Raw genomic sequence first — 44,052 nt, 5'->3', positions numbered from 1 at the left:
GCCCGCGTCCGCGTCAGCTGCGGACCGTATGCTCCCGCGGGCACCGCTCCCGGCCGGCGGCTCGCAGCGCTCGCCGAAATCCCCGGCCGTCCACTGCCGGGTCCGCGGGACAAGCCCGAGGGTGTTTCGCGCCGTCGCAGAGCCCTACCTTCGTGGTCCAGACCGCCGCTCGCGCGGCCTGACCGGTCCCGCCGCCGGCCCGCGCTCACGCCGAGCTGTCGAGCTGCCCCGTCTGTGCGCTAGGTCGACAGCCAATGAGCGTGGCACCCGGTCGCCCCACGCAGGCGGTGAAACACCGCGATCAGATCGCAAACCCACAGGGGCCACCAGGTACCAAGATCTGGCGGTGAGCCGCCGATCGAGGTCGTGGCCGCGCTTGATCCCTTCGGCCGATGGGCAGCGCGACCAGGAGACGTGAAGAATCCTCGGGCATGGATTCGATCCTGACCCAGGTGTTCCTGCCCGTCGCCCTCGGGATCGTCATGCTCGGGCTGGGGCTCGGCCTCGTCGTGGCCGACTTCCGGCGCGTCGTGGCGTTCCCCAAGGCGGTGCTCGTGGCGTTGGTCTGCCAGGTGGTGCTGCTCCCGGCGGTGTGCTTCGGTCTGGTGTTGGCGTTGGATCTGCCACCCGCGCTCGCGGTGGGCATGATGTTGCTGGCCGCCTCGCCCGGCGGCACGACCGCCAACCTCTACAGCCACCTCTTCGGCGGCAACGTGGCACTCAACGTCACCCTCACCGCGGTCAACTCAGTGCTCGCGGTCTTTACGCTGCCCCTCGTGGTCAACCTTTCCCTGGACTACTTCCTGTCGGGAACGGGCCAGGTCGGCCTCCAGTTCGACAAGGTGCTCCAGGTCTTCGCGATCGTGCTGGTGCCGGTCGGGCTGGGCATGCTCGTCAGGTCGCGCTGGCGTCAGTTCGCCGAGCGGATGCATCGCCCCGTGCGGATCCTGTCGGTCGCCGTGCTGGTGCTGGTGATCGCCGGCGCGATCTTCCAGGAGCGGGACAACCTGGCCGACTCCTTCGAGGCGGCCGGGGTGGCCGCCCTGGCGTTCAACCTGATCAGCCTCACCGTCGGCTATCTCGCGCCGCGACTGGCGAAGGTCGGCCGCGCCGAGTCGGTGGCGGCGGCCATGGAGGTCGGCATCCACAATGGAACGCTGGCCATCGTCATCGCGACGACGCTGCTCGACAGCACCGAGATCGCGATACCGGCGGCTGTCTACAGTCTCGTCATGTTCTTCACCGCGGCCGGATTCGGCTACCTGGTGCGTCCTCGAAGCGCCGAGGGCGGCGCGTCCGCGCGTCCCGCCGTCCAGGCCTCCGACCCGTCCGTATGACGGCGGCGGGGCTGGCCCGGTGAAGGGCCAGCCCCGATCCGCGTGGTGACCCGGTGTCAGCGGGCCAGGGCCTGGCCCTGCTTGTCGGTGAACTTGCCGACGATGATCATGATGAGGTCGATCAGGACCCAGATGCCCAGCCCGCCGAACGTCACGATCTGGAGGATGGCGGTGCCGACCTTGCCGACGTAGAAGCGGTGTGCGCCGAGCATGCCGAGGAAGAAGCAGAGCAGCAGGGCGACCAGCCAGGTCTTCTGCCCGGTAGCGCTTGTGGTCGTGGTGCTCACGGGTATCCCTTCGAGGAGTTATCACTTCTGGTGATGTAGCGGACGGGATACTAGCCACAACCGCGGCGGCGCGCTGCCCCGGGGCACGGGATCAGTCCTGAAACAGCTCCGGGACGATGTCGCGAGCGGCGCGGCGGGCCACCTCGACGGCGCCGTCGGGGGCGCCGCGAAGTGGCCATCGTGGACGGGTACCGGCGTCCGTCCAGCCGCCGACCGCGGCCAGAAAGCGGTCGAGGGCCGGATTGGACAGTCCGTCCGCTTGCAGCGGGGCGACGTGCGCGGCGAAGAACGCGTTGACGCGCCGCTCGATCTCCAGGCCGGCGGCCGGGCCCGCAACGCGGTCTCGTACCAGCGGACGGCACCGGCCGGCGACATCGCGGCCACATTGGAGTAACTGCCGTGCGCGCCGAGGGCCAGCCCCGAAGCGAGGGTGTGGCCGGGCACGAAGATGGCGCGGTCGGGCGCGGCGTCGCGCATGGCCCGAAACCAGTCGCGGTCACCGCCGGCCGTCTTGGTGCCCACAAGGCTCGGCACCGCGGCCGCGAGGCGGCTCAGCAGCGCCGGCGGCACCGGAGTCTTGGCGTGCGGCGGGTTGTACAGCACCAGCGGCACCGGGTCCGCCTCCTCGGCCACCCGCGTCAGAAACGCCACGGCCTCGTCGTCGTGGAGCCGCACCCAATCCGGCAGGATCACCTGGAAGGCGCCGGGCGCCAGGTGCTTGGCCCGGCGCACCCGGTCCAGGGTCGCCTGCGCGCCGGGGTGGCTCGCCCCGATCTGGAACGGCACCCCGCTGGCCGCGACAAGCTCGTTGATCCGGTCGTACTCGTCGCCGTCGAGCGTGTTGAACTCGCCCGCCGTCCCGTGCGCGTAGATGCCGTTCAACCCGGCCGCGGCCAGCCGGTCGAGCTGCTCACCCAGCCGGCCGAAGTCGATGGTGTCGTCGTCGCGCAGCGGCAGCAGCACGGTGCCCCAGACCCCGCGAAGGCCTCCGCCGGTGAGCGGTCTCATGATCGACATACTAACGTCGGCCGGCTCGACGCTCGGTTACTGGCCGCGGCTGGCCGGGTCTACGCGGGCCCAGCGGAGCAGGTCGGTCATCTTGAAGGTGCCGGGGGTCTGCGCCGGCAGCGTGGGGCGCCAGTTGGGCGGGGCGGCCCGCAGGTAGGAGCGGGAGTCGAGCTGTAGCAGGCCGATGAAGACCTCGCCGACGAGGCGGCCGCCGGTGGGGCCGAGCACGATGCCGTCGCCGATCAGCTCGGCCTCGGCGAGGATGTAATACCACAGTGGAGTGTTGCGTTCCAGGCCGAGTCCGTAGTGGGCCAGCTCGTCGAGGGTCAGCGCGCCCCAGCCCATGGTGTTCGCGACGCGCTGGCCGGAGGGCAGGCTCCAGGTGAGGTGGCGCAACAGGTTGCGCTGGGGGAGCGAGGTCGGTGGGTCGCCGCTGGCGATGGCGCCCAGCGGGAGGTTGAACAGGGGCGTGGAGATGGTGCGGTCGATGCGCTTGTTGGGCCGCACCTGCCCGTCGCCGAAGTTGAAGAACGTCTGCCAGCCGATGAACCGCCGCCGGGCCCGCCGGCCGCCGCGCAGGTCGACCGGGTCGGCCTGGCCTTCGCCGGCGGGGTCGAAGATGAAGCCGAAGAACGGGGTGCCGTCCGGGTTGCCGGCCAGGTTGACCCGGTACGAGGGACGGACCATGCTGTGGCCGAAGCGGTACGCGGCGCCCTGAAACTCGACCGGGATGAACGCCGGCCCCGGCTCGGGGCGGTAGAAGCGGCGGCCGTGGGCGAGGATGTCCTGGGTGATGCCGTGGCCGGCCACCTGGGGCAGAAACTCGTTCACGATGATCCACTGGTAATGCCAGGTGATGAGCTGGCGGGCCTGGTCAAACAGCTGGTTGGTCGGCACGCCCTGGCCGCGCAGCTGGTCGACGGCCCGGTTGTGCGACAGGATCATCGCCGCCTGGAGGCCGGAGATGATGACGTTCTCGTCGTTGCGCGGGTCGGCGATGATGGCCGTCCCGCTGGCGGTGCGTGGCACGTCCTCGAAGAGGCCGCCCGACTCGATGCGCAGCTTGACGCGGTCCGGCTGGTAGAGCGACGGGCTGGCGACCGGGCCGCCGCCGTAGACCGAGTCGAGGTCGAGCGCGGGGGTGCGGACGTTGGGCGTCGTCTCCGGCGGTGTCGGCACCGCCAGGCGCGACGTCGTGTCGAACGTCATGTCGTGGTCGAGAAACTGGCCGAGGAAGGTCGTTCCCGCGGTGTGGAAGGGGTTGTCGCGGTTTCGGGGGCTCAGCTCCGGGTTGGTGATCAGCCGGATCGGGCCCTCGTGCAGCGGGTCGCGGGCGTCCAGGGGACCGCCGGCCCGGCCGATGTCGGTGAGTGCCGCGCGGCTGCGGCTGTCGGCGGCGACGAACGGCGGCAGGCCGGGAAACATGCGCCCGAACCGGTCGGAGGGCGTGGCGGCCTCGGCGGCGCCGTGTCCGGCGAACGCCGGAGCGGCCGCGCCGGCCACCGCACCCGCCGCCGTCGCGCTGACGCCCGAGATGAATCTACGGCGAGAAACCTGATGTGGGGTGCCCATGGCTGACCATTCTTAGGCGCTCGGGCGGCCGAGGTCCCCACCCCCAAGGGATACCATTAGGAAACTTTCCTTTTAAAACAAGTGCGGCCGGTGGCAGTATCCTGTACCGATCGATCAGCATGAGGTTTCCGCTCCGCGGCCGCGGCGTCCCGGCCGGCCGAGCATCGTCGACGTGGCGCGGCTGGCGGGCGTCTCGCGGCAGACGGTCTCCAATGTGCTCAATGGGCGCGCGGCCTTCAGCCGCGAGACCGAGTCTCGTGTCGTGGCGGCGATGGAGGCGTTGGCCTACAAGCCGAGCCGCGCCGCGCAGACCATGCGCTCCCGCCGCACGCGCCAGCTCGGATACCACATGTCCGGTGCGCAGCTCGAGGTGGTGAGCGGCTTCACGCTGGGCTTCGTGCAGGCGCTGGTCAAGGCGGCGGCGCGGGAGGAGCACCAGATCGTGGTGTTCACCCACCACGGCGACGACCCCGCCCCGGCCTTTCGCGACCTGATCGCCCGCCGCGGTGTCGACGCCTTCGTGCTGGACGAGTCCAGTGTGGACGACTCGCGCGTGCGCCTCCTCGCGGAGGAGGGGATCCCGTTCGCGTGCTTCGGGCGCACCGCGCCAGGCCTGCCGCAGCAATGGGTCGATGTGGACAACGTCGCCGGCATGCTTCAGCTCGTCGACCACCTCGTGGCGGCGGGACACCGCGACTACGCCTACGTGGGCGCCGGCGGCGACGAGTACTGGAAGGGCGAGCGCCTCGACGGCCTCCGCCTGGGGCTGGCGAGGCACGGGCTCGGCATCGGCGCGGACCGGGTGTTTCGGGGCAGCGACGACGAGATCCGCGGCTGGGTCCGCGCCCTGTTTCGCCGCCAGCGGCCGACCGCGATCGTGACCAGCAGCGACGCCGTCGCCGTCGTGGTGGTCAACTCCTGCCAGGCCGCCGGGCTGCGGGTCGGCCAGGACATCGCGGTCACCGGCTTCGACGGCGGTGCGGTCGGGCTGCTGACCGAGCCGGTGCTGACCAGCGTGCGGATCCCGGTCGAGCGGATCGCCCGCGAGCTCGTCGCCCGCTGCCTGGCGGAGATCGCCTCGGGCCCCACCGGCCGTCCCGGCCTGATCGTCCCCACCGAGCTCACGGTCGGCGGCAGCGCCTGAGGGGGATCGTGGCACCAGCACCACGACCCCCCAATGGCGTGACTACGCGCGGGACCAGCGTTGGTTGGCTCCGGTGTGGCAGCTCCACACGATCACGCCGGTGCCGTTGGCCGTGCTGGCGCCGTTGACGTCCAGGCACAGTCCATTTTGGGCATTGCTGATCGTGCCGTTGCTGTTGAAGGTCCATCGCTGGTTCGCGCCGCCGTTGCAGTCCCAGATCTGGGCCCGGGTGCCGGAGGTGGCGTTGCTGGGCGTCTCCAGGCACTTGCCGAGCACCTGCAACGCCTGCCCGTTCTGGGTGAACTGCTGGTTGGCTGCGGTGTGGCAGTCCCAGATCAGCATCTGCGTGCCGTTGGCGGACCCGCCCAGGTTGACGTCCAGGCAGCGGCCCGAGGCCTCGCCGCGCAGCCGGAAGGTCGTCGGCGGGTTCGTGGTGCCGCCGCCGCTGACCCGGTAGACGGCGGTGCCGTGCGCGGGCACGCTGGCCGAGATCGCGCCGGTGCTGCTCGACGTGGCGCCGGTCCACAGGTCGCGCAGGGTGAACGACGAGCCGCTCTTGCCGATCGCGGCCGCGGTGGTCGAGACCGTGGTGGTCGAGCCCCCCTGGTTGAACAGCGCCACCGCCACGTCCCCGTTGGCCAGCCGCTTGGCGAGCACGCGGCGGGTGCCGTCGTTGGACACCTGAGTCGCTTGCAGCCCGAGGGAGTCCTGGTTGACCGCGATGAGGTCGGCGTTGTTGAGGATGGCGAGCGTGGCCGCGCTGGAGCCGCGGACGTCGTTGCCGGCGATGAGCGGTGACGCCATGATGGCCCACAGCGCGAAGTGGGACCGCTGCTCGGTGTCGGTCAGGCCGCTGCGGCCGACCTCCATCATGTCCGGGTCGTTGAAGCCGCCGGGCGCGGCGTAGGAGGCCAGCGGCACGTTGACGTTGACGATGTTCTGGATGCCCATCGGGTAGCCGTTGGTCTGGCCGGTGTTCCACGCGTTGGTGATGTCCTCGGTGGTGCGCCACATGTTCGCGACGTCGCTCCAGTTGCGCAGCGGCCCGGTCTTCTCGTGGATGCTGTTGGGGTTGATGCTGTACACGATCGGCCGTCCGGTGGCGGCCAGCGCGTCACGCATCTTGGCGAACGTCGCGACCTGGTCGTTGATGGTGCCGTTGGGGGAGCACCAGTCGTACTTCAGGAAGTCGACGCCCCACGCGGCGAACTGGCGGGCGTCCTGCGCCTCGTGGCCCTGGCTGCCGGTGGCGCCCGGGTAGCTGCCGAAGTACTGCGCGCAGGTCTTGTCGACCGGCACCTGGTAGATGCCGAACTTGAGCCCCTTGCTGTGGATGTAGTCGCCGAGCGCCTTCATGCCGGAAGGGAAGCGCGAGGGGTCGCCCTGTAGGTTGCCCGCCGAGTCGCGGTTGGGGTTGAACCAGCAGTCGTCGACGACCACGTACTGGTAGCCGCGGTCACGCATCCCGGTGCTCACGATGGCGTCGGCCATCTGCCGGATCAGGCCTTCGCTGATGTTGCACCCGAAGGTGTTCCACGAGTTCCAGCCCATCGGTGGGGTGCGCGCCACCCCGTTGTCGAGCGCCTGCGCCGGAGCGCTCGGGCCCCCCACGACGGCGGCGCCGACCGCGACGACCAGGGCGGCCACCGCCGAGATGGCGGCATATCGAGACCTCATGTGTGCTCCTCGGGTTGAACGTTCAACACGCGAGCATCATTTTGACGTCCCTCGATCTGTTGGTCAAGGCGACGGCACCGAGCGGGTGGCCGGCGGCCACCCCGGTGACGGCGGTGAGGAACGGTCCTAGCGGACCGGCCTCAGCCACGGGTTCAGGCTGAGCCGGTCGAAGCCGATCGGGCGGAGCCTGTCGTAGGTGGCGGCGTCGAGCCGCACCATTCCGACGGCGACCCGGGCGTCGCCGGCGTCGTCGTCGCCGGTCATGACGGAGTGGATGGTCGACCGCCGGTCGCCCATCACGTCGGCCGCGGCCCACCTGACCCGGTCCAGCGTGGCGAGGGTGTTTCGCGCGGCCACGACGCAGACGTTTCCGTCGTAGAGCCGGGCCAACTCCGCCTGGACCGTCGCCGGATCCTCGCCCACGACGCCGACGACTATCACCATGGTCGATGCGGGAGCACCGGCGGGATGCGTGATGTCGAGTCCGGAGAAGCGATCGCGGTGGCGGCTGACGAACTGCCCGAGCCGGTCCGAGTTCGCGCGGTCTCCGGTGCGCCAGCCCCCGGACGGTGGCTGGCACGCCGCCGGTGTGGGGCGCCGCGGCGGCTTGTTCTCCGGGAGCTCCGCCCACTGCTCGGTCACCGCCAACGTGCCGGCGCGGTAGACACCCCGCAGGCGTGCCCATCCGCTGAGCCGGCCCTCGGCGCCGACCTTCCGGTTGGCCAGCCGGTCGAGGTCGACACCCGTCGCGGTGAGTGCGAACGGGCATGGCGCCGGCAGCGCCCGCACCGGCAGCGCCCGCACGGCGGGCGGGCAGAACCGGACTGGCTTCCCCTCGTCGACCTCGACCTCGCCCGCCGCCTCCACCACGTCGCCGTCCCGGACTACCAGCGTGGCCGGATCGGGCCTGCCGGTGGGCGCCGCGGTGGTCGACCCCGGGACCTGCTCGGGCCCGCCGGCCGCCTCGGGCCAGAGCGCCATGCTGCCGACGATGGTCGCCGCGACCGCCGCGGCCACCACCCCGACCGTGAGGAACCGCGCCGCGCGCGGCCGCCACAGCGACGTCCGCTCGGTGGCCCACCGGGCCTGGTCCGGCTCGGGCGGGGGCGGCTGCGCGGCCTGCCAGCGCTCCGCCGCGTCGGTGAGGATCTGGTCGACGTCCTCGTTCACCGGTGCCTCCTCATCCCGTCACCGCCAGCAGCACCCGCAGCCGGGCCCGGGCGTCGAAGAGCGTCGACTTCACCGTGCCCGGCGAGCAGCGCATCAACGCGGCGGTCTCGGCCACGGTCAGCCCGACGAAGTACACGCAGTCGATCGCGAGCCGCTGCCGGGCGGTCAGCTGCGCCAGCGCGCGTTCCAGGTCGACCTGCCCGGTGTTGGCCTCGACCTTCGTCCCGCGCAGCGAGGCGAGCGCGGCCGCGATCCGGCCGACCGAGTCCGCCCGCCGCCGCGCCTTCGCCGCCTGGTCCGCGGTGATCGCGAGGAGCCAGGTCGCCGGCGAACCCCGGTCTGGACGGTAGCTGCGCCGCTTCGTCCAGGCCCGCGCCAGCGCCTCCTGCACCACGTCGTCCCGATCGGCCCGCGGCGCGAGGCGCGCCGCCAACCGGGCCATCGCCGGCAGGTGCGGCCGCACCCACTCGGTGAACTCACCCGCGTCGGCCGGCTGGTCGGCTGCCAACCGGGCAATCGGGATCGGCGGTCTCATACCCCGGTATACCCCGGCACCCCACGCCCCGGTTGGGTCCGGCCCGCCGGCGGCTTCGGCGTGCGCGGCGTCAAGGGCCCGATTCGAGAGATGTGAGCTACCGCGATGTCCGTCGTGGTCCAGACCGCTGCTCCCGCCGGCCTCACCCGTCCGCTGTTGCTTGCGGCTCACCCTCGCGTTTGGTCGCGGTCACGCTTTGCCTGTGCGGATGCGCGGCCCGCGGTCCGGGATGTTTGTCCACGATGCCTGTCGCCGACCAGGCGGCGGGAGCCTTGAAGCAGGAGCTTCGTAGCCCTGAGTAACCGTCGCCGCCGTACACGCGGCCCAAGATTCGGGATCTAGGGGGATCTCGGAGAGTTAGGGCGCTATTTCAACCCTAACTCTCCTAGATCTTGACGTTTCTCAACCGAGCCCGCCGACGCTGCGTCACAGACGGTGGCCGGCGAGGCCGGCCCAGCCTGTGCGGGCGGGAAATCCATGGGGGGCCGTGGGCGCTTGCCGGTCCTGTCACCCGCGCGCCCCGGAATGTCCAGGTCAGCCCCTTGATCGACTTAGGGTGGGTGGCATTGGGTCCGGACCGCTGCTCCCGCGGCCTCACCCTCCGCGGGTTCGCAAATCCAATCCGGCCCATGGGCCCGGCGCGACCACCGATATGGCCCCGCGACGGGCCGGAGGCCGCAAAGGGTGACCGTGACCGGCAGCGGACGGGTGAGGCCGCGGGAGCAGCGGTCGGGACCACGGCGGACGTCGCGGTAGCCCAAATCTCGATGAATCGGGTTTCGGGCCGAGAAGGTGGAGCTGCCATCGACGGCCGCTAGTATGCAGGCGATGAGCGACGCGGTCAGCGACTGGGCGGTCGAGTCCGTCGAGCTGCCGGGCCAGCCCGGATCGATCGCCGCGGCCGGGCCGGGCGGGCCGGTCTACGCCGTCACCGGCGGTGCCGAGGGCACGCGCCTGTGTGCGGTCGACCTGGCGGGCCGGCTGCTCTGGGCGCGTCCGGTCGACGGCCACCGCGGCCCGCGGGTCGCCGATGACGGCGGGGTCTGGGTCGGCGGCGGCGCGGTGCTCGAGGAGACACTTCCGGGCGGCGAGTCGGGCCGCCGGTTCACTCTCGACGGTGGGCACAGCGACCGTGCCATCGACGCGTTCGTGCTGCTCGCCGGCGGCGCGCTCGTCGTGTGGGGGAGCAACGCCCCGGGGGCCGCGCCCGCCCGGCTGGAGCTGCTCGACGACCGCGGCCGCCGCCGCTGGGTCACCGACCTGCCGGCGCCCGACATGGCGTACCCGGGGATCACCGAGGTGGGCGTGGCCACCGGCTGGCAGCCCCGCCCGATATCCGCGTACAAGGCCGAGACGTTCCGCACGACCCGGTGGGAGCCGGTGCTGGTCAGCGGTGACCGGGTGCTGGCCACGTTCTTCGAGGTCGCCGGCGGGCTGGGCGTCAGCTTCTGCGTCGACCTGCACACCGGCCGTCTACTGTGGAGCACCGCGCCGGCGCCGTCCGGTGACCGCGCCATCGCCGGGAGCGGGCGCTTCCTGGTCGGGGAGCAGGGATACGGCGCGTTCGGCACGCGGCTGCTCGACGGCGACGGCGCGGTCGTGGCCGAGTGGCCGAGCCACGGGCGGGCGCTGGTCGGCACCGACGGCGTGATCCGCGTCGTAGAGCTGGAAAACAGCACGCCTTCGCGGTGCCGCCTCCGGCTGCTGCATCCCGACGGCACGATGACCGACGGCCCGGTCCTGCCCGGCTACTACACCGTCGGGCCGGTGCTGGCCGCCGACGGCCGCGTCGCTTTCCTCCGCGACGGGCGCCTCCAGTCGGCGGCGCCGGACCTGACCGTCACCACCCACCTCGCTCTGCCGGGGCGCGGCGGCGTCGACGGCATGCTCCTGCTCGACGGTGGCCTGCTCGCGTTCGTCACCCGCGACGACCGCCCGGCGGCGACCGGTTCGGCCGTCCTGTCGATCGCCCGCTCCGACCTGCCCGGCCCCGCCACCGGCCCCTGGACGGGCGCCGAGGGCGGCCTGCGCGCCAACCCTGTCACCTCGTGAGGAGACCACAATGGACCGACTCACGCGCCTGGTCCTCGGCACCATCGCCGGATCGCTCGTGCTCCTGATCGGATACGGCGGCGCGCAGGCGGGCCGCCCGCCGGTGCGGCAGGCGGTCGCCACGCCGGGCACCGTCGCGGAGTACCCGTCGATGACCGCGCTGCGCAAGGTGGAGCAGGAGGGGGTCGCGTTCGATCTAACGTGGACGGTCACCGACTCGCCGCTCGTCGTGGTCGCGCCGCACGGCGGGTCGATCGAGCCGCGCACCAGTGAGATCGCGAGTGCGATCGCGGGCAGCGAGCACACCCAGTGCCAGTTCAAGGGCAAGCTGCCCGCGGGGCAGAACTATCCGCGGCTGCATGTGACGAGCGAGCACTGGGACGTCGAGGAGTGCCTGATCCTGATCGGACAGCGGACCCACGCGCTGTCGGTACACGGCACGTCCAAGGCGGGCAGCGTCGTCTACATCGGAGGACGGGACACCGAGACCGGCGTCGCGCTCGCCACCGCGTTGCGGGCGGCCGGTTTCACGGTCGTGCGGCCCGCGCCGGCCGACATCGCCGGCACGTCGCCGGACAACTTCGTCAACAAGGACGCCGACGGGGCCGGCGTGCAGCTGGAGCTGACCTACGGCCTGCGCACCGAGCTGTTTCCGGCGAAGGACGGCCCGGCCTCGGCGCGCGGGCAGCAGTTCGTCGACGCCGTGCGCGCCGTGTACGCCTAGGCACCGAAAACTTTTCGGCGCAGAGGTCCAGTCGCTCGGGTGGCAATGCCCCTGCTCAGATTGGCGTCCCAAGGTCAACTGTTGACATGGACGTAACACACTGCCACCATTCCCGAAAAGGTTTTCGGAGACCGGGCATCCGTCGCGCGGAAGGACCTTCATTGGACGAGGTCAGATTCAACCGACGTCAACTTCTTCAGGCATCCGCTCTCGGCGCGGGAGCGGTGGCCGGCACTAGCATGTTGGGGGTGTCCGCCGCCGAGGCGGCGCCCGCCGCGGGCGCGGCGTTCGCGCTGGCCGCCGATCCCGGTCCGGGCGGCACCGCGCCGGTCCGCCCTTTCTCGCTGGCGCAGGTGCGGCTCGGCAGCGGTCTGCTCCAGGAAAAGCGTGACCGCGTCAAGAACTTCCTCCGGTCCTACGACGAGCGCCGCTTCCTGGTCCTGTTCAACAACCAGGCCGGCCGGCCCAACCCGGCGGGCGTGTCGGTGCCGGGCGGCTGGGAAGACGGCGGGCTACTGAGCGGTCACTGGGCCGGCCACTACATGACGGCGCTCGCGCAGGCGTACGCCGACCAGGGCGAGGCCGTCTTCAAGGGCAAGCTCGACTGGATGGTCACCGAGCTCGCCGCCTGCCAGGCCGCGATCACCGCCCGGATGGACGGCGGCGGGCCGGGCGGTGAGGAGCCGCCGGAGCCGGTGATCGAGCGGGTGCCGGGCCGCTACGGCAGCGCGCTGCGCCTCAACGGGCCGAGCAAGGCGCAGTACGTGACGCTGCCCCAGGAGGCGATCAACCAGCTCACCGACTTCACGATCGCGACCTGGGTCAACCTGGCGTCCACGCAGAGCTGGACCCGGTTGTTCGACTTCGGACAGAACACCACGGTCAACATGTTCCTCACCCCGCGGGCCGGCGTGACCGGCAACGTGCCCCGCTTCGCCATCACCGTCGGCGGATCGGGCCAGGAGCAGCGGATCAACGGCACCGCCGCGCTGCCGACCAACCAGTGGGTGCACCTGGCCGTCACGCTGTCGCAGACCACCGGCACGCTGTGGGTCGACGGTCAGCCGGTGGGCACCAACACGAGCATGACGCTCAACCCGTCGAGCCTGGGCAACCCGGGCAACCGGTGGATCGGGCGGTCGCAGTACGGCGACCCGTTCCTCGACGCGACCATCGACGAGTTTCACATCTTCGACCGGGCGCTCAGTCAGCAGGAGCTGCTGTCCATGCAGGACTCCCCGGCGGGCAGCACCACCGGCGGGAGCATCGCCTGGTACCGGTTCGACGAAGAGGGCGGCACCACCCTCAAGGACGCCTCGCCCAACGGCCGCGACGGCGGCGTCGTGGCGGCCCGCGAGGGCGGGGCGGCCGACTGGGTGCCGACCCACCCCGGATACGTCGGCGCGATCCCGGAAGACGCGGTGCTGCGGCTCGGCCCGCCGCGCTGGGCGGTCTACGGCGGCAACGCGGACACCAACACGTGGGCGCCCTGGTACACCCAGCACAAGATCATGCGCGGCCTGCTCGACGCCTACTACCACACCGGCAACACGCTGGCCCGCGACGTCGTCGTCAAGATGGCCGACTGGGCCCACCTCGCGCTGACTGTCGGCGACAAGAACCACCCCGACTACACCGGCCCCATCACCCGCGACAACCTCAACTACATGTGGGACCTCTACATCGCCGGCGAGTTCGGCGGTGCCAACGAGGTCTTCCCCGAGATCTACGCGCTCACCGGCGAGGCGAAGCACCTGGAGACCGCCAAGTGCTTCGACAACCGGGAGTCGCTCTTCGGCGCCTGCGTGGAAAACCGCGACATCCTCGTGGTCACCCCGCAAAACCGGCCCGGCCGGCGCCGCCCCGAGCGCCTGCACGCCAACACGCACGTGCCGCAGTTCATCGGCTACATGCGCATCTTCGAGCACACCGGCGACCAGGAGTACCTCGCGGCCGCCAAGAACTTCTACGGCATGGTCGTTCCACATCGGATGTTCGCCAGCGGCGGGACGGGCGGCAACTACCCGGGCTCCAACAACAACGTCGAGCTGTTCCAAAACCGCGACAACATCGCCAACGCGATCGCGCAGGGCGGCGCGGAGACGTGCACGACGTACAACCTGCTCAAGCTGGCGCGCGAGCTCTTCCTGCACGAGCACGACCCGGCGTACATGGACTACTACGAGCGTGGCCTGCTCAACATGATCACCGGGTCGCGGGCGGACACCACGAGCACCAGCGACCCGCAGCTCACCTACTTCCAGCCGCTGACGCCCGGCACCGCCCGCAGCTACGGCAACACCGGCACCTGCTGCGGCGGCACCGGCCTGGAAAACCACACCAAGTACCAGGAGACGATCTACCTCAAGTCGGCCGACGGCAGCACGCTGTGGGTCAACCTCTACGCGCCGTCGACGCTCACCTGGGCCGAAAAGGGCTTCACGGTGACCCAGCAGACGTCGTACCCCCGGGAGGACCGCACGAAGCTGACGATCGACGGCGACGGGCCGCTCGACATCAAGCTGCGCGTGCCGGGCTGGGTGGAGAAGGGCTTTTCGGTCACGGTCAACGGCGTCGCGCAGGCCGTCGACGCCGAGCCGGGCACCTACCTGACGCTGAGCCGCACCTGGGAGGCCGGCGACACTATCGAGGTCCGGATGCCGTTCAGCATCAGGATCGAGCGGGCGCTCGACCGCCCCGACACCCAGGCCGTCTTCTGGGGGCCGGTGCTGCTCCAGATCGTCGGAAACCCGGGCGGCGGCAACTTCCGCGAGCTGACCCTCTACCGCCACCTCAAGCGCGACGGCGACTACTCCCGGGCGGCGGTCACGCTCGCGAGCACCACGGCGGCGGGCGACCCGGTCTTCACGGCGCAGGGGTTCACCGTGCGGCCGTACTACATCAGCGACACGCAACCCGTCTCGTCGTACTTCCGGCGGGTCGAGCCGGCGATCGTGTTCGGCTCCATCGACACCGGCGTGCCCAACCGCAAGCGCGACGACGGCCTGCCACGCTACGACGTACCAGTGACGGGCATCCCGTCGCCCGGCACCGACGGTCCGACGTTCCTCGACCTGGTGTGGGACCACGCGCCGTTCGCCACCCACGGTGCCTTCGTCGCGGCGGTCACCCACACCGCCGAGGCGTTCGTGGCGGCGGGTGTCTTCACCGCGGCCGAGAAGGACCTCGTCGTCTCCCGCGCCGCCCAGGCGGACCGGGAGCTCCGGCCGCCGGCGACGTGGGCCGTCGAGGTACAGGTCCGCACGCAGGTCATCGGCGGCAACACCTACCTGTCGGTCAGCGTGCGCAACGCCGACGACGTGCCACTCACCATCGAGATCGCCACCCCCTACGGCTCGCGGACGGTGCCCGACGTCGCCCCGGGCAAATCCGCCTACCAGTCGTTCAACACCCGGCGCGCGACGGTGCCGGCCGGCACCGTGACCGTCAAGGCCACCGGCACGGTCGACGGCGCACCGTCGACAATGGAGGTCGACGCGCCGTACGGAGCCTGACACTCCCCTCTGGTGGCGCCCGGTGTACTGCCGGGCGCCACCGCTTCGCATAGCGGCGGCTCCACTCCGGCCTTGCGTGCTTGTGGCCGCTCCGCTGGCTCGCGGTGCGCGCTTCCGCGGCCCGCGGCGCTAGCATCGGGTCCCATGATCGTATGGATCAACGGCACCCATGGCGCGGGTAAGACGACAACCAGTGCCCTCGTGCAGCGACTGATCCCGGACTCACGGGTGTTCGACGCCGAGAAGGTCGGCGAGACACTCATGGACATCACGCCTGGACTACCCCGGACGGACAACTTCCAGCACTGGCCACCGTGGCGCCAACTCGTCGTCGATACCGCCCGCCGCGTACTCGACTACGCCGGCGGCACTCTGGTGATGCCCATGACGGTCCTGGTCGAGCAGTACTGGCGCGAGATCAGCGCGGGCCTCGACGAACATGCCATCCCGGTAAGGCACTTCGTCCTCCACGCCGACCAAGACACCCTTCGCAGGCGCATCGAGGGAGAACATCCCGTCCCCTCCGCGTTTCGCCTCAAATACCTTGAGCCCTACGCCGAGGCGGCCCGCACCTGGCTGCACCGCGAGGCCGAGGTCGTCGACACCACGCACCTCACGCCCGCCCAGGCCGCCCTGCGGATCGCGGAGGCCGTCGTCCGCTCGCCCAGATAGGCAAGCTCCGCCGTCGGGGCGGAGCAGCTCCACGACGGCCACGTCTGCCCTTCGTAGGGCGCCTGTCCGCTGGGAGCGCAAACGCGTCCGGCTCACGGAGGCCGGCCGGCGAGCGGTGGGTGAGGATCGGGGTATCCGTTCCGATCCAGGAGGTTCCTTTTGCTTATCGCGATCGTCGACTTCAAGACCGCGGCCACCGACCGCCCCACCGCCCTGGCCCAGCTCGACGGCGAGCGTGACGCCGTGCGCGCCATGCCGGGCAACGTCGCCTTCCGCGTCTACGCCTCACGCGACGACGAGACAGCGGTCACCATCGTGCACGAGTGGGACGACGAGGCGTCGTTCGCCGCTTACGTGGGCTCGGACGCGTTCAGGCGCTCGGGCGAGGCGATCCGACCGCTCATGGTCGGCGCACCGGTGAGCCGGCGTTTCCAGGCCGAGCTGCTGGAGACGGTGCGCTGACCGCCCCTACGATCGTTCGATGACTCGGGAGGCGTACAGCTTCGTGCGGACGTTTCCGCCGGAGCCCGCTCGCGAGCTACGCGTGGACCGCCACTATCTGCTCTGCGCCTCCGCCGGTGCCCTGCGGCTGGCGGCGGAGGGCCAGGCCTGGCTGCTGCCACCGGCCCGCGCCGCGCTGATCGAGGCGGGCCGCCCGATCCAGGTGAGCATCCCGCAACCGGTCACGACCGCGTCGGCGCTGTTCGACACCGGCTTCACGCCGGCGCCGCCGGCACCGCTCACCGTTTTCGATCTCAGCCCGCTGGCCCGCGCGCTGCTGACCGAGTGCGGCGCGTGGGGCCAGTCAGACGCCCCGCTGCCGGCCTATGGCAGGACGCTGTTCGCGGCGCTCGCCGCGGTCACTTGGCGGCTCGCCGAGCGGCCGAGCCCGGTCGTGGTGCCGTCGGGGCGGTCGCCGGAGCTGCGCCAGGCGTTGCGGATCACGGAGGAGCGCCTCGACGGCGAGGTCCGGTTCGAAGACGTGGCGGACGATGTCGGCCTCACGCCGCGGTCGCTGGCCCGGCGCTTCGAGGACGAGACCGGCATGACGTGGCGCGCGGTGCTGCGCCGTATGCGGGTGTTGCGCGCGATCGAGGAGCTGGCGGCGGGGGACACCCCGGTCACGAAGGTCGCGTTCTCGGTTGGTTACGGCTCGCTGTCGGCCTTCAACGCCGCGTTTCGCGAGCTGACGGGGCGCACACCCACGGAGTACCGGGCCAGCTTCCGCCCTTGACCGGGCCGCCGCCGTGCTGGAGTGTCGATCACTCGATTATCGATCCCGGCCAGTGGCGACCGATCGTCTTGACGACGGAGTCGATGTCCGCCTTGACTGACATCGTTATGGCCGTCAGTGATTCGACGTCTCGTTGTGACGTGAGTCGGACGTGGAGCAGGATCGTGCCTGTGACTCATGGCTCAGCGGGCGGAGGGCACGGGCGCGCGGAGTTTCGCGTACAGAGCCGCGGTTTCCGGGGCGGGCGCCGTGCCGAGGCCGGTGTCGAGCAGCTCGACGAGTTCCTGGTACTGCCGGATGGCGCGGGCCCGGTTGCCCAGGGCCACATGGCAGCGCATCAGGCCGCGGTGCGCGGCCTCCAGAAACGGGTCGTGCGCCACCAGCCGGGCGAAGGTCTCGGCCGCGTCCACGTACCGGCGGTCCTGGCCCTGAAGGCTGCCGAGGGTGAGCATCACCTGCTCGAAACGGCGGCGTAGCCGCTCGCGGCGGGCGTCGGCCCAGCCGCCCACGGCCAGGTCGACGAGGAAGTCGCCGGGGTAGCGGCCGGCCGCGGCGGTGAGTGCCGGGATGGTGCCGGCGGTCAGGGCCTGGTCCGCGGCCCGTTCGAACTCGTCGACGTCGTACCAGAGGCCGCCCGTGCGGTCGATGAGGTAGCCGCCGTCGACGAAGCGGACCCACCGGTGGTCACCGAGGGCGCGGCGCAGGTGCTTCATGCCGGTGTGGAAGCTGTTGCGCAGCTCCTTCGCGGAGGCGTCCGGCCACAGCGCGAGGCCGACCTCGGCCTTGGTGGCGCCGGGCCGGGTCAGCAGGTGGTAGAACAGCTCGCGCGGCTTGCCGTACGTCCAGTCTTCGCTCGACAGCGTGCGGCCGCCCACCTCGACGCGGGCCCGGCCGAGCGCGTGGACCCGCAGCCCGAAGGGCGCGGCCGGTGCCGTGCGGGCGGGGGCGCGCAGGAGCTCGTCGGCCGCCGCCACGGCCTCCGCGACCGCCTGGTCGAAGGGCATCGCCTGCCCGGCCACTGCGGCGGTCTCCACTATGGACGGTCCGCCGGCGGCCTCGATCGCGCGGCGCCGGCGTTCGTGGTCGTCGTGGTCGCACGGGGGTACCGGCGTGCCGATGGCGGCGCGCAGCTCCGTCGCCGCGGCGAACAGGCGTGCCGCCGTGCGAGCGTCCGGTCCGCGGGCCAGCTCGCCGGCCAGCTCCTCCAGCACGCTGGCGGTGCGGCACCGGTCGCCGAGCTCGTAGTGGGCGACGAGGCTGCCGCGCAGCAGGCGGACCGCCGTGGGATGGTCGGCTTCCGCGGCGGCGAGCAGACCCAGCTGCTCCATCGACCAGGCCGTGCCCTCGCGGGAGCCGAGCCGCTCGGAGAGGGCCAGGCTCTCCCGCAGCAGCAGCCGGGCCTTCGCGTGATCGCCTTGGCGGTAGGTGGTCGCGCCGAGGTCGACCAGCGCGCCGACGATGCCCTCGCCGTCGCCGAGGTCGCGAAAACCGCGCAGGGCCTCGCTGGTGAGCCGGTGGGCGCGCGCGTAGTCCGCCTCCAGCCAGGCCGTAAAGCCCAGCGACTTGAGCGAGCGGGCGACGCCGGCCGGGTCGTCCAGCCTCCGCCACGTCGCGAGGCACTCCTCGTGCCGGGCCCGCGCGGCCGCGTACTGTCCCTGCTCGCGGGCGATGCTGCCGAGCACCTGGAGCGCCGAGGCGACGACGCGTGGCTCCTCGGCCGGGTCGTAGAGGTCGAGTGCCCGCCGCAGGCGCGCCGCCGCGCGGTCGTACTCGCACAGCAGGAACTCGAGCATCCCCAGACCGAGCAGGGCCTTGGCCTGTACCGCCGGGGGTGTGCGGTCGTCGACCGCGGCGACGGCGGCCTGGAGCCACTCGTGCCCCTCGGCGTAGTTGCCGCGGACCCGGCAGTACCGGCCGAGGGCGGCGGCGAGGCGGACGCCGAGCGGCGGATCGTGCCGCCGGGCCCAGACCAGCGCCGCCCGCAGGTTGTCCTGATCGCGGTGCAGCCGGTCGAGCCAGAGAGCCTGGTCGTCGGTGGCGAGCAGCGCGTCGGCCCGCTCCGCGACCTGGAGGTACCAGGCCGCGTGCCGACCGGCGGCGCCGGGCCCGCCGGGGTCCAGCCGCTGCTCGGCGTACTGGCGGACGACGTCGAGCAGCCGGTAGCGCTCGTCGCCGCCCTCGCTGTGCACCTGTACCAGCGATTTCTCGACGAGCCGGGCGAGCAGCTCGAACGCCTGGCCGCGTTCGGCCGGGGCGGCGACCGCCTCGGCGGCCTGGGCGGTGAAGCCGCCGCGGAACACCGACAGCGTGGCGAACAGCGCCTGTTCCGGCGGGGGCAGCAGGTGGTAGCTCCAGTCGAGCGTCGCCCGCATGGTCTGGTGGCGCGGCGAGGCGTCCCGCACGCTCGTCACCAGGAGGCTGAACGCGTCGTCGAGCCGGTCGACGACCTGCTGGAGCGGCAGGACCCGCAGCCGGGCCGCGGCCAGCTCCAGCGCCAGCGGCATCCCGTCGAGCCCGCGGCAGAGCTGGGCGATCGTCCCGGCGTTGCGGTCGGTGACGTCGAACGTCGGGTGGACCAGGCGGGCGCGGTCCACGAACAGCTGCACCGCCTCGCTGCCGGCCAGGTCGGCCGCCGACACGGCCTCGCCGGCGGACGGCAGCGACAGCCCGCCGACCGCCCAGGTCGTCTCGCCCGCGACGGCGAGCGGCTCGCGGCTGGTGGCCAGCACGCGCAGTCCCGGACAGGCCCGGAGCAGGCGCCCGACCAGCCCGGCGGCCGCGTCGATCAGGTGCTCGCAGTTGTCGAGCACGAGCACGGCCGCGCGCTCCTGGAAGTGGCGGACCAGCGCGCGGTCCGGCGCGAGGTTCGGCGCGTCGCTCACACCGACGGCTGTCGCGACGGTCTGCGCCAGCAGCGCCGGTGCGTCGAGCTCGGCGAGCTCCACCCAGGACAGTCCCGGCTGGCTGGCGCGCAGCCGGTCACACACGGCGCGGGCCAGCCTTGTCTTGCCGCTGCCGCCCGGCCCGATCAGCGTCACCAGCCGGACCTCGTCCAGCAGCCGGGTCAGGGACGCGACCTCGTTGACCCGGCCGACGAAGCGGGTCAGCGGCGCGGCCGCGCCGTCGCTCACCGATGGCCGGTCTGCTTGCGTCTGGACGGGCACGATTCCTCTCACGCGCTCGGCGGCTGAGGGGCGTCCGCCCAGCATCGGCGCGGCCAGCGTCGGGGGTCAATGGATTTGTCGGTTTATCGCCGCTGCGTATCCACGGCCCTGACCAGCGTCTCCAGCGTTTCCCCCCGCGGCACCCCGCACCTCACCCAGCACCGCTGGCCGAGGCTTTACCGGCCTGGACAGTCCGGGCACGTCCAAACTTTCGGGGGGAACATCTCCATGCGACAGAACACCCGTGTACTCCGCCGGCGCATCCTCGGGCTGGCAGCCGCCACCGCCGCGGCCGCGTCGGTCGGGGTCGTGGCGCTGGCGCCGCCGGCGTCCGCCGCGGTGACCAAGATCGAGGGTACGGCCGCCGACGCCGCGGGTCTCGCGCCGACCGTCAACCTCTACCGCACCCTGCTCGGCGACCCCAACAACGGCAGCACCCTGGGCAGCCAGCCCGCCGGTCGCCGGGAGATCAACTGGGACGGCACGCCGGACGCGCAGTCGTCGCCCAACGCGCTGCCGCGGGACTTCTTCAACACGACAGTCCCGCGGGGTGCGGTCTTCGCCAGCGGCAACAACAAGTTCCAGGTCAGCGCGGACAGCGCCAACCCGACCAACACGCCGGTGCGCTTCGGGAACATCAACCCGCAGTACCCGAACATCTTCGGCACGTTCAGCCCGGAGCGGCTCTTCACTCCGGTGGGTACCAACCAGATGCGGATCAACTTCTTCCAGCCCGGCAGCACCTGGCCGGCGACGGTGAAGGGGTTCGGTGCGGTCTTCACCGACGTCGACCTGGCCAACAGCACGAAGATCGAGCTGTACGACCAGTGGGGCGGCCTGATCTGGTGGCAGAACGTGCCGAAGGGGCAGCAGGCCAACAAGAGCCTGTCGTTCCTCGGCGTGAAGACGGACGCCGACATCTACGAGGTCCGGATCACCACCGGCAACCGCCCGCTCGGCGCGAGCAACAACGACGGGGGTAGCTGGGACGTCGTCGTGATGGACGACTTCCTCTACGCGGAGCCGCAGCCGATCTAGGCAGCTCCCCGCGCCGGTGACGGCCCTCTCGCCCAAGCCGGCGAGGGGGCCGTCGCCCTTTGTGATGTCCGCGGTGGTCCAGACCGATCAACGATCGGGCGTGCGTCGTCGTCTTTTGTCCCGGGTCCGCGTCAGCGGCGGGCCGCCGCTCCCGCCGGAGACCGCGCGGGCCGGCGGCTCGCGGGGCGAGCCGAAATCCCCGGCCCGCGCTGCCAGCCCCGCGCGCCAAGCCCCAACGATCGTGGTACGCAACCGCCCCCATAGGGGCACCCAAATACCACGATCTGTCGCCGTAGCCTGGGCCCACGCCGTTAGCTAGCCTCGCGAGGGTGACGTTCTCGATCGTTGCCCGCTCCGACGACGGGCGGACGCACGGGGTGGCCGTGGCGAGCAAGTTCCTCGCGGTCGGCGCCGTCGTGCCGGCCGCCGAGGCCGAGGTCGGCGCGCTCGCCACCCAGGCGTACGCCAACCTCGCGTACCGCCCGCAAGGCCTCGCCCTGCTGCGCACCGGGGTGGCGGCCGCCGACGTGGTCGCCGGGCTCGTCGCCGCGGACCCGGGGCGGGCGCAGCGGCAGGTCGGGGTGGTCGGTGCCGAGGGGGACGGCGCGACCTTCACCGGCGGCGGATGCCACGACTGGGCGGGCGGTGCGGCCGGGCCCGGATGGGCGGCGCAGGGCAACATCCTCGTGGGCCCGGAGGTGGTCGACGCGATGCGGGACGCGTGGCTCGGCGCCGCCGCCGAGCCCTTCCCGGCCCGGCTCGTCGCCGCGCTGGGCGCCGGGGACCGGGCCGGCGGCGACCGGCGCGGGCGGCAGAGCGCCGCGCTGCTCGTGGTCACCAAGGGTGGCGGGTACGGCGGCGGCAGCGACGTCCTGATCGACCTGCGGGTCGACGACCACCCGGACCCGGTCGCGGAGTTGCGCCGGCTGCTCGACATCCACGGCCTGCTGTTCGGGCGGTCCGATCCGGCGGACCTGCTCGACCTCGACGGCCCGCTCGCCGAGGAGGTCGCCGCGCTGCTGGCCGCCACCGGCCACCCACCGGGCGGCGACGGCCTGGACGCCGCGCTCGCCGCGTGGGCCGGCGTGGAAAACCTGGAGGAGCGACTCGTGCCGGGCCGGATCGACCCGGTCGTGCTCTCGCACCTGCGGCTCGGCGCGGTGAGAGATCAAGCGCACGGCGCCGGTTGAGCGGGGCGCGGCCAGTAATCTTGGTCGCGTGGCGGATCTGGACGAGGCGGCAGCCGTCTTCACCAGCCTGCGGCCGCGCTTGTTCGGCATCGCGTACCGGATGCTCAGCAGCGTCGCCGAGGCCGAAGACGTCGTGCAGGACGTCTGGCTGCGGTGGCAGGCGACCGACCGTGACGCGGTGGTCAACCCGGCCGCGTTCCTGGCCACCACCACGACCCGGCTGGCCATCAACGCGCTCCAGTCGGCCCGCGTACGCCGCGAGACGTACATCGGCCCGTGGCTGCCCGAGCCGGTCGACACCAGCGCCGACCCCTACCTCGGCGCCGAGCGCGGGGAGGCCCTGGAGTTCGCCGCCCTGCTGCTGATGGAGCGGCTCACCCCCAACGAGCGCGCCGCCTACGTGCTGCGTGAGGCGTTCGACTACCCGTACGCCCAGATCGCCGACATCCTCCAGGCCACCGAGCCGGCGGTACGCCAGCTGGTCAGCCGGGCCCGCAAACACATGGCCGGCGAAAAGCGCGCCCCCGCCACGGCCGCGGCCCAACGGGAGTTGCTCACCTCGTTCGTCGAGGCCGCCCGCACCGGCGACATGAGCGGGTTGGAACGGCTGTTCGCGGCGGACGTGACGAGCTACTCGGACGGCGATGGCGCGGCGCGCGTGTCCCGGCGCCCGGTGGTCGGCGTCGGGCGGGTGGCGAAGTTCGTCACCGCCGTCGCGGGCTGGTTCTGGATCGGCGTCGATGTCGAGTGGGCGAGCACCAACGGGCAGACCTCCGCCGTGCTGCGCCGCGACGGCAAGGTGTTCGCGGTCCTCACCGTCAACGCGTCCGCCGACGGCATCGACCAGGTGATGTGGATGTTCAACCCGACCAAGATCGCGGGGGTGTCCCTGCCGGCCTGACCGCTCCCGTGTCACAAACCAGCGTGCTGTCCGGTCATAGCTGGTGACACGAGAGAAGTGAGGACGAGATGCGGACGATCCTGGTGGTCGGTGGCGGATACGCCGGCTTCTACACGGCGTGGAAGTTGGAGAAGAAGCTCCGGCGGGACGAGGCGCGGGTCATCGTGGTCGACCCGAGGCCCTACATGACCTACCAGCCTTTCCTCCCGGAGGTGCTGGCCGGGTCGGTCGAGGCCCGGCACGCCGCGGTGTCGCTGCGCCGCCACCTCCACAAGACCAAGCTCGTCACGGGTACCGTCGTGGCCGTCGACCACGCGCACCGGACCGCCACCGTGCGGCCGGCCGACGGTCCCGAGTTCGCGCTCGGCTACGACATCATCGTCGTCACCGCCGGCGCGGTCACCCGCAAGCTGGCCGTTCCCGGCGTGGCGGAGCAGGCGATCGGCATGAAGCACGTGGAGGAGGCGGTGGCGATCCGCGACCGGCTGCTGACCGCCTTCGACCGGGCCGCGACGCTCGAGCCGGGGCCGCTGCGCCGAAAGTTGCTCACCGTGACGTTCGTGGGCGGTGGTTTCTCCGGCGTCGAGGGCTTCGGCGAGCTGCTGTCCCTGGCGAGGTCGCTGCTGCGCAGGTACCCCGAGGTGGACCCGGCCGAGCTGCGGTTCCACCTGGTGGAGGCGCGGGACCGGATCCTTCCCGAGGTCACCGACGAGCCCGGCCGGTGGGTAGTGCGGTCGCTGGAGAAGCGCGGGGGACAGGTGCACCTCAACGCCCAGGTCGTCTCCGCGCGCGACGGCCACGTGGTGCTCTCGACCGGCGTGGAGTTCGACTCCGACCTGATCGTCTGGACCGTCGGCAACGCCGCCAACCCGATGGTGCGCAGCCACACCGACCTGCCCATCGACGAGCGCGGGATGCTGACGGTGCGGGCCGACCTGCGGGTCGGCACCGAGAGCGACCCGGTGCCGGACGCCTGGGGCGCGGGTGACGACGCGGCCGTGCCGGACCTGGCCGCGGGCCGGCCCGGCGTCGCCACGGTGCCGAACGCCCAGCACGCCGTGCGGCAGGGCAAGCTCCTGGCCAGAAACATCGTGGCCAGCCTCCGCGGGCGCAAGACCAAGCCTTACCTGCACCACAGCCTCGGCACGGTCGCCACGCTCGGCCTCGGCCGGGGCATCTTCCAGTACCGCCGCATCGTGATCAAGGGGCTGCCGGCCTGGCTGATGCACCGGGGGTACCACGTGCTGGCCGTGCCGAGCTGGGAGCGGAAGGTCCGGGTGCTGGCGATCTGGCTGACCGCCGCGGTGTTCGGCCGCGACATCGTCTCGCTGGCCGCGGTGCAGGAGCCGCGGGAGGCGTTCGTGACCGGTGGCGAAACGGAGCAGGGTGCCCGGCGCGAGTATGCGCGAGCCGCATGAGGATGTCGTGCGCGGGTTCGCCGATGCCTGCCGGGTAGGCGACGTCGTCGCGCTCCGGGCCGCCCTGGACGCCGCCGCCGTCGCCGTGTGCGACGGCGGCGGCGTGGTGCCCGCACCCCGGCGGCCGGTCCACGGCGCGGAGGAGGTGGCGCGGCTCGTCGCCGTGCTGCTGTGCGGGCGGCCGGGCACCGAGCTGACCGTCGAGTCCGTCAACGGCCGTGCCGGGCTGGCGCTCCGCCGCGCCGGACACGCCGTGGCGGTGGTCGCGGTCGAGCAGGTCGGCGCGCGTGTCGCTGTCCTCTGGATCACCCTCAACCCCACCAAGCTGCGGGGCTGGCACCGCCGTTGACTACGATCTGGACCTGGGCTTTTAGCCGAGATCCGCGACTGGATTGGACGTCATGGCCGGCCACGAAACGCTGCGCGCACTGCTCCTGGAGAGCATCCACCCCGACGCCGTCTCCCGGCTGCGTGCCGCGGGATGCGCCGTCGAGACAGTTTCCTCCGCCCTCGACGAGGAGGAGTTGATCGAGCGCGTGCGGGGCGTACACCTGCTGGGTGTGCGGTCCAAGACGCAGGTGACCGAGCGGGTCCTGGCGGCGAGCCCGCACCTGCTCGGGGTCGGCGCCTTCTGCATCGGCACCGACCAGATCGACCTCGCGGCGGCCGCGCGGTCCGGCATCGCGGTCTTCAACGCGCCGTTCTCCAACACCCGCAGCGTGGTGGAGCTGGCCCTCGCCGAGATCGTCATGCTCGCCCGCCGGGTGGTCGAGAAGAACAACTCCATGCACGAGGGTGTGTGGGACAAGGCCGCCACCGGCAGCCACGAGGTCCGCGGGCGGACGCTCGGCATCGTCGGGTACGGCAACATCGGCACCCAGCTGTCCGTGCTGGCGGAAAACCTCGGCATGCGGGTGTACTTCTACGACACCGCCGACAAGCTCGCGCTGGGCAACGCCAAGCGCTGCGACACGCTCGACGAGCTGCTGGAGGTGGCCGAGACGGTCACCCTGCACGTCGACGGCCGCCCCGGCAACAGCGGCTTCTTCGGCGAGGAGCAGTTCGCCAAGATGCGGCCGCGGAGCCTGTTCCTCAACCTGTCCCGCGGCTTCGTCATCGACTACCCGGCGCTGCGGCGACACCTCCAGAGCGGCCACATCGCGGGCGCGGCCGTCGACGTCTTCCCGGAGGAGCCGAAGGGTCGGGGCGACGAGTTCAAGTCGGAGCTGCGCGGCCTGCCCAACGTGATCCTCACCCCGCACATCGGCGGCTCGACCGAGGAGGCACAGGCCGACATCGGCGGGTTCGTGGCCAACAAGCTGGCCCAGTACGTCAGCGAGGGCAACACCACGCTGAGTGTCAACCTGCCGACCATCGCGCTGCCGCAGCAGCCGCGCACCCACCGCATCGCCCACGTGCACCGCAACACGCCGGGCGTGCTGGCGCAGGTCAACAGCATCCTGGCCGAGCACGCGGTCAACATCGAGGGTCAGCTGCTGGCCACCCGCGGCGAGCACGGCTACCTGCTGACCGACGTCGGCGTCGACTACTCCGAAGACGTGCTCACCCGGCTGCGCGAGATGGAGCAGACCATCCGCCTGCGAGTCCTCTCGTGAGCGACCTGGAGGACGAGCTGCGGGCGGTGGTCGGCCCGGCGCACGTGCTTGTCGACGGAGACCTGCGCGCGCCGTACGAGACGGACTGGACCCGACGCTTCACCGGCGGCGCCCGCTGCGTCGTGCGGCCGGCCAGCACCGCTGAGGTGGCGGCGGTGGTGCGCGCCTGCGCGGCCGCCGGCGCCCCGATCGTGGTGCAGGGCGGCAACACCGGCCTCGTCGGTGCGGGCGTACCGGCCGGCGGCGAAGTGCTGGTCAGCCTCACCCGGCTTAGCCAGCTGGACCCGGTGGACCCGGTCGAGGCCCAGGTGACGGCGGGCGCCGGCGTGACCCTGGAGAAGCTCCAAGGCCACGCGCGGGCCGCCGGGCTCGACTTCGGCGTCGACCTGGCCGCCCGCTCGGCCGCCACGGTTGGCGGCATGATCGCCACCAACGCGGGCGGCATCCGCGTGCTCCAGCACGGCAGCATGCGCGCCCAGGTCGCCGGCCTCGAGGCCGTGCTGGCCGACGGCACCGTGCTGACCAGGCTGACCGGGCTGGCCAAGGACAACACCGGCTACGACCTGACCCAGCTGCTGGCCGGCAGCGAGGGCACGCTCGCCATCGTGACGCGGGCGCGGCTCCGGCTGGTACCCCTGCTGCCGGCGCGGGCGGTGGCCCTCGTCGCGGTGGCCGGCACCGACGCGGCCCTGGATCTGCTCGCGGCCGCCCGGGCGCGACTGCCCAGCCTGTCGGCGGCCGAGATCTTCTACCCCGACGGCCTCGACCTGGTCCGCTCGTACGCCAAGCTGCCCGCCCCGTTCGCCGACGCCGCCGGCGCCTACGTGGTGCTGGAGTGCGCCGCCCGCACCGACCCGACCGACGACGTGCTGGAGATGCTCTCCACCTGCGAGGCCGTCGACGACGCCACGGTGGCGTCCGACCGCGCCGGCCTCGAACGGCTGTGGTCCTACCGCGAGTCGCACACCGAGGCGATCAGCACCGCCGGCGTGCCGACGAAGCTCGACGTGTGCGTCCCCCTGGGCGAGCTGTCCGCGCTGGTCGCCGAGCTGCCCGCCACGGTGGCGGCGGTCGCGCCCGCCGCCCGCGCGATCCTGTTCGGCCACCTCAACGAGGGCAACCTGCACGTCAACGTGCTCGACGCCGGAGAGCGCGCCGAGGAGGTCACCGACGCCGTGCTGCGCCTCGTGGCCGCGCACCGGGGCAGCATCAGCTCCGAGCACGGCGTGGGCCGGGCCAAGGCGCCCTGGCTCTCGCTCTCCCGAGCACCGGAGGAGATCGCCGCCATGCGCCGGATCAAGGCCGCCCTCGACCCGGCCGGCCTGCTCAACCCGGGCGTACTCCTCGACTAGGCAGGCCGCGGGAGCCGCGGGCGCGGTGCCGTTGCGGCGGGGCGGCACGGTGGGTGCCGCCCCGCCGCCCTACGTCAGCTGGCCGTACAGGTCAGCGTCGGCGCGGTGTTCGTGCCGTTCCAGGTGCCGTTGAACCCGAAACTCGTGCTCTGGCCGGCGTTCAACCGCCCGTTGTAGTTGGCGTTGGCGGCGGTTATCGCCGCGCCGCTCGCGGTCAGCGTCGCGTTCCACGAGCTGGTGATGCTCTGGCCGTTGGCCCAGGTCCACCGGACCGTCCAACCACTGATCGCGGCGCTGCCCGCGGTGACCGTCACGGTGGCGTTGAAGCCGCCGCTCCACTCACTGCTCTTGGCGTACGCCGCCGTGCACGCGCCGTTGCCCGGCGGCGGTGTCGTGACCGGCGGGGTGGTGACCGGCGGCGTGGTCACGGGCGGAGTCGTCACGGGCGGCGTGGTGCTGGTGCCGCCGCCGAAGGTGACGTCGCTGCACAGGTAGTACGGCTGGTCGAGGTGGCTCGCCTGCCAGATCGTGTAGACGACGTGCCGGCCGGTGCGGTTGCCCGCGTTGACCTGGGCCTGGTAGAGCCCGGTGGTCGGGTAGCTGCCGGTGCGCTGGATCAGGTCCAGGCTGCCCCAGGTGAGCGGCGTGCCCGGGTTGTAGCCCTGCTTGGTGATGTAGATCAGCAGGTAGTCGGCACCGTGCTTCGCCTGGTCCGTGATGGTCAGCGTGAAGTTGTTCGGTATCGGCTTGGCCACCCACTCGCCAACCGCGTCCAGCGAGGCGTACAGCCCGCCCTGGGTGCGGCCGCCGCTGCACAGCTGGCCGTCCGGCACCGCGGCCTGGTGGTTGCCGCCCACGCCCTCGCGGAACAGCCCGTTCCAGTTCCACATGGTGTTGGGGTTGGCCTGCCAGGCCTGGGCGCACATCGGGTCGGTCTGTGCCATGGTGGGGTTGAGGTGGTCGTCACCCCAGCGCTCCCAACATCCGTAGTTACGCGACGGCGGGTCGGTGGTGGAGCCGTGCGCCGAGGCCGGGTTGGCCTGGGCGATGACGATCATCGTGAACGCGGCCGCCACGATGGCGACCGCGCCGAGCGCGAGCTGTTTGGCCCGCTTCGAAGCCTGCATGAAACGCTCCAGCGTCGAGTGAGCGGGTAGGGGAAGACTGCCCGCGCCGGCTTGGCGGCTCCCGCGCCGATCGTACATATTCAATTCACATGTGTGAATGCTGGGGTGGTCCCGGCGCCCGCGGTGGACGCCGGGACCACCCGGGCCGGTCAGAGGGTGCCGAGCAGGGTCTTCATCTGCTGAATCTCGGCGGTCTGGTCAGCCTCGATCTTCTTCGCCAGGGCCTTGGCGTCCGGCTGTTGGCCCTGCTGTTGCTCAGCGGTGGCCATCGACAGTGCCCCCTCGTGGTGGCGGATCATCATGTCCAGAAACATCCGGTCGAACTCGCCGCCGCTGGCCTTCTCCAGACCGGCCATGTCGGCGTCGCTCATCATTCCCGCGTGGCTGCCTCCCATGTCGTGACCGCCTTCGGTGGTCGACGGCATCGGTGCGCCCCAGGTGGCCAACCACCCGGTCATCACGCTGATCTCCGGCGCCTGCGCCCCCGCGATCTTGGCGGCGAGCGCCTTCACCTGCTGGTTGGCCGCGCGGGTGCCGGCGAGTTCGGCCATCTCCACGGCCTGCTGGTGGTGCGGGATCATCCCCTGCGCGAACCGGACGTCCGCGTCGTTGTGTCCGGCCACGCCCGCCGACGCGCTGGCGTCGGCGCCCGGCTGCCGCTGGCCGGTGTGACCGCTCTCGCCGTCCGCGTCACCGCCGCAGGCGGCGGCGAACACGAGCAGGGCGGTCGCCGAGACGAGGCCGCCCGCGCGGCGAATGGCTGCGTTGTCACGCATAGTTGATCGACTCCTTGTAGGTCATCGTCGCGATGTCATGGGCAGCGGCCGACGACCGAGCACCCGATGTGGCGTGTCGGTGGTCGGCGGGGAGTCGGCTTATACGCGTAGCAGCGAGAGCTCTGCCAGACCCGGCGGCCCGCGACCGCTGCCGTCCCCGGCTTCGGACGCGGCCGTCCGCGCGCTCAGCAACGGCGGCTCGACCGGCGGCGCGGGCGCCACGGCCAGGGCCGGGATGCCATCGGGGCCGTTCGACCCCTGGTGGGGCTGGCATACCTGGCCCGGATGGCTGTGCGATGGATCGGGGCAGTCGTCGCCCTCCGCGTGCGGGCAGTGACCGGGTGCCACCAGCGCCGCGTGCGCCGCGGGCGCCGGCCGGGTGTGTGCGGCTGGCCCGCCGGCGAGCTGGTGCATCGCGACCAGCCCGGCCGCCACGGCGACGAGGACCACCCGTCGTGCCAGCGCTCTACCCACGTTTCTCTCTACGTCCCCGGCGCCGCGGCGGCTCAACCCGCGGCGGTGCTGACCGGGCCGGGCGGCGCCGGTGGCGGGATCGCGCCATGGCGCAACTCCGCCACGAGCGGACTATTCACGCGGTGGCCGGCGGCACGGTAGACCTCTGCCATGCCCCGCACGAAGATCCTCACCTGCCTCGTCGCGCTGACCCTCGCCGCGACGGGAAGCGCTGGAGGTGCGCCCGCCCAGGCGGCGCCGCGCACACCCGTGGGCCAGGCGACGACGGCCACCCACACCGTCACGCTGGTCACCGGCGACGTCGTCACCGTCACCACCCACGCGGGCGGTGAGCAGACCGCCGAGGTGGACCGGCCCGACGAGGCGACCGGCGGGGTGCACGTCCAGGAGAGCGGCGGCGACCTCTACGTCCTGCCCGACGAGGTGCTGCCGCTGCTCTCCGCCGACCGGCTGGACCGGCGGCTCTTCAACGTCACCGACCTCGTCGAGATGGGGTACGACGACGCGAAGACCGCGACCGTCCCGCTCATCGCCACGTTCGACCCCCGGAAGCGGGCCGCGACACCCGCCGGCGGCCGGGTGGTGCGCCAGCTGCCCAGCGTCGGCGGCGCCGCGCTCACCGCGGACAAGAAGCGGGCCCGCGACTTCTGGACCGCCGCGGCCGGCGGTGGCGGCATCACGAAGCTGTGGCTCGACGGCCGGGTCGAGGCGGCGCTGTCCGAGAGCGTGCCGCAGGTGGGCGCGCCGCAGGCGTGGGCGGCCGGGTACGACGGGACCGGCGTGACCGTGGCGGTGCTCGACACCGGCGTGGACGCCACCCACCCGGACCTGGCCGGCCAGGTCGGCGAGAAGGTCAGCTTCGTGCCGGGCGAGGACACCTCGGACGTCGACGGGCACGGCACCCACGTCGCCTCGACGATCGCCGGCACCGGCGCGGCGTCCGGTGGCGCGCTCAAGGGCGTGGCGCCCGGCGCCGACCTGATCGTCGGCAAGGTGCTCGGCAACGACGGCTACGGCGCGGACTCGTGGGTGCTGGCCGGCATGCAGTGGGCCGCCGAGTCCGGCGCCGACGTGGTCAGCATGAGCCTGGGCGACGCCGCTCCCACGGACGGCAGCGACCCGATGTCGGCCGCGGTGGACGCACTCTCCGCCAGGTACGGCACGCTCTTCGTCGTCGCGGCCGGCAACTCCGGGCCGGAGACGATCGGCGCGCCCGCCGCCGCCGCGAGCGCGCTCACCGTCGGCGCGGTCGACAAGCAGGACGCGCTGGCGTACTTCTCCAGCACCGGCCCCGTCTTCCGCACCGGCGCCGTCAAGCCGGACATCGCCGCGCCGGGCGTCGACATCAACGCCGCCCGCTCGCAGCAGATGCCCGAGGGCACCGGGATGTACCGGTCGATCAGCGGCACGTCGATGGCGACGCCGCACGTCTCTGGCGCGGCGGCGATCCTGGCGCAGCGGCACCCGGACTGGTCCGGCCAGCGCCTCAAGGACGCGCTGATGAGCACCGCGAAGGGCGTGGACCACACGCCGTACGAGGTGGGCGCCGGCCGGCTCGACGTGGCGGCCGCGGTCACCAGCGCGGTGACGGCGACCGGGTCCGTCTACTTCGGAGCGTTCGACTGGCCGCACGAGCCGGGCGACGGACCGGTGGCCAGGACGGTCACGTTCACCAACGACGGGGCGGCCGCGCGCACGCTGCGGCTGTCGGCCGCGGCGCCCTTCACCGCACCCGGCGAGGTGACCGTGCCGGCCGGGGGCGCCGTGGACGTCACCGTCACCGGCGACCCCACCGCGGCGGACCCGGGGCGCCACACCGGCTACCTCGCCGGCACCGACGCCGCCACCGGCGAGCCGGTCACGCGTACCGCCCTCGGTCTGGTCAAGGAAGACGAGCGCTACGACCTGACCGTCAAGCTCGTCGACCGGGACGGCCGGCCGGCCAAGGCGCGGGTGGTCCTCAACCGGGCCGGCGACTTCTGGCCCTCGGCCTACGACGTGGACGGCGCGCTGACCCTGCGGCTGCCGCCCGGCACGTACTCGGCGGCGTCCTATCTGGACGTTCGCGGCGAGCGGCCGGACGCGCTCGGCCTGGCGCTGCTCGTGGCGCCCGAGACCGTCCTGGATGGACCGGCGCAGGTGGTGCTGGACGCTCGCCGGGCCCGCCTGCTGGACACCGCCGCGCCCGGCCGCACCGAGGACCGCCAGGTCAAGCTCGACTTCTCCGTCGAGTACGCGGACGGCGGCGAGTTCCGGGACGCGTACATGATCCCGGTACGGTACGACGACCTCTACGTGCTGCCGACGAAGAAAGGCACCCGGTCGGCGTTCACACTGGCCACCCGCTGGCGCAAGGGCGAGCCGCCGCTGACCGTGAGCTGGTTCGGCGACACCACCGTGCAGCCCGGCTCCACGCTGACCGGCGGCTCGGGCCGGCACAAGGTGGTCTACGCGGGGACCGGCGCGGACTTCGCCGGCGTCGACGCGAAGGGCAAGATCGTCGTGGTCACCCGCAGCGACGCGGTCGGCCCGGAGGAGCGCGCCGCCAACGCGGTCGCCGCCGGTGCCGCGGTGCTGCTCGTCGTCAACGACGCTCCCGGCGTCCTCAGCGAGTACGTCGGCGAGCGGCCGATCCCGGTCGCCTCGGTGCACCGGGACGCGGGCGCCGCGCTTGTCGCCCTGGCCAAGACGGAGCGGCTGACCCTCGGCGTCACCCAGCGGCCGTACACCACGACGGTCTACGACCTGACCCGCAACTACGCGGGCGCGGTGCCGGACCGGCCCCTGACCTACGAGCCGAGCCATCGGGACCTGGCTCGGATCGACGCGCGCTACCACGCGGTCGAGGACGGCGAAGGGGCCGGCTTCCGGTACGACATGACGTTCACGCCGAGCGTCGGCTTCCGCGAGCGGGAGTGGTACGCCGGCACCCGCACCGAGTGGGTCACGCCCGACCAGGTCTGGCACGAGTCGCACCAGCAGGGCATCTGGACGGACACCTCGTACCACGACGCCTACCGCAAGGGCACCACGACGCGGCTGGACTGGTTCGCCCCGGCCACCCGCCCCGCCTTCAGCCGCACCTTCGGCGTCCAGAATGGACGGTACCGGGACTACCTGACGGTCAACGCGCAGGCGTGGAGCCCGTCCGGGGAGACGCTGGAGCACGGCGGCTACATGGAGTGGGGCGAGCTGCCGACGCACCTGAAGCTGTACCAGGGCGGCAAACTGCTGCACGAGAACACGCAAGGCGCCGACCTCCAGTGGGCGGAGGTGCCCGCCGGCACGCTGCCGTACCGCCTGGTGCTCGACGCGTCCCGCCCGGCCGAGCGGTGGCGGCTGTCGACGCGCACCCACACCGAGTGGGACTTCGTCTCCAGCTCCAACGACGCCGACGACTTCGTCCCGCTCGCGCTGCTCCAACTCGACTACCGGCTGGAGACCGACCTGCGCGGCGACGTGAAGGGCGGCACCACCCAGCGGATCGGCGTGACGGCGGGCCCGCAGCCCGGCGGCACCGGCACCGGCCGGGTCACCTCGCTGTCCCTCGACGTCTCGTACGACGACGGCGCCACGTGGCGGAAGGTCACCCTCCACAACGGAGTCGGCACCCTCAAGCCGCCGAAGCACGGCTACATCTCCCTGCGCGCGTCCGCGGCCACCGGCACTGGCTGGCGGATCAGTCAGGAGATCGTCCGGGCGTACGGGCTGCGATGAGGCCGTTCGACGGGTGGGCGGGCGCGCCGATGCTCGCCGCGCTGGGGCTGAGCCAGGAGGAGGAGTCCGCCTACCGCGCGCTGCTGGGCGTGCCCACCGCGACGGCCGCGGACCTCGGCGGGCCGGGTGCGGAGGCGGCGCTGGCCCGCCTTGTCGACCTCGGCCTGGCGATCCCCACCGGTGTCGACGCGTACGCCGCCGCGCCGCCCGCGATGGCGCTCGGCGCGCTGCTCGGCGCCCGCCGCGACGAGCTGCGGGCGGCCGAACGGGCCCTCGTCACGCTCGCCGAGGAGCATCGGGCGGCGGTGGCGGGGCGCAGCCTCGACGAGCTCATCGAGGTGGTCAGCGGCGTCGACGCCATCCGCCACCGGTTCCTCCAGGTGCAGGCGGCCGCCCGCACCCAGATCCGGACCTTCGTCACCGCACCGTTCGTGGCGGTGCCGCCCGGCGAGAACCCGGCCGAGGACGCGGCGGTTGGCCGCGGCGTACGGTTTCGCGTCGTCGCGGAACGCTCGGTGCTCGCCCAGCCCGGCGCGGTCGGCGAGACGGTGTCCTCGCTGCGCAACGGCGTCGAGGTACGCGTGGTCGACGCGCTGCCGATAAAGCTCGTGCTGGCCGACGACGACCTCGGCCTGGTGCCGCTGGCCGCCGAGCCCGGCGGCGAGCCGGGCGCGGTCCTGCTGCACCGCAGCGGCCTGCTTTCCGCACTGGACGCCCTTTTCGAGAACGTGTGGCGGCGCGCGTACCCGCTGGAGCCGACCGGCGACGGCCTCGCCGAACGGGACCGCGACGGGCCCAGCGAGCTCGACCGCAAAATCCTCGCGCTGCTGCTGGCCGGGCTCACCGACCAGGCCGTGGCGACCCAGCTCGACCTGTCGCTGCGCACACTCCAGCGGCGGGTGCGCCACCTGCTCGACCTCGCCGGCGTCGAGTCCCGCATGCAGCTCGGCTGGGTCGCCGCCCGAAACGGCTGGGCCTGATCGACCATCCTTTGCCCTTTACGGCTAAAAGAACCAGTTCAGGTCCCGGGTCGCGTCACCGGCGGACCGCCGCTCCCGCCGGAGACCGCGGAGGCCGGCGGCTCGCTGGCGCGAGCCGAAATCCCCGGCCTCCGCTGCCATCTCCGCGGTGCAAGCCCGATAGGCCAAGCGTCGCGGCAGCCGGCAATTGCCTTCAGCGGCCCCAGAGGCGCCAGGTCTGGTTGAGGGGGCTGCCTTGGCCGGCAGGGTTGCAGGTCCACTGGTGGACGCGGGCGTTCGCGGCGGTCGAGATGGCGCTGACGTCGACGCACTTGCCGCTGTGCCGGGCGACGAGCTGGTAGTCGTGGGCGTCGTTGCCGCCGTAGGTCACCTTCCGCAGGGTGAACTGCTGGTTGGTGCCGCTGCCGCAGGTCCACTGCTGCACCGCTGCACCGTCCGCTGTGGACGCGCCGTTGACGTCGAGGCACTTGCCGCTCTGCTGGTTGACGACGGTGTAGGTGTTGGCGACACCGGCGACCGGGCGGAAGTTCCACAGCTGCTGGTCGCCACCCTCGCAGTAGTACTGCTGCTGCTGGTTGCCGTCCGCGGTGCCGAGGTTGGTGTTGTCGAGGCACTGCTGGGAGTGCTGGGCGACCGCCACCGACTGGAAGCCGCCGTCCGAGGGCGGCAGCAGCGTGATGCTGAACGTGTCGTCGGCGTTGGAGTGCGGCAGGTTGACCGTGGTGGCGTTGCCCGACAGCGTCACGACCGTGTTGGCGATGGTGATCGGGCCCTGCACGGCGCCGCCGCCGTTGTACGGGATGCGCTGGGCGACGACGCGCACCTGGTTGTTCTGCACGATGCCGCTGGTGGTGTCGAGGCGCTGGAGGTTGACGGCGATGTTGCCGGTGGTGCCGCCACCGCCGACGAGCACCTTGGCCACGCCGGAAGCCTTGGTCGCGAAGGCGTCGTACGCGGTACTCGGCGTGACGGACGCGATCGTGCCGGTCTGTCCACCGTAGAACCGGTACGCCCACCACTCGCCCTTGGGCAGGTGCTGGCCGGCTGAGTTGCGGGTCAGGAGGTTGCCGAGGTCGTTGTGCAGGTTGTTGGTGCTGGCCCAGTTGGCGCGCAGCCCGTCGGCGCCGGCACGCTCGAGGCGGGCGATGTACCAGGAGCCGTCGCCGGGGTTCTGCTCGCTCGTGGAGCCGTACTCGTTGATCTGGTACGGGCGCGGGTGTGGGATGCCCCGGGAGTTCAATGTGGAGTTGGCCACGCCCACGTTCGCGACCGGGTCGCCGGGCAGGCTGTGCCAGCTGACGATGTCCGGCACGACGTTGTTGGCGCGGACGAAGTCGAGGTACTGCACCCACCAGCCGCCGGTCGACGGCACGCAGGCGCAGCTCGGTCCGACGATCAGGTGGCTGGGAAACTCGGCGCGCAGGCGCTGGTACGTGCGCCGCCACAGCTCGAAGTACTGCGCCTGCGGGCGGTTCCAAAATAGACCGAGGTTCGGCTCGTTCCAGATGTCCCACTGCACGGCGATCCCGGCGGCCCGCACGTCGCCGATCAGCCTGGTGAGGAAGGCGTCGTAGTCGCTCCAGTTGCCGTTGTCGCCGGGGAAGCGGGAGATCGGGTAGCCGTCGGCGCCCCACAGGTCGTGCGGGAGGATGACGAACTGCCCGCCGAGCGCGATGGTGCGGCGGGCCTGGGCGAGGGTCGAGTTCCAGCGCCGGTCGTACGTGCCGGCGACCCAGCCGCCGGGCTGGCCGAGCTGGGCGCCGCCGGCCCGCATGTAGCGGAACTTGACGTCGCGGTAGAAGTGGTCGGCGGGGCCGGAGGCGTTCTCGGTCATGCCGTAGATCCAGCCGGAGGCGCGGTACGTGGGGGAGCCGCCGGCCACGGAGAAGTTGACGGCGATGGACTCGTCCGCGGCCTGTGCGGGCGCGGCGTTGGTGAGGAGGGCGGCGGCGAGGGCGAGGGTCGTGAGGAGGGCACGTCGCATGGCGAACTCCAGGAGGGATCGCGGGACGAGCGGAGAACTGCTCGTCCCGGAGTGGGGGCGGTGGCTTACCTGGTGGGTGCCGGGCCGGTGCTCGCGCGCAGCGAGATCGGCGGGGTGAGCAGCAGGTGCCGGGGTGGTGCGTCGGGGGTGGCGATGCGTTCCAGCAGCAGGTCGACGGCGTGGTTGCCCATTTCGGTGGGCACGTCCGCCGCGGTCAGCGGCGGGCGGAAGTCCTCGGCCCAGTGCCGGGCTGCGACGCCCGCGATGGACATGTCCCGGGGGACGACGACGCGGGCGCGTTCCAGGGCGCGCTGTATGCCCGGCAGCGCGGCCTCGTTGATGGTGGCGATGGCGGTGACGTCGGGGTGTTCGTCGCGCAGCTGTTCGAGGCAGGCCTCGCCGCCGGCCGCGTCGTCGGCGCAGCAGAGGTCGACGCCGGTCAGTCCACGTTGGGCGATCGCCTCGGTGAACCCGGTCAGCGCGCGCTGTGCCGGTCCGTAGCCGGCGGCGACGAGCTCGGCGGAGCGGTTGACCAGAGCGATGTGGCGGTGGCCGAGGTCGGCGAGGTGGTGTACGCACCGGGCGATCAGGGTGGCGTAGTCGACGTCGACCCAGCACGTGCCGTGCGGGTGGGCGGTGTGGCCGATGGTGACGAACGGCAGGCCGGTCTGCTGTAGCCGGGTGACCCGCTCGTCCTCCAGGCGGATCTCCATCAGGATGACGCCGTCGACCCGCCGGCCGCTGACGATCCGTTCGAAAGAGCGGTCGTGGTCGCCGCCGGACGGGGATAGCAGCACGTCGAGGTCGACGCGGGCGGCGGCCTCGACCACGCTGGCGACGAAGCCGAGCTGCATGTCGGTGAGGCGCAGGCTGGCCGGGGGGATGACCAGGCCGAGGGTGCGGGTGCGCCCCTCCTTCAGGGCGCGGGCCGCGGCGTTGGGCCGGTAGTCAAGCTCGTCGATGACGGCCTGGATGCGCTGGCGGGTCTCTTCGGACACGACTCGCTTGCCGCTGAGCGCGTACGAGACGGTGCTGCGGGACACTCCGGCCCGCCGGGCGATCTCGCCGATGTTCATGGCGTACTCCTCACGACCAGCAGCTTAGAGCACGTAGCGAATCGGTTCGCTGCGGAGCGTACGGCCGATCGGCCGTGAGTGTCAACGGGCTCTTGACGGTCGCCTGACGGCAGGCCTATGTTCTGGCGAACCGATTCCGCGAACCGATTCGCTAGGGGCATCCATATGAAGACATGGCGCGGCCTGGGCGCCGCTCTGGTCGCCGTCGCCATCGCCGGTGGCGCGGTAGCCTGCTCATCCTCGGACGACGGCGACGGCTCGACCGGAGGATCCGGGGGCGGCACGTACGCCATCTGGGACCCGTACCCGCAGTTCAACGACGACTCCGCCTGGGTCAAGCTGCTCAAGAGCTGCGGCACCTCGGCCGGCGTGACCGTCGAGCGCACCGGCTACGACACCACCGACCTGACCAACAAGGCCCTGCTCGCCGCGCAGCAGGACAACTCGCCGGACGTACTGATCATCGACAACCCGGTGATCTCCACGCTCGCCGAGGCGGGCGCGCTCACCACCACGGAGGAGACGAAGCTCGACACGTCGGCGATGGAGCCCAACCTGCTCGGCGCTGGGCAGAGCGGCGGCAAGACCTACGGCGTCCCGATCGGCGCCAACACGCTCGCCCTGTACTACAACAAGGACCTGCTGGCCAAGGCGGGCGTGGACGTGGCGTCGGTCAAGGACTGGACGTCGCTGACCGTCGCGTTGGCGAAGGTGAAGGGGGCGGGGAAGAAAGGCATCACGTTCTCCGCGATCGGCACCGAGGAGGGCAGCTTCCAGTTCCTGCCGTGGTTCTGGGGCTCGGGCGCGCAGCTGACCGCGCTCGACTCGCCGCAGGCGGTCTCCGCGCTGACCCTGTGGACCGAGTGGCTGCGCAACGGATACGCGCCGAACTCGGTCATCAACAACACTCAGACCACCAGCTGGCAGGAGTTCGCCAGCGGCGACTACGCGTTCAGCGAGAACGGCACCTGGCAGCTGGCCAACGCCGAGAAGCTCGACTTCGAGTACGGCATCATCCCGATCCCGGCGAGCTCGGGCGGGACGGCGCCGGCGCCGACCGGCGGCGAGTTCGTCTCGATCCCGGTGCAGAGCAAGACGGACCGGTACGCCACCTCGCAGAAGCTGGTGTCCTGCCTGACCAACGCGGACAACCTGCTCACCACCGACACCACCCTGTCGTACATCGCCCCGGTCGCGGCCGTGCAGGACAAGCAGGTCGCCGCCGACGCGAAGCTGAAGGTCTGGGTCGAGGCGGTGAAGGCCGCCAAGGGCCGCACCGGTGACAACCTCGGCACCAAGTACCCGAAGATCTCCGAGCCACTGTGGACGGCGATGCAGGCCGCGCTCAGCGGCGCGAAGACGCCGCAGGAGGCACTGTCCGCCGCGCAGGCGACGGCTGCCGGTGCGACGAAGTAAGACCGGCGATTGGGCGGCGTGGGCGTTCCTGGCTCCGGTGGTCCTGTACCTCCTGGCCTTCTACGCCTACCCGCTCTATCGCAACGTGGAGCTGAGCCTGCGCGAGTACACGGTCCGCTCGTTCGTCCAAGGTGGAGCGCCGTTCGCCGGGCTGGACAACTACCGGAAGATCCTGGAAGACCCGACCTTCGGGCCCGCGCTGCTGCACACCGTCGTGTTCACGCTCGCGTCGCTGGCCTTCCAGTTCAGCATCGGCATGGCGCTCGCGGTCTTCTTCCACCAGCACTTCCCGCTGTCCCGCACACTGCGGGCGCTGTTCCTGGTGCCGTGGCTGCTGCCGCTGATCGTGTCGGCGTCCACCTGGTCGTGGATGCTCAACAGCGACGCCGGCGTGGTCAACGCCGCCCTCGGCGTGGTCGGCGTCGGCCCGGTCAACTGGCTCACCTCGCCGGACTGGTCGCTGGTCTCGGTGATCATCGCGAACATCTGGATCGGTATCCCGTTCAACCTCGTGGTGCTCTACAGCGGGCTCCAGGCCGTGCCGGCCACCCTGTACGAGGCGGCGTCACTGGACGGGGCGACCGGGTGGCAGCGGTTCTGGCGGATCACGTTTCCGCTGCTGCGCCCGGTGTCGGCGATCACCCTGCTGCTCGGGCTGATCTACACGCTCAAGGTCTTCGACATCATCTGGATCATGACCAGGGGCGGTCCCACCGACTCCTCGACGACGTTCGCGACCTGGTCGTACCGGCTCGGGTTCGGCAACCTGCTGCCCTCGTTCGGGCCTGGCGCGGCCGTCGGCAACCTGCTGATCGTCATGGCCCTGGTCTTCGGGCTGATCTACATCCGGATCCAGCGGAGGCAGCGGGCATGAAGCGTCTCCTCAGGACAGTCGTGGGGCTGGTGTTGACCGCGGTCATGCTGTTCCCGGTCTACTGGATGGTCAACGTGTCGTTCACCCGCGACCAGGACATGCGGGCCGATCCGCCACACCTGTTTCCGGTGAACGGCACGCTGGAGGGCTATCGGGCGGTACTGGACCAGCAGCTGCCGTACCTCGGCACCAGCCTGCTGGTCGGGCTCGGCACGGTGGCACTGACCGTGGCGCTGGCCGCGCCGGCCGGGTACGCGCTGGCCAAGCTCCGCCCGCCCGGCGGGGGAGCGCTCAGCTTCGTGCTGCTGATCGCGCAGATGATCCCCGGGATCATCATGGCGATGGGCTTCTACGCCATCTACCTCAACCTCGGCGTGCTCAACTCCGTCCCCGGCCTGATCCTGGCCGACTCGACGATCGCGGTGCCGTTCGGCGTGCTCATCTTCACCGCCTTCATGTCCGGGATACCGGAGGAGCTGATGCAGGCGGCCGTGGTCGACGGTGCCGGCCGGCTGCGCACCTTCTGGTCGGTGGTGCTGCCGGTCAGCCGCAACTCCGTCGTCACCGTGTCACTGTTCGCGTTCCTGTGGGCGTGGTCGGACTTCATCTTCGCGTCCACTCTGGACGGCGGCGGTGACCACCAGCCGATCACGCTCGGCATCTACCAGTACATCGGCAACAACAACCAGCAGTGGAACGCCATCATGGCCACCGCCGTGATCGCCTCCATCCCGGCCACCATCCTGCTCGTGCTCGCCCAGCGCTACGTCGCCGCGGGGGTGACGGCCGGTGCGGTCAAGGACTAAGAAAGTGAGCTGCCACCTATGTTCTCCATCCAGGACATCCCGTTCAGCTACCGCGGATCCTGGCTCGACCTCTCACCGGTGGTGGCCGAGAAGACGTACGCCGAAGATCTGCACCTCGTCTCGCACCAGACCGGCCTGCACGCCGTGCTGCGGTTCACGCCGTCCACGTCCGCGGAGGTGGTCGCCACGCCCGCGCTGCTGACCTGGCGGCACGACGGCGGCCGGGTCCAGCTCGCCTACGAGAGCCCGGACACGATCCGGCTGCGCGGCGACGGCCTCGGCATGCGGGTCGGGGCGGCCGCGGCCACGCTGACCCCGTTCAGCGGCACCTACCTCTATCGCGACCCGGTCGACGGCTCGCACGTCTTCACCTCGTACGAGACCGGCCGCCGCTACCGTCTCACGGTCCTCCTCGCCGGCTCGCCGGTGGCCTCCACCGGCATCGAGGCCCTGGGGGAGGCCGAGAGGTCCGTGACCCTGCCGGCGGACGAGCCGTGGGAGATTGTCGTCGAGGAGTACGAGGCGGCCCGGCGCCCGTACGCGGCGACGGTCCCCTTCGAGGAGGTGCACCGTGCGGCGGCGGCCGCGTTCGCCGGTTTCGTCGACGCGGTCGCACCGTGGCGCGGCCCCGAGACGCCCGCCGCCGAGCTGGCCGCGTACGTGCTGTGGTCGGCCACCGTCGACCCGGCCGGCTTCCTCGCCCGGCCCGCGGTGCTGATGTCCAAGCACTGGATGGACAAGGTCTGGAGCTGGGACCACTGTTTCAACGCCATCGCGCTCGCCGCCGGGGATCCGGAGCTGGCCTGGCACCAGTTCCAGCTCCCGTTCGACCACCAGGACGGCAGCGGCGCGCTGCCCGACTCGGTCACGCACTCGGAGATCCTCTACAACTACGTCAAGCCACCCATCCACGGCTGGGCCCTGCGGCACCTGCGGCGGCGGCTCGACCTGCCGGTGGACCGTGCGGCCCTGACCGAGACGTACGAGCGGCTGGCCCGGTGGACCGAGTTCTGGCTGGAAGCCCGCCGGGTGCCGGGCCACGAGCTGCCGCACTACCAGCACGGCAACGACAGCGGCTGGGATAACGCCACCACCTTCGACGGCGGCCGGGTCGTCGAGACCGCCGACCTCGCGGCCTTCCTGGTCATGCAGCTGCGCTGCCTGGCCGACCTGGCGATGGAGCTGGGTGAGCCCCGCGCCCGCCGCTGGTCCGCCGAGGCGGATCGGGTCCGTGCCGCGATGCTCGACCAGCTGTGGAACGGGGAACGCTTCGACGCCCGCAGCCCGGAGACGGGCCTCCGCCGGGCCAGCACGAGCCTCCTCGGCCTCATGCCGATCGCCCTCGGCGAAGGCCTGCCCGCGGACGTCAGCGCGGCGCTCGCCCGCCGGATCGAGACCCACCTGACCGCGCACGGCCTCGCCACCGAACCGGTCGACTCACCACACTACGCCGCCGACGGCTACTGGCGCGGTCCCATCTGGGCACCGTCCACAGTGCTCATCGAGGACGGGCTGCGCCGCGCCGGCCACACCGACCTCGCCGACGAGATCAGCCAGCGGTTTCGCGCCCTGTGCGAGAAGTCCGGCTTCGCGGAGAACTTCGACGCCGAGTCCGGCACCGGCCTGCGTGACCGTGCCTACACCTGGACCGCCAGCAGCTACCTCATCCTCGCCGCCGCCTCCGTACAGAGGGGTCCAACGACATGAATAGAAAGTTGGCCGCCGCGGCGCTCACCGTCGCCACCGTCCTCTTCGGACTCCAGGTGCCGGCGAACGCGGCCGGCGGCTCCCGCTACGCGCCGCACATCGACAAGATCGGCATTACGCCCTACGCCCAGTAGCAGAATCGGTTCGACGCTTCTAAATAGCCTAGGCCTGACGATATTGACGTCTGTCATCGTCAGGCCTAGGCTTTTTGCGAACCGATTCGACGGGAGTCATCTGTGAATATCGCATTCCGGCGGCGGTCCGTGCGCCGCCTACTGGCCGCCTCGCTGGCGATCGGGGCGCTTGCCGCCGCCGCCACCGTCGCCGCCTCCCCGACGGCGCAGGCCGCGGACGAGTCCATATCCGTCAACTTCGCCAACGCCGGCGGCGCACCGACCTACCGCGCCTCAGGCTGGATCTACGGCATGACCGAAAACGCGGCGGCGCCCGCCGACAACTTCTACCGGGAGGTGAAGTTCCGCTACATGCGCGCCGGCGGCGCCCAGCTGGACAGCCCGGGCGGCTGGGTGTCCGGCAAGTACGACCGCCGGTGGAACGCGACCCGCGCCCAGCTGCTGCGCACCCGCTCGCTGGGTGGCGAGTTCATCATCCTGCCGCACGACCTGTGGGGCGCCGACGGCTACCCGATCTCCCGCTTCCCCGGCGACAACGGCAACTGGGCGGACTACGACGCCTTCCTCACCCGGCTCATCAACGACGTGCGGGCGACCGGCGCGCCCGTGCAGTGGGACATCTGGAACGAGCCCAACCTCGGCCTGTTCTGGAACCGCCCGCAGTCGCAGTACTTCGAGCTGTGGCGTCGCACGTACCCGCGCATCCGCGCCGCGTTTCCCAGCCACCTGATCGTCGGGCCGAGCATCGCCGGCGTGCCGTCGACCGGCGGCTGGTGGGTCCAATACCTCGACTTCGTCAAGTCGACCAACACGATCCCGGACATCTTCAGCTGGCACGCGCTGCCGAGCGACCCGGTGGCCAACGTGGCGACGGCGAACTCCACACTGGACGCCCGCGGCATCCCGCACCCGCGGCCGTACCAGATCAACGAGTACGGCGCGTCCAACGAGCAGAACCCCGGTGACGGCGCCTGGTACATCGCCCGCCTGGAACGGGCCGGCGCCGACGGCCTGCGCGCCAACTGGGCCAGCGGCGGCAACCTGCACAACGACCTCGGCAACCTGCTGGTCCACAACTCCGCCGGCGTGCACCAGCCGAAGGGCGAGTGGTGGGCCTACCGCTTCTACGGTGGACAGACCGGCACGATCGCCTCGGTCACGCCCAGCGCCGCCTACGACGCGTTCGCCACCAAGACCGCGGGCAACGCGAAGATCCTGGTCGGCGGGGGCGGCACCACCGGCAACATCGCCGTCAACCTCCAGCGCCTGGACACCACGAGCGGCGTCGTGCAGGACAACCGGGTGCGCGTGGTCGCCGAACGCATCCCCTACAACGGCGGCGCCGCCGTGCCGGGCGGCCCGGTCGTCATCCAGG

The 44,052-nt window shown here is 71.8% G+C and carries 35 protein-coding genes (1 of these 35 only partly in view); 23 read left to right on the top strand and 12 right to left on the bottom strand.

From position 1 onward, the window contains the following. Positions 1-431 precede the first annotated feature (431 nt). Entirely contained in the window at positions 432-1,337 is a 906-nt protein-coding gene (locus ACTMTJ_RS27710) for a bile acid:sodium symporter family protein (RefSeq protein WP_441220975.1), read from the top strand. A gap of 56 nt (positions 1,338-1,393) precedes the next feature. Here the strand turns inward: ACTMTJ_RS27710 and ACTMTJ_RS27705 are convergent, their stop codons facing one another. The 3 genes from ACTMTJ_RS27705 to ACTMTJ_RS27695 are packed head-to-tail and all read right to left on the bottom strand — an operon-like array spanning position 1,394 to position 4,204. Continuing rightward, a complete protein-coding gene (locus tag ACTMTJ_RS27705) occupies positions 1,394-1,624 on the bottom strand; it encodes a TM2 domain-containing protein (RefSeq protein WP_441220973.1) in 231 nt (76 codons plus the stop codon). A 21-nt stretch (positions 1,625-1,645) separates the two neighbouring features. After that, positions 1,646-2,632, bottom strand: coding sequence for a dihydrodipicolinate synthase family protein (locus ACTMTJ_RS27700; RefSeq protein WP_441220972.1), 987 nt, complete (start codon positions 2,630-2,632; stop codon positions 1,646-1,648). 36 nt (positions 2,633-2,668) lie between these two features. Continuing rightward, a complete protein-coding gene (locus ACTMTJ_RS27695; protein ID WP_441220970.1) occupies positions 2,669-4,204 on the bottom strand; it encodes a peroxidase family protein in 1,536 nt (511 codons plus the stop codon). Between the two features lie 172 nt (positions 4,205-4,376). Between ACTMTJ_RS27695 and ACTMTJ_RS27690 the strand changes: the two genes are divergently transcribed. Further along, positions 4,377-5,348, top strand: a complete 972-nt coding sequence (locus tag ACTMTJ_RS27690) for a LacI family DNA-binding transcriptional regulator (RefSeq protein ID WP_441220968.1) — start codon at positions 4,377-4,379, stop codon at positions 5,346-5,348. A 42-nt stretch (positions 5,349-5,390) separates the two neighbouring features. Here ACTMTJ_RS27690 and ACTMTJ_RS27685 read toward each other — a convergent pair whose 3' ends face one another. The 3 genes from ACTMTJ_RS27685 to ACTMTJ_RS27675 all read right to left on the bottom strand — a co-directional run bounded on the left by ACTMTJ_RS27685 (position 5,391) and on the right by ACTMTJ_RS27675 (position 8,703). Beyond that, positions 5,391-7,025, bottom strand: coding sequence for a glycoside hydrolase family 27 protein (locus ACTMTJ_RS27685; protein ID WP_441220966.1), 1,635 nt, complete (start codon positions 7,023-7,025; stop codon positions 5,391-5,393). 126 nt (positions 7,026-7,151) lie between these two features. After that, a complete protein-coding gene (locus ACTMTJ_RS27680; protein ID WP_441220964.1) occupies positions 7,152-8,195 on the bottom strand; it encodes a hypothetical protein in 1,044 nt (347 codons plus the stop codon). 10 nt (positions 8,196-8,205) lie between these two features. Beyond that, positions 8,206-8,703, bottom strand: a complete 498-nt coding sequence (locus ACTMTJ_RS27675) for an RNA polymerase sigma factor (RefSeq protein WP_441220962.1) — start codon at positions 8,701-8,703, stop codon at positions 8,206-8,208. Between the two features lie 855 nt (positions 8,704-9,558). Between ACTMTJ_RS27675 and ACTMTJ_RS27670 the strand changes: the two genes are divergently transcribed. The 6 genes from ACTMTJ_RS27670 (at position 9,559) to ACTMTJ_RS27645 (ending at position 16,927) form a co-directional block, all read left to right on the top strand. Further along, positions 9,559-10,782 carry a hypothetical protein gene (locus ACTMTJ_RS27670; RefSeq protein WP_441220961.1) on the top strand — a complete coding sequence of 408 codons (1,224 nt, stop codon included), beginning with the start codon at positions 9,559-9,561 and terminating at the stop codon, positions 10,780-10,782. 10 nt (positions 10,783-10,792) lie between these two features. Beyond that, the gene (locus ACTMTJ_RS27665) at positions 10,793-11,506 is read left to right on the top strand and encodes a poly-gamma-glutamate hydrolase family protein (protein ID WP_441220959.1); all 714 of its coding nucleotides are present in this window, start codon (positions 10,793-10,795) and stop codon (positions 11,504-11,506) included. Between the two features lie 248 nt (positions 11,507-11,754). Then, positions 11,755-15,021, top strand: coding sequence for a beta-L-arabinofuranosidase domain-containing protein (locus tag ACTMTJ_RS27660; protein WP_441220957.1), 3,267 nt, complete (start codon positions 11,755-11,757; stop codon positions 15,019-15,021). A 144-nt stretch (positions 15,022-15,165) separates the two neighbouring features. Continuing rightward, positions 15,166-15,693, top strand: a complete 528-nt coding sequence (locus ACTMTJ_RS27655; protein ID WP_441220955.1) for an AAA family ATPase — start codon at positions 15,166-15,168, stop codon at positions 15,691-15,693. Positions 15,694-15,852: 159 nt separating this feature from the next. Further along, positions 15,853-16,155 (top strand): putative quinol monooxygenase, encoded by a 303-nt coding sequence (locus tag ACTMTJ_RS27650; RefSeq protein WP_441220953.1) that lies wholly within the window; start codon positions 15,853-15,855, stop codon positions 16,153-16,155. Between the two features lie 19 nt (positions 16,156-16,174). After that, positions 16,175-16,927, top strand: a complete 753-nt coding sequence (locus ACTMTJ_RS27645; protein WP_441220951.1) for an AraC family transcriptional regulator — start codon at positions 16,175-16,177, stop codon at positions 16,925-16,927. 182 nt (positions 16,928-17,109) lie between these two features. Here the strand turns inward: ACTMTJ_RS27645 and ACTMTJ_RS27640 are convergent, their stop codons facing one another. Continuing rightward, positions 17,110-20,058 carry a tetratricopeptide repeat protein gene (locus ACTMTJ_RS27640; RefSeq protein WP_441220949.1) on the bottom strand — a complete coding sequence of 983 codons (2,949 nt, stop codon included), beginning with the start codon at positions 20,056-20,058 and terminating at the stop codon, positions 17,110-17,112. Between the two features lie 261 nt (positions 20,059-20,319). Between ACTMTJ_RS27640 and ACTMTJ_RS27635 the strand changes: the two genes are divergently transcribed. From ACTMTJ_RS27635 to ACTMTJ_RS27605, 7 genes are all read left to right on the top strand, one after another. Next, positions 20,320-21,129, top strand: coding sequence for a hypothetical protein (locus ACTMTJ_RS27635; protein ID WP_441220948.1), 810 nt, complete (start codon positions 20,320-20,322; stop codon positions 21,127-21,129). A 329-nt stretch (positions 21,130-21,458) separates the two neighbouring features. After that, a complete protein-coding gene (locus ACTMTJ_RS27630) occupies positions 21,459-22,319 on the top strand; it encodes a DUF1028 domain-containing protein (RefSeq protein WP_441220946.1) in 861 nt (286 codons plus the stop codon). Between the two features lie 28 nt (positions 22,320-22,347). Next, positions 22,348-23,220, top strand: coding sequence for an RNA polymerase sigma-70 factor (locus ACTMTJ_RS27625; RefSeq protein ID WP_441220944.1), 873 nt, complete (start codon positions 22,348-22,350; stop codon positions 23,218-23,220). Between the two features lie 68 nt (positions 23,221-23,288). Continuing rightward, positions 23,289-24,638 (top strand): NAD(P)/FAD-dependent oxidoreductase, encoded by a 1,350-nt coding sequence (locus ACTMTJ_RS27620; RefSeq protein ID WP_441220942.1) that lies wholly within the window; start codon positions 23,289-23,291, stop codon positions 24,636-24,638. Then, positions 24,622-24,987: a siderophore-interacting protein gene (locus ACTMTJ_RS27615; RefSeq protein WP_441220940.1), complete on the top strand. Its 366-nt coding sequence runs from the start codon at positions 24,622-24,624 to the stop codon at positions 24,985-24,987. The genes ACTMTJ_RS27620 and ACTMTJ_RS27615 overlap by 17 nt, the downstream gene beginning before the upstream one ends. A gap of 52 nt (positions 24,988-25,039) precedes the next feature. Next, positions 25,040-26,254, top strand: coding sequence for a phosphoglycerate dehydrogenase (gene serA / locus ACTMTJ_RS27610; protein WP_441220938.1), 1,215 nt, complete (start codon positions 25,040-25,042; stop codon positions 26,252-26,254). Continuing rightward, entirely contained in the window at positions 26,251-27,606 is a 1,356-nt protein-coding gene (locus ACTMTJ_RS27605) for an FAD-binding oxidoreductase (RefSeq protein ID WP_441220937.1), read from the top strand. Before serA ends, ACTMTJ_RS27605 begins: the two co-directional genes overlap by 4 nt. A gap of 74 nt (positions 27,607-27,680) precedes the next feature. Here the strand turns inward: ACTMTJ_RS27605 and ACTMTJ_RS27600 are convergent, their stop codons facing one another. The 3 genes from ACTMTJ_RS27600 to ACTMTJ_RS27590 all read right to left on the bottom strand — a co-directional run bounded on the left by ACTMTJ_RS27600 (position 27,681) and on the right by ACTMTJ_RS27590 (position 29,983). After that, positions 27,681-28,733 carry a lytic polysaccharide monooxygenase auxiliary activity family 9 protein gene (locus ACTMTJ_RS27600; RefSeq protein ID WP_441220935.1) on the bottom strand — a complete coding sequence of 351 codons (1,053 nt, stop codon included), beginning with the start codon at positions 28,731-28,733 and terminating at the stop codon, positions 27,681-27,683. Between the two features lie 149 nt (positions 28,734-28,882). Further along, positions 28,883-29,509, bottom strand: coding sequence for a DUF305 domain-containing protein (locus ACTMTJ_RS27595; RefSeq protein WP_441220933.1), 627 nt, complete (start codon positions 29,507-29,509; stop codon positions 28,883-28,885). Positions 29,510-29,608: 99 nt separating this feature from the next. Continuing rightward, the gene (locus tag ACTMTJ_RS27590) at positions 29,609-29,983 is read right to left on the bottom strand and encodes a DUF6153 family protein (protein WP_441220931.1); all 375 of its coding nucleotides are present in this window, start codon (positions 29,981-29,983) and stop codon (positions 29,609-29,611) included. Positions 29,984-30,133: 150 nt separating this feature from the next. Here ACTMTJ_RS27590 and ACTMTJ_RS27585 point away from each other — a divergent pair, with 150 nt between their 5' ends. Both ACTMTJ_RS27585 and ACTMTJ_RS27580 read left to right on the top strand, forming a co-directional pair. Then, positions 30,134-33,700 carry a S8 family peptidase gene (locus ACTMTJ_RS27585; RefSeq protein WP_441220929.1) on the top strand — a complete coding sequence of 1,189 codons (3,567 nt, stop codon included), beginning with the start codon at positions 30,134-30,136 and terminating at the stop codon, positions 33,698-33,700. Then, a complete protein-coding gene (locus ACTMTJ_RS27580) occupies positions 33,697-34,680 on the top strand; it encodes a transcriptional regulator TrmB (protein WP_441220927.1) in 984 nt (327 codons plus the stop codon). The genes ACTMTJ_RS27585 and ACTMTJ_RS27580 overlap by 4 nt, the downstream gene beginning before the upstream one ends. Before the next feature lie 193 nt (positions 34,681-34,873). On the opposite strand, the gene ACTMTJ_RS27575 is transcribed toward ACTMTJ_RS27580, so the two are convergent. After that, positions 34,874-36,664: an RICIN domain-containing protein gene (locus ACTMTJ_RS27575; RefSeq protein WP_441220925.1), complete on the bottom strand. Its 1,791-nt coding sequence runs from the start codon at positions 36,662-36,664 to the stop codon at positions 34,874-34,876. A 65-nt stretch (positions 36,665-36,729) separates the two neighbouring features. After that, a complete protein-coding gene (locus ACTMTJ_RS27570; RefSeq protein WP_441220923.1) occupies positions 36,730-37,740 on the bottom strand; it encodes a LacI family DNA-binding transcriptional regulator in 1,011 nt (336 codons plus the stop codon). A 165-nt stretch (positions 37,741-37,905) separates the two neighbouring features. Between ACTMTJ_RS27570 and ACTMTJ_RS27565 the strand changes: the two genes are divergently transcribed. The 6 genes from ACTMTJ_RS27565 to ACTMTJ_RS27540 all read left to right on the top strand — a co-directional run. Next, a complete protein-coding gene (locus ACTMTJ_RS27565) occupies positions 37,906-39,156 on the top strand; it encodes a sugar ABC transporter substrate-binding protein (protein WP_441220921.1) in 1,251 nt (416 codons plus the stop codon). Continuing rightward, positions 39,143-40,030 (top strand): carbohydrate ABC transporter permease, encoded by an 888-nt coding sequence (locus ACTMTJ_RS27560; protein ID WP_441220920.1) that lies wholly within the window; start codon positions 39,143-39,145, stop codon positions 40,028-40,030. The genes ACTMTJ_RS27565 and ACTMTJ_RS27560 overlap by 14 nt, the downstream gene beginning before the upstream one ends. After that, the gene (locus ACTMTJ_RS27555) at positions 40,027-40,836 is read left to right on the top strand and encodes a carbohydrate ABC transporter permease (RefSeq protein WP_441220919.1); all 810 of its coding nucleotides are present in this window, start codon (positions 40,027-40,029) and stop codon (positions 40,834-40,836) included. The genes ACTMTJ_RS27560 and ACTMTJ_RS27555 overlap by 4 nt, the downstream gene beginning before the upstream one ends. An 18-nt stretch (positions 40,837-40,854) precedes the next feature. After that, positions 40,855-42,543 (top strand): amylo-alpha-1,6-glucosidase, encoded by a 1,689-nt coding sequence (locus ACTMTJ_RS27550; RefSeq protein WP_441220917.1) that lies wholly within the window; start codon positions 40,855-40,857, stop codon positions 42,541-42,543. After that, positions 42,540-42,677: a hypothetical protein gene (locus ACTMTJ_RS27545; RefSeq protein ID WP_441220915.1), complete on the top strand. Its 138-nt coding sequence runs from the start codon at positions 42,540-42,542 to the stop codon at positions 42,675-42,677. Before ACTMTJ_RS27550 ends, ACTMTJ_RS27545 begins: the two co-directional genes overlap by 4 nt. Before the next feature lie 102 nt (positions 42,678-42,779). Beyond that, positions 42,780-44,052 carry the 5' portion of a cellulose binding domain-containing protein gene (locus ACTMTJ_RS27540; protein WP_441220913.1) on the top strand. The gene runs 452 nt beyond the window's last position, so the window shows 1,273 of its 1,725 coding nt (coding positions 1-1,273); it begins with the start codon at positions 42,780-42,782; its stop codon lies beyond the right edge, outside the window.

The sequence above is a fragment of the Phytohabitans sp. LJ34 genome, assembly GCF_052068095.1.
Classification (GTDB): domain Bacteria; phylum Actinomycetota; class Actinomycetes; order Mycobacteriales; family Micromonosporaceae; genus Phytohabitans.
This window is presented reverse-complemented; position numbering and strand designations above follow the sequence as displayed.

Excerpts from the sequence above, each read along its gene's own strand:
- ACTMTJ_RS27620 (WP_441220942.1), top strand. The coding sequence starts at position 23,289 with ATGCGGACGATCCTGGTGGTCGGTGGCGGATACGCCGGCTTCTACACG.
- ACTMTJ_RS27580 (WP_441220927.1), top strand. The coding sequence starts at position 33,697 with ATGAGGCCGTTCGACGGGTGGGCGGGCGCGCCGATGCTCGCCGCGCTG.
- ACTMTJ_RS27665 (WP_441220959.1), top strand. The coding sequence starts at position 10,793 with ATGGACCGACTCACGCGCCTGGTCCTCGGCACCATCGCCGGATCGCTC.
- ACTMTJ_RS27585 (WP_441220929.1), top strand. The coding sequence starts at position 30,134 with ATGCCCCGCACGAAGATCCTCACCTGCCTCGTCGCGCTGACCCTCGCC.
- ACTMTJ_RS27555 (WP_441220919.1), top strand. The coding sequence starts at position 40,027 with ATGAAGCGTCTCCTCAGGACAGTCGTGGGGCTGGTGTTGACCGCGGTC.
- ACTMTJ_RS27595 (WP_441220933.1), bottom strand. The coding sequence starts at position 29,509 with ATGCGTGACAACGCAGCCATTCGCCGCGCGGGCGGCCTCGTCTCGGCG.
- ACTMTJ_RS27570 (WP_441220923.1), bottom strand. The coding sequence starts at position 37,740 with ATGAACATCGGCGAGATCGCCCGGCGGGCCGGAGTGTCCCGCAGCACC.
- ACTMTJ_RS27635 (WP_441220948.1), top strand. The coding sequence starts at position 20,320 with ATGCGACAGAACACCCGTGTACTCCGCCGGCGCATCCTCGGGCTGGCA.
- ACTMTJ_RS27575 (WP_441220925.1), bottom strand. The coding sequence starts at position 36,664 with ATGCGACGTGCCCTCCTCACGACCCTCGCCCTCGCCGCCGCCCTCCTC.
- ACTMTJ_RS27545 (WP_441220915.1), top strand. The coding sequence starts at position 42,540 with ATGAATAGAAAGTTGGCCGCCGCGGCGCTCACCGTCGCCACCGTCCTC.
- serA (WP_441220938.1), top strand. The coding sequence starts at position 25,040 with ATGGCCGGCCACGAAACGCTGCGCGCACTGCTCCTGGAGAGCATCCAC.
- ACTMTJ_RS27550 (WP_441220917.1), top strand. The coding sequence starts at position 40,855 with ATGTTCTCCATCCAGGACATCCCGTTCAGCTACCGCGGATCCTGGCTC.
- ACTMTJ_RS27600 (WP_441220935.1), bottom strand. The coding sequence starts at position 28,733 with ATGCAGGCTTCGAAGCGGGCCAAACAGCTCGCGCTCGGCGCGGTCGCC.
- ACTMTJ_RS27695 (WP_441220970.1), bottom strand. The coding sequence starts at position 4,204 with ATGGGCACCCCACATCAGGTTTCTCGCCGTAGATTCATCTCGGGCGTC.
- ACTMTJ_RS27655 (WP_441220955.1), top strand. The coding sequence starts at position 15,166 with ATGATCGTATGGATCAACGGCACCCATGGCGCGGGTAAGACGACAACC.
- ACTMTJ_RS27710 (WP_441220975.1), top strand. The coding sequence starts at position 432 with ATGGATTCGATCCTGACCCAGGTGTTCCTGCCCGTCGCCCTCGGGATC.
- ACTMTJ_RS27685 (WP_441220966.1), bottom strand. The coding sequence starts at position 7,025 with ATGAGGTCTCGATATGCCGCCATCTCGGCGGTGGCCGCCCTGGTCGTC.
- ACTMTJ_RS27670 (WP_441220961.1), top strand. The coding sequence starts at position 9,559 with ATGAGCGACGCGGTCAGCGACTGGGCGGTCGAGTCCGTCGAGCTGCCG.
- ACTMTJ_RS27615 (WP_441220940.1), top strand. The coding sequence starts at position 24,622 with ATGCGCGAGCCGCATGAGGATGTCGTGCGCGGGTTCGCCGATGCCTGC.
- ACTMTJ_RS27645 (WP_441220951.1), top strand. The coding sequence starts at position 16,175 with ATGACTCGGGAGGCGTACAGCTTCGTGCGGACGTTTCCGCCGGAGCCC.
- ACTMTJ_RS27700 (WP_441220972.1), bottom strand. The coding sequence starts at position 2,632 with ATGAGACCGCTCACCGGCGGAGGCCTTCGCGGGGTCTGGGGCACCGTG.
- ACTMTJ_RS27565 (WP_441220921.1), top strand. The coding sequence starts at position 37,906 with ATGAAGACATGGCGCGGCCTGGGCGCCGCTCTGGTCGCCGTCGCCATC.